At 66.0% G+C, this 56,604-nt stretch carries 52 protein-coding genes and 1 pseudogene; 25 read left to right on the top strand and 28 right to left on the bottom strand.

Annotated features, from left to right (window positions below; all coding sequences use genetic code 11):
• The first annotated feature begins 270 nt into the window (after window positions 1–270).
• Both KHO18_RS18025 and KHO18_RS18020 read left to right on the top strand, forming a co-directional pair.
• Window positions 271–3,204, top strand: coding sequence for a ribonucleoside-diphosphate reductase subunit alpha (locus KHO18_RS18025; RefSeq protein WP_144201324.1), 2,934 nt, complete (start codon window positions 271–273; stop codon window positions 3,202–3,204).
• Window positions 3,205–3,343: 139 nt separating this feature from the next.
• Window positions 3,344–4,528: a ribonucleotide-diphosphate reductase subunit beta gene (locus tag KHO18_RS18020; protein ID WP_144201326.1), complete on the top strand. Its 1,185-nt coding sequence runs from the start codon at window positions 3,344–3,346 to the stop codon at window positions 4,526–4,528.
• Window positions 4,529–4,616: 88 nt separating this feature from the next.
• On the opposite strand, the gene KHO18_RS18015 is transcribed toward KHO18_RS18020, so the two are convergent.
• Window positions 4,617–7,658 carry a glycosyl hydrolase family 95 catalytic domain-containing protein gene (locus KHO18_RS18015; RefSeq protein ID WP_211943650.1) on the bottom strand — a complete coding sequence of 1,014 codons (3,042 nt, stop codon included), beginning with the start codon at window positions 7,656–7,658 and terminating at the stop codon, window positions 4,617–4,619.
• Between the two features lie 224 nt (window positions 7,659–7,882).
• Between KHO18_RS18015 and KHO18_RS18010 the strand changes: the two genes are divergently transcribed.
• Entirely contained in the window at window positions 7,883–8,857 is a 975-nt protein-coding gene (locus tag KHO18_RS18010; RefSeq protein ID WP_211943649.1) for an MDR/zinc-dependent alcohol dehydrogenase-like family protein, read from the top strand.
• A gap of 79 nt (window positions 8,858–8,936) precedes the next feature.
• Here the strand turns inward: KHO18_RS18010 and KHO18_RS18005 are convergent, their stop codons facing one another.
• Both KHO18_RS18005 and KHO18_RS18000 read right to left on the bottom strand, forming a co-directional pair.
• A complete protein-coding gene (locus tag KHO18_RS18005) occupies window positions 8,937–9,875 on the bottom strand; it encodes a recombination-associated protein RdgC (protein WP_211943648.1) in 939 nt (312 codons plus the stop codon).
• Between the two features lie 172 nt (window positions 9,876–10,047).
• Entirely contained in the window at window positions 10,048–10,647 is a 600-nt protein-coding gene (locus KHO18_RS18000) for a BPSL1445 family SYLF domain-containing lipoprotein (protein ID WP_144201334.1), read from the bottom strand.
• A gap of 185 nt (window positions 10,648–10,832) precedes the next feature.
• Here KHO18_RS18000 and KHO18_RS17995 point away from each other — a divergent pair, with 185 nt between their 5' ends.
• Complete coding sequence (locus KHO18_RS17995; protein WP_144201336.1) at window positions 10,833–11,270, top strand: hypothetical protein; 438 nt, start codon at window positions 10,833–10,835, stop codon at window positions 11,268–11,270.
• A gap of 54 nt (window positions 11,271–11,324) precedes the next feature.
• Here KHO18_RS17995 and KHO18_RS17990 read toward each other — a convergent pair whose 3' ends face one another.
• Both KHO18_RS17990 and KHO18_RS17985 read right to left on the bottom strand, forming a co-directional pair.
• Window positions 11,325–12,158, bottom strand: a complete 834-nt coding sequence (locus KHO18_RS17990; RefSeq protein ID WP_144201338.1) for an aldo/keto reductase — start codon at window positions 12,156–12,158, stop codon at window positions 11,325–11,327.
• 120 nt (window positions 12,159–12,278) lie between these two features.
• Window positions 12,279–12,677, bottom strand: coding sequence for a tautomerase family protein (locus KHO18_RS17985; RefSeq protein ID WP_144201340.1), 399 nt, complete (start codon window positions 12,675–12,677; stop codon window positions 12,279–12,281).
• A 169-nt stretch (window positions 12,678–12,846) separates the two neighbouring features.
• On the opposite strand from KHO18_RS17985, the gene KHO18_RS17980 reads away from it, so the two are divergent.
• Window positions 12,847–13,737, top strand: coding sequence for a LysR family transcriptional regulator (locus KHO18_RS17980; protein WP_144201342.1), 891 nt, complete (start codon window positions 12,847–12,849; stop codon window positions 13,735–13,737).
• Window positions 13,738–13,963: 226 nt separating this feature from the next.
• Here the strand turns inward: KHO18_RS17980 and KHO18_RS17975 are convergent, their stop codons facing one another.
• Together KHO18_RS17975 and KHO18_RS17970 are read right to left on the bottom strand one after the other, a co-directional pair.
• On the bottom strand, window positions 13,964–14,938 hold the full coding sequence (locus KHO18_RS17975) for a tripartite tricarboxylate transporter substrate binding protein (RefSeq protein ID WP_144201344.1): 975 nt from the start codon (window positions 14,936–14,938) through the stop codon (window positions 13,964–13,966).
• Window positions 14,939–15,130: 192 nt separating this feature from the next.
• Window positions 15,131–15,595, bottom strand: a complete 465-nt coding sequence (locus KHO18_RS17970; RefSeq protein ID WP_144201346.1) for a DUF2147 domain-containing protein — start codon at window positions 15,593–15,595, stop codon at window positions 15,131–15,133.
• Window positions 15,596–17,159: 1,564 nt separating this feature from the next.
• Here KHO18_RS17970 and KHO18_RS17965 point away from each other — a divergent pair.
• Window positions 17,160–17,756: a histone H1-like DNA-binding protein gene (locus KHO18_RS17965; RefSeq protein WP_144201350.1), complete on the top strand. Its 597-nt coding sequence runs from the start codon at window positions 17,160–17,162 to the stop codon at window positions 17,754–17,756.
• Window positions 17,757–17,981: 225 nt separating this feature from the next.
• On the opposite strand, the gene KHO18_RS17960 is transcribed toward KHO18_RS17965, so the two are convergent.
• The 10 genes from KHO18_RS17960 to KHO18_RS17915 form a co-directional block, all read right to left on the bottom strand.
• Window positions 17,982–18,461 (bottom strand): outer membrane lipoprotein, encoded by a 480-nt coding sequence (locus KHO18_RS17960; protein ID WP_377731995.1) that lies wholly within the window; start codon window positions 18,459–18,461, stop codon window positions 17,982–17,984.
• A 99-nt stretch (window positions 18,462–18,560) separates the two neighbouring features.
• On the bottom strand, window positions 18,561–19,508 hold the full coding sequence (locus KHO18_RS17955) for a carbohydrate kinase family protein (RefSeq protein WP_144201353.1): 948 nt from the start codon (window positions 19,506–19,508) through the stop codon (window positions 18,561–18,563).
• A 111-nt stretch (window positions 19,509–19,619) separates the two neighbouring features.
• A complete protein-coding gene (gene tpx, locus KHO18_RS17950) occupies window positions 19,620–20,120 on the bottom strand; it encodes a thiol peroxidase (RefSeq protein WP_144201355.1) in 501 nt (166 codons plus the stop codon).
• A gap of 78 nt (window positions 20,121–20,198) precedes the next feature.
• Window positions 20,199–21,761 (bottom strand): DUF3426 domain-containing protein, encoded by a 1,563-nt coding sequence (locus KHO18_RS17945; protein WP_144201357.1) that lies wholly within the window; start codon window positions 21,759–21,761, stop codon window positions 20,199–20,201.
• Window positions 21,762–21,770: 9 nt separating this feature from the next.
• Window positions 21,771–22,694 carry a 50S ribosomal protein L11 methyltransferase gene (prmA, locus tag KHO18_RS17940; protein ID WP_144201359.1) on the bottom strand — a complete coding sequence of 308 codons (924 nt, stop codon included), beginning with the start codon at window positions 22,692–22,694 and terminating at the stop codon, window positions 21,771–21,773.
• Between the two features lie 39 nt (window positions 22,695–22,733).
• Window positions 22,734–24,101 carry an acetyl-CoA carboxylase biotin carboxylase subunit gene (gene accC, locus KHO18_RS17935; RefSeq protein WP_144201361.1) on the bottom strand — a complete coding sequence of 456 codons (1,368 nt, stop codon included), beginning with the start codon at window positions 24,099–24,101 and terminating at the stop codon, window positions 22,734–22,736.
• A 195-nt stretch (window positions 24,102–24,296) separates the two neighbouring features.
• Complete coding sequence (accB, locus tag KHO18_RS17930; protein ID WP_144201363.1) at window positions 24,297–24,755, bottom strand: acetyl-CoA carboxylase biotin carboxyl carrier protein; 459 nt, start codon at window positions 24,753–24,755, stop codon at window positions 24,297–24,299.
• A 141-nt stretch (window positions 24,756–24,896) separates the two neighbouring features.
• Window positions 24,897–25,382: a type II 3-dehydroquinate dehydratase gene (aroQ, locus tag KHO18_RS17925; protein ID WP_144201365.1), complete on the bottom strand. Its 486-nt coding sequence runs from the start codon at window positions 25,380–25,382 to the stop codon at window positions 24,897–24,899.
• A gap of 212 nt (window positions 25,383–25,594) precedes the next feature.
• Window positions 25,595–26,149, bottom strand: coding sequence for a TlpA family protein disulfide reductase (locus tag KHO18_RS17920; protein WP_144201367.1), 555 nt, complete (start codon window positions 26,147–26,149; stop codon window positions 25,595–25,597).
• Between the two features lie 37 nt (window positions 26,150–26,186).
• Complete coding sequence (locus KHO18_RS17915) at window positions 26,187–26,879, bottom strand: UDP-N-acetylmuramate--alanine ligase (protein ID WP_144201369.1); 693 nt, start codon at window positions 26,877–26,879, stop codon at window positions 26,187–26,189.
• 133 nt (window positions 26,880–27,012) lie between these two features.
• Between KHO18_RS17915 and mpl the strand changes: the two genes are divergently transcribed.
• From mpl to mtgA, 7 genes and pseudogenes are all read left to right on the top strand, one after another.
• Window positions 27,013–28,386 carry a UDP-N-acetylmuramate:L-alanyl-gamma-D-glutamyl-meso-diaminopimelate ligase gene (mpl, locus tag KHO18_RS17910; RefSeq protein ID WP_144201371.1) on the top strand — a complete coding sequence of 458 codons (1,374 nt, stop codon included), beginning with the start codon at window positions 27,013–27,015 and terminating at the stop codon, window positions 28,384–28,386.
• A gap of 24 nt (window positions 28,387–28,410) precedes the next feature.
• A complete protein-coding gene (locus KHO18_RS17905) occupies window positions 28,411–29,034 on the top strand; it encodes a YqiA/YcfP family alpha/beta fold hydrolase (protein WP_211943647.1) in 624 nt (207 codons plus the stop codon).
• Window positions 29,031–29,603: pseudogene (locus KHO18_RS17900) on the top strand (chorismate--pyruvate lyase family protein); the annotation flags it as partial. The gene KHO18_RS17905 and the pseudogene KHO18_RS17900, both read left to right, overlap by 4 nt.
• Before the next feature lie 168 nt (window positions 29,604–29,771).
• Entirely contained in the window at window positions 29,772–31,898 is a 2,127-nt protein-coding gene (locus tag KHO18_RS17895; protein ID WP_211943646.1) for a ribonuclease catalytic domain-containing protein, read from the top strand.
• Window positions 31,899–32,023: 125 nt separating this feature from the next.
• On the top strand, window positions 32,024–32,953 hold the full coding sequence (locus KHO18_RS17890; RefSeq protein WP_144201379.1) for an energy transducer TonB family protein: 930 nt from the start codon (window positions 32,024–32,026) through the stop codon (window positions 32,951–32,953).
• A complete protein-coding gene (aroE, locus tag KHO18_RS17885; RefSeq protein WP_144201381.1) occupies window positions 32,953–33,852 on the top strand; it encodes a shikimate dehydrogenase in 900 nt (299 codons plus the stop codon). Before KHO18_RS17890 ends, aroE begins: the two co-directional genes overlap by 1 nt.
• Before the next feature lie 71 nt (window positions 33,853–33,923).
• Window positions 33,924–34,625 (top strand): monofunctional biosynthetic peptidoglycan transglycosylase, encoded by a 702-nt coding sequence (gene mtgA / locus KHO18_RS17880; protein WP_144201470.1) that lies wholly within the window; start codon window positions 33,924–33,926, stop codon window positions 34,623–34,625.
• Between the two features lie 30 nt (window positions 34,626–34,655).
• Here mtgA and corA read toward each other — a convergent pair whose 3' ends face one another.
• Both corA and KHO18_RS17870 read right to left on the bottom strand, forming a co-directional pair.
• Window positions 34,656–35,618, bottom strand: coding sequence for a magnesium/cobalt transporter CorA (corA, locus tag KHO18_RS17875; RefSeq protein WP_092298717.1), 963 nt, complete (start codon window positions 35,616–35,618; stop codon window positions 34,656–34,658).
• A gap of 596 nt (window positions 35,619–36,214) precedes the next feature.
• The gene (locus tag KHO18_RS17870; protein WP_144201384.1) at window positions 36,215–37,099 is read right to left on the bottom strand and encodes a DMT family transporter; all 885 of its coding nucleotides are present in this window, start codon (window positions 37,097–37,099) and stop codon (window positions 36,215–36,217) included.
• Window positions 37,100–37,317: 218 nt separating this feature from the next.
• Between KHO18_RS17870 and pyrF the strand changes: the two genes are divergently transcribed.
• The gene (pyrF, locus tag KHO18_RS17865) at window positions 37,318–38,136 is read left to right on the top strand and encodes an orotidine-5'-phosphate decarboxylase (protein ID WP_144201386.1); all 819 of its coding nucleotides are present in this window, start codon (window positions 37,318–37,320) and stop codon (window positions 38,134–38,136) included.
• A gap of 27 nt (window positions 38,137–38,163) precedes the next feature.
• On the opposite strand, the gene KHO18_RS17860 is transcribed toward pyrF, so the two are convergent.
• The 3 genes from KHO18_RS17860 to thiL form a co-directional block, all read right to left on the bottom strand.
• Window positions 38,164–38,661 (bottom strand): CinA family protein, encoded by a 498-nt coding sequence (locus KHO18_RS17860; RefSeq protein ID WP_144201388.1) that lies wholly within the window; start codon window positions 38,659–38,661, stop codon window positions 38,164–38,166.
• Between the two features lie 35 nt (window positions 38,662–38,696).
• Complete coding sequence (locus tag KHO18_RS17855) at window positions 38,697–39,269, bottom strand: phosphatidylglycerophosphatase A family protein (protein ID WP_211943645.1); 573 nt, start codon at window positions 39,267–39,269, stop codon at window positions 38,697–38,699.
• Between the two features lie 99 nt (window positions 39,270–39,368).
• Window positions 39,369–40,346 carry a thiamine-phosphate kinase gene (gene thiL / locus KHO18_RS17850; RefSeq protein WP_144201392.1) on the bottom strand — a complete coding sequence of 326 codons (978 nt, stop codon included), beginning with the start codon at window positions 40,344–40,346 and terminating at the stop codon, window positions 39,369–39,371.
• 232 nt (window positions 40,347–40,578) lie between these two features.
• On the opposite strand from thiL, the gene KHO18_RS17845 reads away from it, so the two are divergent.
• The 3 genes from KHO18_RS17845 to KHO18_RS17835 all read left to right on the top strand — a co-directional run bounded on the left by KHO18_RS17845 (window position 40,579) and on the right by KHO18_RS17835 (window position 44,263).
• Window positions 40,579–42,903 carry an NADP-dependent malic enzyme gene (locus tag KHO18_RS17845; RefSeq protein WP_144201394.1) on the top strand — a complete coding sequence of 775 codons (2,325 nt, stop codon included), beginning with the start codon at window positions 40,579–40,581 and terminating at the stop codon, window positions 42,901–42,903.
• Between the two features lie 359 nt (window positions 42,904–43,262).
• Window positions 43,263–43,658: a guanyl-specific ribonuclease gene (locus tag KHO18_RS17840; RefSeq protein WP_144201472.1), complete on the top strand. Its 396-nt coding sequence runs from the start codon at window positions 43,263–43,265 to the stop codon at window positions 43,656–43,658.
• Entirely contained in the window at window positions 43,655–44,263 is a 609-nt protein-coding gene (locus KHO18_RS17835; RefSeq protein ID WP_144201396.1) for a barstar family protein, read from the top strand. Before KHO18_RS17840 ends, KHO18_RS17835 begins: the two co-directional genes overlap by 4 nt.
• Window positions 44,264–44,319: 56 nt before the next feature.
• On the opposite strand, the gene KHO18_RS17830 is transcribed toward KHO18_RS17835, so the two are convergent.
• The 4 genes from KHO18_RS17830 to KHO18_RS17815 are packed head-to-tail and all read right to left on the bottom strand — an operon-like array spanning window position 44,320 to window position 47,100.
• The gene (locus tag KHO18_RS17830; RefSeq protein WP_144201474.1) at window positions 44,320–44,961 is read right to left on the bottom strand and encodes a YidB family protein; all 642 of its coding nucleotides are present in this window, start codon (window positions 44,959–44,961) and stop codon (window positions 44,320–44,322) included.
• Window positions 44,962–44,987: 26 nt separating this feature from the next.
• Window positions 44,988–45,758 carry a 16S rRNA (uracil(1498)-N(3))-methyltransferase gene (locus tag KHO18_RS17825; protein ID WP_144201398.1) on the bottom strand — a complete coding sequence of 257 codons (771 nt, stop codon included), beginning with the start codon at window positions 45,756–45,758 and terminating at the stop codon, window positions 44,988–44,990.
• 7 nt (window positions 45,759–45,765) lie between these two features.
• Window positions 45,766–46,197, bottom strand: a complete 432-nt coding sequence (locus KHO18_RS17820) for a VOC family protein (RefSeq protein ID WP_144201400.1) — start codon at window positions 46,195–46,197, stop codon at window positions 45,766–45,768.
• A 36-nt stretch (window positions 46,198–46,233) separates the two neighbouring features.
• Window positions 46,234–47,100, bottom strand: coding sequence for a spermine/spermidine synthase domain-containing protein (locus KHO18_RS17815; protein ID WP_244844890.1), 867 nt, complete (start codon window positions 47,098–47,100; stop codon window positions 46,234–46,236).
• Between the two features lie 118 nt (window positions 47,101–47,218).
• On the opposite strand from KHO18_RS17815, the gene tkt reads away from it, so the two are divergent.
• Together tkt and gap are read left to right on the top strand one after the other, a co-directional pair.
• Window positions 47,219–49,255, top strand: a complete 2,037-nt coding sequence (tkt, locus tag KHO18_RS17810) for a transketolase (protein ID WP_186296949.1) — start codon at window positions 47,219–47,221, stop codon at window positions 49,253–49,255.
• Between the two features lie 82 nt (window positions 49,256–49,337).
• Window positions 49,338–50,336 (top strand): type I glyceraldehyde-3-phosphate dehydrogenase, encoded by a 999-nt coding sequence (gene gap, locus KHO18_RS17805; protein ID WP_092298755.1) that lies wholly within the window; start codon window positions 49,338–49,340, stop codon window positions 50,334–50,336.
• A gap of 50 nt (window positions 50,337–50,386) precedes the next feature.
• Here the strand turns inward: gap and KHO18_RS17800 are convergent, their stop codons facing one another.
• On the bottom strand, window positions 50,387–50,998 hold the full coding sequence (locus KHO18_RS17800; RefSeq protein ID WP_144201402.1) for a flavin reductase family protein: 612 nt from the start codon (window positions 50,996–50,998) through the stop codon (window positions 50,387–50,389).
• A gap of 271 nt (window positions 50,999–51,269) precedes the next feature.
• Here KHO18_RS17800 and KHO18_RS17795 point away from each other — a divergent pair, with 271 nt between their 5' ends.
• From KHO18_RS17795 to KHO18_RS17775, 5 genes are all read left to right on the top strand, one after another.
• A complete protein-coding gene (locus KHO18_RS17795; protein WP_211943644.1) occupies window positions 51,270–52,268 on the top strand; it encodes a LysR family transcriptional regulator in 999 nt (332 codons plus the stop codon).
• Between the two features lie 163 nt (window positions 52,269–52,431).
• Window positions 52,432–52,914: an Hcp family type VI secretion system effector gene (locus tag KHO18_RS17790; protein ID WP_144201406.1), complete on the top strand. Its 483-nt coding sequence runs from the start codon at window positions 52,432–52,434 to the stop codon at window positions 52,912–52,914.
• 9 nt (window positions 52,915–52,923) lie between these two features.
• Window positions 52,924–53,517, top strand: coding sequence for a peptidoglycan recognition protein family protein (locus KHO18_RS17785; protein ID WP_144201408.1), 594 nt, complete (start codon window positions 52,924–52,926; stop codon window positions 53,515–53,517).
• 582 nt (window positions 53,518–54,099) lie between these two features.
• Window positions 54,100–54,504 (top strand): hypothetical protein, encoded by a 405-nt coding sequence (locus KHO18_RS17780; RefSeq protein ID WP_211943643.1) that lies wholly within the window; start codon window positions 54,100–54,102, stop codon window positions 54,502–54,504.
• 599 nt (window positions 54,505–55,103) lie between these two features.
• Window positions 55,104–55,436, top strand: coding sequence for a hypothetical protein (locus tag KHO18_RS17775; protein WP_211943642.1), 333 nt, complete (start codon window positions 55,104–55,106; stop codon window positions 55,434–55,436).
• 70 nt (window positions 55,437–55,506) lie between these two features.
• On the opposite strand, the gene fur is transcribed toward KHO18_RS17775, so the two are convergent.
• Window positions 55,507–55,938, bottom strand: a complete 432-nt coding sequence (gene fur, locus KHO18_RS17770; protein WP_092298769.1) for a ferric iron uptake transcriptional regulator — start codon at window positions 55,936–55,938, stop codon at window positions 55,507–55,509.
• A gap of 127 nt (window positions 55,939–56,065) precedes the next feature.
• Between fur and KHO18_RS17765 the strand changes: the two genes are divergently transcribed.
• On the top strand, window positions 56,066–56,604 hold a 539-nt coding region (locus KHO18_RS17765), incomplete at its 3' end, for an outer membrane protein assembly factor BamE (RefSeq protein ID WP_211943641.1).

Genomic DNA, 56,604 nt, shown 5'->3' with positions numbered 1-56,604 from the left:
TCACTATACTTAGCCCAGTTTTTCGCAGTGACCACTATATCTAGTGGTACTACCGGGGAACCGGCCGAGGTGTGAAGCCAGCGCCGCAACGGATTGCGACGCCGGCGCCACAGTAGTGACGCGGCTGGCGGTATCGCAAGAGTCCCTAGCAGAATGAACGCCTGTGCAGTTTGGTTCTCGCCCGGCAAAACCGGTGTCGAGTGTCTTCTGAAGCGCATTTTGCTAGGGACTTTGTCACTTCATTACAAGGGTTAAAACAGGAGTTACCTCATGCAAACGGCCCAGAACGAACAACAAATCACGGGATCGGCTGGCGTTGTCGGCGCCGCCGGTACGTCGCAGCAGACCCCCGCCGCTGCCGCCAACTATCAGGACTACAAGCTCATCCGCCGCAATGGGGCCGTGGTGGCGTTCGAGCCGAACAAGATTGCCGTCGCCGTGACCAAGGCCTTCCTGGCCGTCAACGGCGGCCAGGGCGCTGCCTCCGCGCGTGTGCGCGAGCTGGTGGAGCAGGTCACCCAGAACGTGGTGCGCGCGCTGCTGCGCAGCCGCCCGAATGGCGGCACCTTCCATATCGAAGACGTGCAGGACCACGTGGAACTGGCGCTGATGCGCTCGGGCGAGCATGAAGTGGCCCGTGCCTACGTGCTGTACCGCGAGAAGCGCACCCAGGAGCGCGCGCAGGCCAATGCGCAGACCGTGGCGCGCGTGCAACAGGGCGTGGCGTTCAACGTGACCGACAACGGCGTGACCCGCGTGCTGGACCTGGCCGCGCTGCATGAGCTGATCGACACCGCCTGCAGCGGCCTGGGCAAGGGCGTGAGCGCCGAGCCGATCCTGAAGGAAACGCTCAAGAACCTGTATGACGGCGTGCCGCTGACGCAGGTGTACGACTCCGCCATCCTGGCCGCGCGTACCCTGATCGAGAAGGACCCGGACTACAGCCAGGTCACCGCGCGCATCCTGCTGCACACGATCCGCAAGGAAATCCTCGGCGGCGAAGTGACGCAGGCCGAAATGTCCTCGCGCTACGCCGAGTACTTCCCGAAATTCATCGCCCGCGGTATCGCCGCCGAGCTGCTGGACGAGAAGCTGGCCACGTATGACCTGGCCCGCCTGGGCGCCGCGCTGGACGCCTCGCGCGACTTCCAGTTCAACTACCTCGGCCTGCAGACGCTGTACGACCGCTACTTCCTGCATATCGAAGAGCAGCGCATCGAAATGCCGCAGGCCTTCTTCATGCGCGTGGCCATGGGCCTGGCGCTGGAAGAGCGCGACCGCGAAGCCCGCGCCATCGAGTTCTACCAGCTGCTGTCGTCGTTCGACTTCATGTCGTCCACGCCCACGCTGTTCAACTCGGGCACGCGCCGCTCGCAGCTCTCGTCGTGCTACCTGACCACGGTGTCGGACGACCTGGAAGGCATCTACGAAGCCCTCAAGGAAAACGCGCTGCTGTCGAAGTTCGCCGGCGGCCTGGGCAACGACTGGACCAACGTGCGCGCGCTGGGCTCCCACATCAAGGGCACCAACGGCAAGAGCCAGGGCGTGGTGCCGTTCCTGAAGGTGGTGAACGACACGGCCGTGGCCGTGAACCAGGGCGGCAAGCGCAAGGGCGCGGTCTGCGCCTACCTGGAGACGTGGCACCTGGACATCGAGGAATTCCTCGAACTGCGCAAGAACACCGGCGACGACCGCCGCCGCACCCACGACATGAACACGGCCAACTGGATTCCGGACCTGTTCATGAAGCGCGTGATGGAAAACGCCGAATGGACGCTGTTCTCGCCCGCCACCTGCCCGGACCTGCACGACAAGGTCGGCAAGGCGTTCGAGCAGGCCTACCTGGGCTATGAAGCCCGCGCCGCCAGCGGCGAACTGAAGCTGTTCAAGAAGGTGCCGGCCGTGCAGCTCTGGCGCAAGATGCTGGGCATGCTGTTCGAGACGGGCCATCCGTGGATCACGTTCAAGGACCCGTGCAACATCCGCAGCCCGCAGCAGCACGTGGGCGTGGTGCACAGCTCCAACCTGTGCACGGAAATCACGCTGAACACGAACGAGAGCGAAATCGCCGTGTGCAACCTGGGTTCGGTGAACCTGGTGGCCCACCTGAAGCAGCAGGCCGACGGCACCCACGTGCTCGACCACGCCAAGCTCCAGAAGACCATCCGCACCGCCATGCGCATGCTCGACAACGTGATCGACATCAACTACTACGCGGTGGAGAAGGCGCGCAATTCGAACCTGCGCCACCGCCCGGTGGGCATGGGCATCATGGGCTTCCAGGACTGCCTGCACGTGCTGCGCACGCCGTACGCCAGCGACGCCGCGGTGAAGTTCGCCGATACGTCGATGGAAGCGGTCTGCTACTACGCCTACGAGGCATCGAACGAACTGGCGCAGGAACGTGGCCGCTACAGCACCTACGAGGGTTCGCTGTGGGACCGTGGCATCCTGCCGCAGGACTCGCTCAAGCTGCTGGCCGAAGAGCGCGGCGGCTACCTCGAGGTGGACATGTCCTCGTCGATGGACTGGGACAGCCTGCGCGCCCGCATCAAGCAGCACGGCATGCGTAACTCGAACTGCATCGCGATCGCCCCGACCGCGACCATTTCGAACATCATCGGCGTGTCCGCCTGCATCGAACCGACCTTCCAGAACCTGTACGTGAAGTCGAACCTCTCGGGCGAATTCACGGTGGTCAACGACTACCTGGTGCGCGACCTCAAGGCGCGCGGCCTGTGGGACGAAGTGATGGTGGCGGACCTGAAGTACTTCGACGGTTCGCTGGCCCGCATCGACCGCATTCCGCAAGACCTGCGCGACATCTACGCCACGGCCTTCGAGGTGGAGCCGAGCTGGCTGGTGGAGGCCGCAAGCCGCCGCCAGAAGTGGATCGACCAGGCCCAGTCGCTGAACATCTACATGGCTGGCGCGTCGGGCAAGAAGCTGGACGATACCTACAAGCAAGCCTGGCTGCGCGGCCTGAAGACCACGTACTACCTGCGCACGATGGCGGCCACGCACGTGGAGAAGTCCACGGTGTCGCGCGGCTCGCTGAACGCGGTGTCGTCGGGCAGCGACGGTGGCGTGTCGGCGCTGGAAGCCGCCGCCGCCTCGGCGCCGGCCATGCCGGAAGCCGAAGGCGCGGTCTGCACCATGCGCCCGGGCGACCCCGGCTTCGACGAGTGCGAAGCCTGCCAGTAAGCAAGACGTAACAAGCCCCCCAACGGTTTGCACCCCTCGCCCGCTCGCGGGAGAGGGGCCGGGGGAGAGGGCCGGCGCCCCATGACGCGGGCGCCAGTGCTGGCCAACGCCAGCCATCGACGAACAACGGAGAAATAACATGCTGAGCTGGGACGACGACGTTCAAGCCAAGCCGCAGGCTGCCCCGCAGCCCGCGCTGCAACCTGCCACCCTGGCCGCCGCTGACGAGCAGGGCGCGCTGCCGCCGGCCGCCACGCAGCCGGGCATCCTGGGCAACAACCCGAACGCCGCCGCCGTACAGAGCGAGCGCCGCGTGAACGCCGCCGACAAGCGCGTGATCAACGGTTCCACCGACGTGAACCAGCTGGTGCCGTTCAAGTACAAGTGGGCGTGGGAGAAGTACCTGGCCGGCTGCGCCAACCACTGGATGCCGCAGGAAATCAACATGTCGCGCGACATCGCCCTGTGGAAGGACCCCAATGGTCTGACCGAGGACGAGCGCCGCGTCATCAAGCGCAACCTGGGCTTCTTCGTCACGGCCGACTCGCTGGCTGCGAACAACATCGTGCTGGGCACCTACCGCCAGATCACGGCGCCGGAATGCCGCCAGTACCTGCTGCGCCAGGCCTTCGAGGAGGCCATCCACACGCACGCCTACCAGTACATCGTGGAGTCGCTGGGCCTGAACGAGGCCGAGATCTTCAACGCGTACCACGAGGTGAAGTCGATCCGCGACAAGGACGAGTTCCTGATCCCGTTCATCGACACGCTGACCGATCCGTCGTTCAAGACCGGCACGCCCGAGAACGACCAGAAGCTGCTCAAGAGCCTGATCGTGTTCGCCTGCATCATGGAAGGCCTGTTCTTCTACGTGGGCTTCACGCAGATCCTGGCGATGGGCCGCCAGAACAAGATGACCGGCGCCGCCGAGCAGTACCAGTACATCCTGCGCGACGAGTCGCTGCACTGCAACTTCGGCATCGACCTGATCAACCAGATCAAGCTTGAGAACCCGCACCTGTGGACGGCCGACTTCAAGGCCGAGATCACGGAGCTGTTCAAGCAGGCCGTGGATCTGGAATACCGCTACGCCGAAGACACCATGCCGCGCGGCGTGCTGGGCCTGAACGCGCCGATGTTCAAGTCGTACCTGCGCTTCATCTGCAACCGCCGCTGCCAGCAGATCGGCCTGGAGCAGCTGTTCCCGAACGAGGAAAACCCGTTCCCGTGGATGAGCGAGATGATCGACCTGAAGAAGGAGCGCAACTTCTTCGAGACGCGCGTGATCGAGTACCAGACCGGCGGGGCGCTGTCCTGGGATTGAGGCGGCGACAGCAGGCTGCCGGCCCCGGCAGCCGCTGAAACCGGCAGAACCCGTGAACAGGCGATGCGAGAGCATCGCCTGTTTGCTTTCAGGCAGGCGTGATCTCCTCCACCACGCCGTTCACTTTCACCCGTACCTTGTGCTTGTTGGGCGCCCGGTCCGCCACGACCGAATAGTTCACGACCGTGCCGTTGACCCATGAACACCCGACGAGGTAGCCGCCACGCGCGCGCAGACCGCTGAAGGAACCGCGTGCCCCCCAGGCGGCCGGGCAGGCCGGCAGCAGCTCGATCATGTCGCTGTGGCTCTGGAGCAGCATTTCCGTGACCCCGGCGCCGAAGCCGAAATTCCCGTCGATCTGGAACGGGGGATGGTTGCAGAACAGGTTCGTCAGCGTGTTGTAGGTCAGCAATCCCTGCACCATGACCAGCGCGCGCTCGCCATCCAGCAGGCGGGCGAACAGCGCGCAGCGCCACGGCCAGGTCCAGGAACGCCGGCTATCGCCCGTGACGGATGCCGGCGTGAACGGGATGTCCCCCAAGTCGCCGCACCGCGCCCGCAGCGATACCATCGCCGCCGCCGCGAACGCCGGGCTCGTGTCCGGCGTGATCTGGCGGCCCGGATAGACCGCGAACAGGTGCGAGGTGTGCCGGTGCCTGTCTGCGGGATTGTCGATATCTTCCTGCCACTCCTGCAGCTGATTCCAGCGGCCGATCAGGTTCGGCGCGAGCTGGTCCTGCAACACCTGCACGGTGGCGCGGTAGCCGGGATCGAGATCGAGAATGTCCTCGGCTTCCAGGTAGTTCTGGAACAGGTCCCAGATGATCTGCTGGTCGTACATCACGCCATCCTCGTGCGGCCCGTGTTCGGGCGACCAGCCGTCCGGCGAGACCAGCTTGCCATCCGCGCGCCGCTTCAGCCGGTGCTCCCAGAACGTGCATACCTCCTTGATCATCGGATAGGCCGTGTCGCGCAGATAATCCCGGTCCTGCGTGAAATGGAACCGCTCCATGAAATGCTGCATATACCAGGCGCTGGCAACGGTATTCCAGTCCCAGCCGTTGCCGCCGAAAATGCTCTGGGAGGTGCGCGCGGTCCAGCCGGGCACCGTGGCGCCGTACGCCTTGCGCGAGGCTTCGCGGCAGGATTCCACGGCATCGACCACGAAGTCGATCAGGGGCTGATGGCATTCGCTGAGGTTCGTGACCTCGGCATGCCAGTAGTTCATCTGCACATTGATATTGTTGTGATAATCGCCGCCCCAGGCCGGGGTGTTCGAGTTATTCCACAAGCCTTGCAGGTTGGCGGGCAGTCCGCCGGCGCGCGAGGCGCTCGCCAGCAGGTAGCGCCCGAAGTGGAACAGGGTCTGCTCCAGTTCCGGATCGTCGAAGCTGGCCCGATAAGCCGCCAGCCGCCGGTCGATCGCCCACTTCCTGATATGCGGCGCGCTCTGGCCCCAATCCACCGCCACCCGGGACATCAGGGGCGAGAAATCGTCGATGTGACGTTTTCGCAATGCCGCGAAACCGGCCTGCTCGGCGGCCTGGAGCGTCTGGTTGATGACGGCCGGGAGATTGTGGTGCGTGCGCCAGCCATGCTCGCGCGACGGCAGGTAGTTCGTCCGCGCATCGAGGAACAGCGTGACGGCGTCGCAGCCGACAAGGCGCAGCGAATTCCCCTGCATGACCAACGTGCCGCCCTGATGCAGCAGGCGCACGCCGGCGGCATGGTGGAGATCGTTCTTCAGCACGCCGGCGAAGCTGACCTGGTGCCCATGTTCGACATTGGCCGTGGCGCCGTGCGCGGATTGCAGGGTCAGTGACCCCGTGAGCCCGGCTGGCAGGGCGGAGGTGTAGTGGAACACCAATACGTCGTCGGCATGGCTGGCGAACGCTTCGCGCGTCACCAGATTCCCGTCGGCCATGAACCGCGTGGTATGAATTCCGGTGCTGGTGTCGAGCAGGCGCCGATAATTGGCGATGGTCCGATACGCCGCCTCCGTTGCCGCATCGCCCGATAATCCGATCTCCGCCACCTGAAAATGGGTCACCCCCGGCGTCGGCGTAAAGGCAAACCGATAGTAGCGGTAGGCGCTGGTATTGCCGATCGGGAACGTCCTGGTTTGCCGGCGATGCTCGAATGGCTCGTCGAGATGCTGGGTATCGAGCACGGTCCATGCCGCGCCATCGGCGGACGCCGACAGGGTCCATTGCCGGGGATCGCGGTCCGGCACGTCATTGGCGCTCGTGAGGGAATATTCCGTCACCACGGCCGGCTGCGGAAAATGCGCCTGCCATTCGACGGCTTCCGTCGGAGATTCCACGCACCATTTCGTCCCGTGGTCCTTGTCCCAGGTGCGCGAGACATCCTGGTTGCCAGTTGACGACCCGTCGCCGTCGCCGCTGGGCGAGGAAATGAACAGTCGGAGAGGCGGCACGAGATCGACGCCGTCGAGCGATATTTCGGCAACCTGGAAGTGGGTTGCCCCGGGCGGCGGCACGAAGGTGAACCGGTACAGCAGGAATTCCTGCACGTTCTCGAACGGAAACGTCTGTGTCTGCCTGCGCGATTCAAACGGGATGCCCGGGTTGCGGGCGTCCAGGAGCGTCCAGGTCTCGCCATCGTGGGAACCGTGGAGGATCCATTCCTGGGGGTCCCGCTCCGGCCGGTCATTGGCGCTGGTGAGGCTGTAGGCGGTGATCCGCCGGGGCAACGGCAGCTGCGCCTGCCACATGACAGACGTGCCCGGGCCGGCGACACACCATTTGGTGTTCGGATTGGCATCGACCGAACTGCTGACGCCCTCGTTGCCCGCCATGGTCCCATGGGCCTGTGGGAACGTCACGACCGGGTCCGTGCCGAACGCCACGTTGATCTCGCCGAAGTCGAGATAGCTGCCGAAACCCAGCTCGCCGGTATCGTAGTTGCTGCTGTCGTAGTCGTTCACCCCGCCCCAGAGGCTTTGCTCGTTGAACTGGATACGCTCGTTGCCGGTATCCCCGAACAGCATGGCGCCGGCGCGGCCATTGCCAATCGGCAGGGCTTCCGACTCCCACCGGGTGGCGGGCGTATCGAACCAGATGGCGCGCGGCCCGGGCGGGCTGGCTCGCAGGTTGCTGAGATCGGACATGGATCCTCCTTGCGGAAAGGGATCGACTGGCACCTCGCCATCGATTCCACTGGGACCTTCAGTGTCCGCATCGCCCGGCCCCGCACAATGGATCACGCGGGCCACGGCCGCCCGCCGAATTTTTCAGAATCGGCTCACATACCCGGGCTGGAATGCTCCCTACCATCGTCGACAGAAAGGTTCGCTTTCCCTGTCCGATGGACGTTCCAACTAGGAGTTTTCCGATGCAAGCCGTGGTTCTGCACCGCCTGGGCGATATTCCGCGCTTCGAGTCCTTCCCCGACCCCGACACCACGCACTGCGAGCGGCTGGTGGGGGTGAGTGCCGCCGCCATCCATGCAATCGACCGGCAGGCCGCCGCCGGGATGCACGCCAGCAGCCCGCTCACGCTGCCGGTGGTCTGCGGGGTGGATGGCGTCGGCCATACAGCCGGTGGCGAGCGCGTCTATTTCAGCATCACGCGGCGGCCGTTCGGCGCCATGGCCGAGTTCGCGCCGGCGGACTGGGTTGTACCGCTGCCGGCGGGCCTGCCGGGCGAGTTCGCGGCGGCGCTGGTGCGGCCGGCGCTGCTGGCGTGGCTGCCGCTGGCGCACCGCGCCGAACTGGAGCCCGGCGAGACGGTGATGGTGCTCGGCGCCACCACGGCGGCGGGGCGCATGGCGGTCCAGGCGGCGCGGCTGCTAGGCGCCAAGCGGATCATCGCCGCCGGGCACCGCCAGGAGGCACTGGCCACGCTGGAGGCGGATGCCACGGTCGACCTGCGCATGCCGCGCAACGCGCTTGAACACACGTTCTCGGCCTATGCGGAGGAGGGGATCGACGTGATCCTGGACTACATCTGGGGGGAGCCGGTGGAGGTGCTGGCGGCTGCGCTGGCCCGCTCGGACCACACCATGCCGTCTCCCGACGATCGCGGCGTGCGGCTGGTCTCGGTGTCCGAGCGGCCCGGGGGCGACATCGTCCTGCCCGCCCAGTCGCTGCGCGACTCGCGACTCAGGCTGATGGGCTACGGGCCGGCCAGCTATCCGCCGGAGGACTATGTGAAAGCCTACGTCGAGGACATCCTCATGTACGCACTGGATGGCGACCTGCGCCTCGACCTGGAAACCATGCCGATGGCCGAGGTGGCCGAGGCATGGGAGCGGGCGGGGCGGCAGGACCGGCGCATCGTGCTGACGCTGGACGAGCGCGAGGCTTGAGGGTGAGGGCCAGCGCTGCCCGGGGCAGGAGGCCGCCCCAGGCCCCTCCAGGCTGGCTTCAGGCTGCCTTTATGGGCCTTCAGGCGGCCTTGCGTACCTCGGGCTGGCTGGCGCCGCCGTCGGCCTTGCGTTCACCGCCGAGCGCGTCGGTCAGGTCGCCCAGCAGGCCGGCCAGCTCGCCAGCCATCAGCGCGAAGTCAGCGTCGAAGCGCTCGGCTTCGTCATGCAGGGTGCCGTCGGCCTGTTCCTTGATCACGTCCAGCGGCGCCACGCGCTTGACCGCCAGGTTCTCGGTCAGCACGAAGGAGACGCGGTCGTTCCACGTCATGGCCAGCCGCGTGCAGCGCTTGCCGGCGGCGATATGGCGGCGCAGATCCTCAGGGTCGAGCGGATGGCGCACGTAACGCACCGTGGCCTTGGACTCGGCGCTCGATTGCAGCTCGATTTCCTGGTCCACGGTGAAGCCTGGGGGCGCGGTGTCCGTGGACAGCCATTCGGTCATGGCCGCCACCGGCGACTGGTTCACGTGCAGGCCCGTCACCGGCAGCGGATCGATGGCCTTGAACAGCATGCCGCGCACTTCGTCGGCCTTGGCCGTGGCGGCGGCATCGATGGCCAGCCAGCCATTCACGGGGTCGATCCAGACCCGGGTATCGCGGCGGATGCTGAAGGCGCGCGGCAGCAGTTCCTCGGTGATCTGTTCCTTCAGTTCCTTGAGCTGCTTGCGGCCCGGCTTGAAGCCCTGTTGCTCCTCCAGCTCGGTGGCGCGCGCCTTGGTCACCTGGTTGACCACGGTGGCCGGCAGCAGCTTCTTTTCGGTACGGAGCACCAGCAGCATCTGCTTGTTGACGCAGTGCACAAGCTGGCCGTTGTCGCGCGGGGATGCCCAGCCCTGGGTCTGCGGCTCCAGGCTGGTGCCCGGGAAGAAGGCGTGTTTCGCCAGGCTGGCCTCTACGTCTTCGGCGCTGAGGGTCCACGGGGCGGTGAAGCGATGAATCTGGAGATTCTTAAACCACATGAGAATTCGGCCACGAGAACGGAAAGGGTCGAATTCTATCTGGTTGAGCGGGCGGTGCCGAGAAATGGCGGGAAATGGGACGGGAAACGGGACGTGAAATGGCGGGGCAAGAAAAAGGCGCGCACGGCGCGGAGGTCAGCCCCTCCGCGTCAGTGCGCGCCATGCTGCAATCTCAAATATCGAGCTTAGAGATCTTGGTGCCTTCGAGGCTCAGGCCGGCCATCAGGCCCGCGTTGGTCATGGCGAAGCCGACAATCGGATGCTGGGCCGTGTTGGTGTCCAGCTGGCCGTTGGCGCCGATCGTGGCCAGGGCCACGGTGGCATCGGCCCCGACCTGCCAGCCGTTGCTGCGCACGAACTTGTCGTACGAATCCTGGGTCAGGAACATCAGCACGAAGGCCTTGGACTGGGCGCCGATCTGCCAGCCGATGGAGCCCGAGATGGCACGGTAGTAGCCACGATTGGCGCCGCCGGAGCGCAGCACCCCATCGCCATACTCGCCGCCCACGACGAAGCCTGCCGACAGCAGTTTCGGGAAAACCAGGATGCCGCGTGCCTTGTTGCCAAGATCCTGCGACCCCTTGACCGTGGAATACAGCCGATTCAGCGTGTCCGTGGCGCCGGCGTCAATCTCGCGCCGTTTGGCGGTCTTGTCGCCCGTGTCGCCCGGGCCCGTGGTAGTACAGCCGGCGAGCGAGAGCGCGCCAAGGGACAGACCGGAAACCGTGACAAGACCGGCACCGCCAGCGGACAGGAAGGTTCGACGTTTCATTATTTCCTCCAGGAGGGTGGTGTGTTGCAACCGCCTCTAAAGCATAGGCGTCAAGCGCACATTGGCAAATGCGATTTTGTCTGACACTGGGCAGGAGAGACTCTGACACGCGGTCTGACATACTTTCTTGCAAATGCGCCAGCGCACTTTAGGAACCGCCCGCCCGTGTGGGCGGTCTGTCGAGCATGAAAAAGACATTTGCCCCCCTCTCTCCCTTCATTTCCCTGGGCTCGATCGTGCCCGTGGTGCTGCTGGCGGCGTGCGCCTCCCCGGCCTCCGTGGAAACCCCGAGCCAGAAGCAGGAAGTCGCCACGCTGAACTCAGGCTGGCAGGCCGAACGCGCCAAGTACATGGAATGCGTGCAGGACAAGGCCGACGACGGCGCGAAAGGGAAGGGCACCTCGAAGGACGTGGCCGCCGGCGCCATCGACGCCTGCAAGGCGCAGCTCGGCGTGATGCACGACGCCTTCCAGTCCTATCTCTCGGCCCAGATGAGCTCGGCGCACGGCCAGACCAGCGCCCGGCAGGCCGCCGACCGCGTGACCACCGACACCCGCGAGAAGGCGCGCACCTACCTGACACGCTACGTGGAAGTGGAGCGCTACAAGGCCAGCCAGCGCTGATCGGCCCGGATCGGCCCGGATCGGGGCCGATTCACGCCCCCTCTATATATATAGTCAGAGCATCGCCAGCGGCTCGGCCCGCCGCGGCGGCGGAAACAGCTTGTCGAGTTCGGCAAGCTGTTCTGCTGTCAGCGGGTGCGCCAGCGCGCCGAGGTTTTCGCGCAGGCGGTCACGGCTGCCGGTCTTGGGAATGGCGATGATATCGTCCGACGCCAGCAACCACGCCAGCGCCGCCTGGGCCGGCGTCATGCCGTGGGCCTTGGCAAAGCGCTGGAGCCCCGCGTGGCGCAGCAGCCGGGCCTGCTCGATCGGGGAATAGGCCATGACCGGCACCCCGCGTGCACGCTGCCAAGGCAACAAATCGAATTCGATGCCGCGCCGGCTCAGGTTGTAGAGCAGCTGGTTCGCCGCTACCTCGCCGCCGCCCGGCACCTCCCACAGTTCCTCCATATCGCCCAGGTCGAGGTTGCTGACGCCGAAATGCCGGATCTTGCCGGCTTCGCGCAGCGCCAGGAACGCCGCCATGGTCTCCTCGAGCGGCACGCCGCCGCGCCAGTGCAGCAGGTAGAGGTCGAGCCGGTCGGTGCCCAGCCGGCGCAGGCTGCGCTCGCACGCGGCCACCACGCCTTCGCGGCTGGCGTTGTGCGGGTAGACCTTGCTGACGAGAAACACCTCGTCGCGCCGACCCGCGATGGCCTCGCCGATCAGCGATTCGGACAACCCCTCGCCATACATTTCAGCGGTATCGATCAGCCGCAGCCCGAGGTCCAGCCCGAGCCGCAGCGTGGCGATCTCCTCGGCGCGCGTGTCGCGGTGATCGCCGATATTCCAGGTACCCATGCCCAGCGCGGGCACGCGCTCGCCGCCGGGCAGCGTGACGGTCTTCATCGATTGGCTCCGGTGTGATGGGGCGGCGTGGCCACGCCGCGCTCCATCACACTAGTTAACAATGCCGGCCGGCACAAGGTGGGCGCCCGGCAGGGGGCCGCTCGGGGTCCCCCGGACCTCTCAACCGTGCTGGTGCCGATATTCCTGGCTCAGCCCGCCATAGCCGTAGGCGGCTGCGCGGGCGTCGATGACGTGGATATACGACACCTTGTTCACATCGCCAATCACCTCGGACAGCGCGGCGAACGTGTCCTTCAGGTACTGCGCCTTCTCGGCCTTGGTGTTGGTCTCGTCGGTCACGCTGATGTCGAGCTGGAAGGCGTTGCGGCCATCGCTGCGCTCGGACAGCGCCTTGCCGCCGATGATCCATTGCTCGCGCGGCAGGTAGCCCACGGTCACGGCGATCACGTTCTCCTCCTTGCGCAGGATGCGCTGGGTCAGTTCGGCCACGGTGGCGGCGGCACGGCGGGTCAGTTCGGCGTCGGGCTGGCCGGAGATCTGGAGGTTGATGTGGGGCATGGCTGGCTCCTTGTTCTGGATGGTGCGAACCGGAAATCGGTGTCGTGGAACCTATCGTAGTGTTCGCCATCACATCGGAAAAGCAGGAATATGCGATACCATCCATCGGTAACACCGAATCGTAAAAATGCGAGATAGTGGGGTGTGACCAGGGACGGGAGCAGGCGTGATGCGAGGATTCGAGACCGATCAACTGAAGACATTCGTGACGGTGGCCGACAGTGGCAGCCTCTCGGCGGCGGCGCCGCGCCTGTTTCTGTCGCAATCGTCGGTCAGCGAGCAGTTGCGCAAGCTGGAGGAGCGCGCCGGCGTGCCGCTGCTCACACGCGGCAAGAGGGGCGCGGCGGTTACGCCGGCCGGCGCGCGGCTGCTGGAGTACGCGCGCCGCATCCTGTCGCTGAACGACATGGCAATGCAGGAGCTGCGCGGCCGCACCCTGGATGGCGAACTGCGGCTTGCCGTGACCGATTACTTCCGGCCGGGCGAGATCGCCGGCATGCTGCGCCGGCTGCGCGACCGCTATCCGTATCTGAAACTGCACGTCACGGTGATGAAGAGCGCCGCGATCGAGGCCGCCGCTGACCTGGACACCTTCGACATCGGGCTCAGCATGCGGCTGATTCGCGCCACGCGTGCCGACCGTGCAGAGCGCGCCGACCGTGCCGGCACGCTGCTGCGGCGGGAAGGGCTGGCCTGGGTGGCCGCGCCGGAGATCGCCGAGTCGCCGCAGCCCACGCTGCCGCTGGTGCTGCTGCCCGATACCTGCTCGATGCACCAGTTCGTGGTGCAGCTGCTGATGCGCCGGAAGCGCGCGTTTGACATTGCCCACTCGGCGTCCGGCGTGGCGGGGCTGCACCTCGCGCTGGCGGCGGGGCTCGGCGTGTCATGCCTCAACGCGTCGGCCATCGGGCCGGGCGTAACGCCGCTCGATGCCGCCGCCGTCTCGCGCTGGCGCCTGCCGACATTGCCCGATGCCGAGTTCTACCTGCTGCCCGCCCGGCGCGGCGAGAGCGAATTCATCGGCGAAGCGCGCCTCGCGCTAAGCGAGCAACTCGGCTGAGGGCTATTGCGGCTGAGGGCTATTGCCATTCGGAACAAATGCGTCGCAAGCGACGCAAGTATGTCTGACTTTGTACATGCTTCGCCGCTACGATCAACCATCACTTCAATGAAAACTGGTCGATCCGCAACGCCGTACCCAGCCTCGCTGGCATAGCAGAAAAACGAAAAACGGCCCGTCGTGCGGGCCGTTATCTCGTCACAGCGTCATCACAGCGTTGTAAGCATTACTCGGCGGTCATGTGCGCGTTCTTCGCCAGGAGACCGAGCCGATCGCGCTCGGACTGGATGAAGGCGACGAAGCTCTCCACCGAGCCGCCCGCCGGCTCGATGCCGTTCGGCAGCAGCCGCTCGCGGATCTCCTGCGTCTGCATGCCAGCGGTCAACTCCGCATTCAGCCGCTTGATGATCGCCGGATCCGTGCCCTTCGGCGCGAAGATGCCGGCCCAATGGCCGATGCGCACCTCGGGCAGGCCCTGCTCGGCCGTGGTGGGGAGGTTGGGCGCCGCGGCCATGCGCTTGTCCCAGGTTGCGCCCAGCGCCTTGAGCTTGCCGGCCTTGATCTGTGGCAATACCACCACGCTGGCCTCCGAAGTCGCCGCCACCTGGCCGCCGATCACCGCCGTGATGCTCTCCGAGCCGCTCTTGTAGGGCACCACCGTCAGCTGCGCGCCTTTCTCCTTGAGCATCTCCTCGACGAAGTGGGGCGTGCTGCCGCTGCCGGCGGTGGCGAACGGCGCGCCACCCTGCTTCTTCGAGTACTCGATCAGATCCTTGAGGTTGTTCACCGGCAGCGACGGCGACGCGACGATGACCGACGGGCTGACCGCGATCAGCCCAACCGGCACGAGGTCATCGGGCGCATACGGCATCTTCGTGCGAATCAGGCTGTTGGTGACCGTGCCCACGGCGCCCACCAGGAAGGTGTAGCCGTCCGGCTTGCTCTTGGCGACATAGTCGGCACCGACCACGCCGCCGGCGCCCGGCCGGTTCTCGATCACCACGGGCTGGCCGATCCGCTTGCTCACCGCCTCGGCGCCCGCCCGTGCGACGAGGTCGTTGGCGCCGCCCGCCGTGAACGGCACGACGAACTTGATCACGTGGTTGGGCCAGGCGTCAGCGGCATGGGCCGGGGCGGCGCCGCACAGTGCGGCGGTGGCGAGGGCGATGGCCATCGCCCCGCCATGGATGGGGATACGCATGCTTGTCTCCGGTATCTGTTGTGGTGGGTACCGACGTCGATGGTACCGAAGGCGGCTGTCAATTGCCTGACGGTGGGTCAGCGCAGCGGGAGGCGGGGCCGCCGGCGCCCGGGGTGGGCGGCGGCGCTATTCATGCCGTGCACAGTGTGACGGCGAGGATGGCGAGGACGGCGTGCGGGAACCGATGACCGGTCAATGATCGCGTTCCCAGGTCTGGGTGCGGCCGATCAGGCTGATGCCGATGAAGCCGCGCACGTTGAGCTTCTTGCCGTCGTCCGCCAGCGCCATCTTGCACTTGTAGAGCTTACCGGTCTCGGGGTCGAGGATCTCGCCGCCGGTGTACTCGTTGTCGCCGGTCTTGCGCAGGCCGGTCAGCAGCGTCATGCCGATGACCGGCTGGTCCTTGCGGGCGTCGGTGCACTTGTCGCAGACCTTGGGCTTGCTCTCGGCGGTCTCGACGAGGCTCTTCACGAGGCGCCCGCTGTAGATGCCGTCCTTCTCGCTGATCTCGATCACGCCGCGCGGCTTGCCGGTGGCGTCGTCGATGGTCTTCCACGTGCCAGCCGGCGTGGCCTGCGCGAGCGCGACGGCGCTGGCGGCGAAGGCGGCCGCGAACACGGTGGCGTGCCGCAGCGAGCGTGGGAGGGAAATGCGCATGGGGGTCTCCTGGTTCAGTGTGTCGGGATCGTGCGAAGGTGTCGCGACGCCAATCTACTGGCGCACGCGCCGCGCTGCAATCACCGCCGCGCGTTTGCGTACGCACCAGCGGCACGCCGCCGCTGCCCGCAATCGACCGCCGTACGGGGGTTTGCGGGATTATGCCGTGCAGCATGCGGCGCTGCGCGGCGGGGCCGAAGCATTCCTCTAAGGGGAACTCCGGGGTCGTCCGGTGGCGTGCGGACCGCGGTCTGGCATTCCATCGACACCCCTTCCACACCCATCTCGGCACGCTGCGTTCTCTGACCACGCAGCGCTGCCTCGCAGGCGCGCGGCGCGACGCTGTATCAGGCGTGTCGCGGGGTGGTGCCACGCGCTGCCGGAGCATGTCGATGACGTGTCGAAGCGTGTCGAAACCTCGTCATCGCATCGCGTGCGGTGACAAACCGTTGCGCTGACGCATCACTCTTTCGTCGTACTCGCGCAACTGTCGGATCGACGCACACCGATGTCGGCGCATGTCCGACGCGATGGCATTGGACCCAGGCGCATCGATGCGCGCGACGCGTGCCGAGCGAGCGCCGGTGCGTTGCCGCGCGAGGTCATGACGGCGTGCGCGTACGCTGCCGGCATGCCATGGCGAGAGACCACGCATGGTCGATGCGATCGCCGCGAAAGCCAGCGTGCATGCGGCTTTCCGGTGAATCGCGCGGTGCGCGGCCGCGCGCGATGACGGCGCGCACGGCATGCTTCGGCGGCGTGTGAGCGGAGGCGCCGAGGTGTCACGCGAGGGCTTGCGACACAGCGCGCGGCGTCATCGAATCGACGCGCGTCGACCTCGCGGAGGAACTTCGGATGGCGTGTGGAAGTCGAGATGAACAAGCGTGTCGATGATGCCGTCATCGCGATGCGCGAGCGAAGTAGATCGACTCGCTCGCGCACGCAAGTTTTTTTGCACTTTTTTCTTAACATCATCGAACAAACGAATTATGATTCGCCTTGACAAGAGTCTCAGTTCATTGCATCGACGTATCGCAGCGACAAGCAACAAGCAGAAGCAACGATGATGGCGATGATTCGATGCAGTGAATGCGGGTAGCCGAGGAGCACCAGAACTTTGACGCAGACCAAGCCGATGCGGCTTCTCAAAACGCGTGCAGTCTCCTGTAGCCCAGTGACGGGATGGGCGAGCTACCCCCGAATGATTGCCGTCTGCCGTGCGCGAGGCCATGCCCGCACCGCAGGCCTGCTGACCGATATCTCCTCTTTCCTGGTCGTGCGCCGACGTAACGGGCGGCGCGGGCCAATCGAATATTCCAGGGCGCGGCACGCCCCGGACACCCGCCTGCAGGCTGGCTTTGCCGCCCGCGGGGGTCCGTTGCGCTGCCGCTTGAACGCCGCGTGTCGCGGCATCCCTGCCACCGAATTCATTAGCGTGCGACCGAAGCTGTGCCGTGCGCCGATGAATCGCTCGCTCGACTGGAGTCACGCGGTATCGCGCTTCGGGTCGGTCGGGTCGCCATCCTAGGTCATTCGATATTTCACGCTAGTGAAGGAGTTATCCATGGCAACTGCTGCAAAGAAAAAGCCGGCGGCTAAGAAAGCCGCCAAGCCGGCCGCCAAGAAGGCCGTCGTGAAGAAGGTCGCCGCCAAGAAGGCTGCTCCGGCCGCCAAGAAGGCTGCTGCCAAGAAGGTCGCAACCAAGAAGGTTGCTGCCAAGAAGGTAGCCGCCAAGAAGGCACCGGCAAAGAAGGCCGCTGTGAAGAAGGTAGCCGCCAAGAAGGTCGCGACCAAGAAGGTTGCCGCCAAGAAGGTAGTTGCCAAGAAGGCAGCGCCGGCCAAGAAGGCCGCGGTCAAGAAGGTAGCCGCCAAGAAGGCCCCGGCCAAGAAGGCCGTTGCCGCCAAGAAGCCGGCCGCCAAGAAGGCTGTAGCCAAGAAGGCCGCTCCGGCCAAGAAGGCTGCACCGGCCAAGAAGGCTGCTGTCAAGAAGACCGCTGCCAAGAAGCCGGCCGCCAAGAAGGCTGCTGCGAAGAAGCCGGCTGCCAAGAAGGCGCCTGCTGCGAAGCCTGCCGCGGCACCTGCCGTTGCACCCGCTGCTGCTGCAAAGACCGCGCTGAACCCGGCTGCGGCCTGGCCGTTCCCGACGGGTACCCGTCCGTAATCGCTTCGCCTCGTGCGAACGATCACAACTGGGACGCGCCAGGGCACGCATCGCGTGCCGCACTGACCGGATACGCCGTATCCGGTCCGCAAGACAGCTGTCTTGCCGACCCGCCGATGGCATTCGCCCGGCGGGTTTTTTATCGCCCAAAGAAAAACGCCGCGGCCCGGAGGCGCGCGGCGTTAGGGTCGGGCACGGTGTGCCCGGTCCAGGTGCGTGGTGCGATCAGTGGGTCACGCGGGTCACGCCGCCCGAGGACAGCAGGCGCACGCGCTCGCCGGGGCGGAATGCCTCGTCGGCTTCCTGGGTGATGGCGCGCATCTCGCCGTTGTCCAGCCGGACGGTGATCTCCAGGCCGCGACGCTGCTGGATCTTGTTCTCCGCCGCGCTGCCGGCCAGGCCGCCAATTACCGCGCCCAGCAGGCCCGCCGCAATCGCGCCGTTGCCGCCGCCGATGGTGCTGCCCGCCGCGATGCCGCCGATGGCGCCGCCGGCCAGCGTGCCCGCGCCGGTCTGCCCGCCCTGGATCAGCACCTCGCGCACGCCCTCCACCACGCCGTAGCGCACGGTCTGCTCACGCTGGGCCTGGCCCGAGGTGTAGACGCTGTTGGAGTTCGACCAGCTGGCGCAGCCGGAGACCAGGCTTGCCGCCACCAGGACGGCCACGCCGCCGGTGCGGACGATGTTCGGCACGATGTTTCTCATGATTGACTTCCTTCCCGTAAAGACCCGCGCGTCCGCAACGTTCGCGGAGGCTGGCCGGACACCGCAGCCCGGTGGGCGCGGCGCCGGGCAGCGTCCGGGTTACGCGTAGCGGTACCCGAATGCGGACTGGAACCGGTTGCCGATGTCCTCGCGCGAGAGCCAGTGGTTCTGCGGCCCCTGGCGGGCGATCTTGAGCGAGCCCATGAGCGAGGCGAGGCGGCCGGTGGTTTCCCAGTCCAACCCGTTTTCGATGCCGAAGAGCAGGCCGCCGCGGAAGGCGTCGCCGCAGCCGGTAGGGTCGACGACCTGTTCGGCGGGCACGGCCGGAATGGCGTACTGCTGGCCATCGGCAAAGATGCTGGCGCCGCGCTCGCCGTGCGTCACGATGAACGCGCGGACCTTGGCGGCAACTTCGGCGCTGGTCCAGGCCGTGCGGGACAGCAGGACCTGCGCTTCGTAGTCATTGACCGTCACGTAGCTGGCGAGTTCAATGAACTGGCGCAGGTCCTCGCCGTTGAACAGCGGCATGGCCTGACCCAGATCAAAGATGAACGGAATGCCGGCGTCGGCGAACTGCTGCGCGTGGTGCAGCATGCCCTCGCGGCTGTCCGGCGCCACGATACCCAGGGCGGGCTGGCGGCCGCCCGTCAGCGCGTCCTGCACGCTGTTCAGCTGCGACTGGCTCATCGCGCCCGGGTGGAAGGCGGTGATCTGGTTGTTGTCGAGATCGGTGGTGATCATCGCCTGCGCGGTGAACGTCTCCGGCAGCGTGCGGATGTGATCCGTGACGATGCCGAGGTTGCGCAGGTAATCCAGGTACGGACCGGCGTCCTCGCCCACGGTGCCCATGATCAGCGGCTCGCCGCCGAGCATCTTGAGCGTATAGGCGATGTTGCCGGCGCAGCCGCCGAATTCGCGCCGCATGCCCGGCACCAGGAACGACACGTTCAGCATGTGGATCTGGTCCGGCAGGATGTGTTCGCGGAAGCGCCCGTCGAACGTCATGATGGTGTCGTAGGCAACGGAGCCACAGATCAGGCTGGCCATTCTTCCTCGCAATCGAATACGGTTGATACGGTTGAAAAAGACGCCGCCCGTGCAGAGACGGGCGGCGTTCGTACTTGTCAGATACCGGTGATGCCGAATGCCTCCGGCAGCTTACTTCAACGCGGCCAGGGCGGCGTCGTAGTTCGGTTCCTGCTTGATCTCGGGCACGAGTTCGCTGTACTTCACGGCGTTGTTTTCATCGAGCACGACCACGGCACGCGCGGTCACGCCGGCCAGCGGGCCGGTCTTGATGTCCACGCCATAGGCGTTCTTGAACTCGGCGCCGCGCATGGTCGAGAGCGTCACCACGTTGGCCAGGCCCTCGGCCGTGCAGAAGCGGCCCATGGCGAACGGCAGGTCGGCCGAGATGGTCAGCACCACGGTGTTGTCCAGCGTGCTGGCGGCTTCATTGAACTTGCGCGCGGATGCCTGGCACACCGGCGTATCCAGGCTCGGCACGATGTTCAGCACCTTGCGCTTGCCGGCGAAGTCGGCCAGCTTCACATCCTTCAGGTCCTTGCCCACGAGGGAAAAGTCGGGGGCCTTGTCGCCTGCCTGGGGAAACTTGCCGCCAACTTCGATGGCGTTGCCGCCGAGGGTCACATTGCTCATGGTCACTCCTGTACTGGGATGGGATGTTCGTCCGCGCCGTCCGGTGCGGACCGGGCCGGCGCGGCGGGGCGCTGGATATCAGGGGTAGAAGATCAGCACGCGGTAGTTGGCCGCTGTCTGGTCTGTCCGGAATCGTACCCGAACCGGCAGCTCGCTGCCCGCGCGCAGGCCCAGCGTGGCGAAGGCGCGCTGCGCGGGCTCGAGGTATTCGGCCGGTTGCAGCACGCGGCGCAGCAGCAGCTGGTCTTGCAGGTCGGTCATCACCAGTTCGATCGCGGGCAGCGCGGTGGTGGCGCGGCCCTGGTTCCGCATGGTGACGGCGAGTTGGTAAACATCGGTCGCTTCGTCTTGTTTCTGAAGCTGGGAGCTGTCGATGCGCAGCGCTTCGAGGTCGCGCCAGGGCGGCACCTCGCAGCCAAGTGGCGCGCAGGCGGCCTCAAGCAGCGGGCGCAGCACTGGCACACGGCCAGCCAGCTGGCTGCGGCCGAGATAAGCGCCCTGCAGCAGCGCGCCGATGGCCAGCAGCACCACGGCGATGCGTACCCAGACGCGCCTGCTGACCGGCACGACCACCTTGGCGCGCGGCGCGCGCGAGCGTTCGCGGTCGCGCGCGTGGCGCAGGAAATCAGGGGCGAAGACGGGGCCCGGCGGCACTTCGCGGCGGATCCAGTGGCGCGTGGTGGATTCGCGTGCGATGGCATCCGGCGTGCCTTCACGCGACGTATCGATCGCATCGGCACTGGCCCATGCGGCAACGTCGTCGTTATCGCGCGCGAATTCCTCGGCCGGCGCCACGGTGGGATCGGCGGCACGCAGGTATTCGCTCGCGCTGCGTACCGGCTCGGTGTTGGCGGGCGGGTTCGATGCTGGCACCGGCGGCCACGCAGCCTTGGCGCTGTACGCGCCTAACGGCGGTGGGCTGGCCGAGGCCGGCGCGAATGCTGCTGCGGGGTCGAGTGACGAGTGCGCCGGCACGGCCGGGGCGGGTGCTGGCGAGGCCGGCACCGGGTCGCCGAAGGCCGAATGATCGAGGGTCGGCCACGGTGCCGAGGGGGCGGGTGCCGCCGCTGCCTCTATGGGCTCCGACTCCGGTTCGGGTTCAGGTTCCGGCTCGGGTCCGGGCGCAACTTCCGCCTCGGGTTCGGGCTCAGGTTCCGGCTCCACCGCCGGCTCCGGCTCGGCTTCCCGCTCATGTTCCGGCGCCAGACCCAGTTCTACTTCCGGCTGCGGCGCCGGCGGCACCTCGGGTGCTGGCTCTTCCCGTACCGGCGGCTGCTCGGCCTCCGGCATCATCATCGTCGGCGAATCGAGCGCCGGCACGTCATAGCCGGGATCGAAGCCCGGGTCGAACGGCGACTCCTGTGCATGCGCGCGCGCGCTGGCCTGCGCCTGCTCGGCATGGGCCAGCGCGGCGGCCACGCTCGGGCCGGCCGTGGTCGGCACCGGCGCTGGTGTCGACGCGGCAGACGCCGTGGGCGCAGCGGCCGGTACCGGCACTTCAATCAGGTGTTCGCGTGCGTCGAAGACGGTATCGCACTGTCCGCAGCGGACCAGGCCCTGGCGCAGACGCAACTGGTCCGCCACAAGCCGGAACGCGGTGCGGCAGGCCGGACAACGCGTGACAAGCTTGGCGGCAGCCATGGTGTCGAATCAGGAAGGGGTGGCGGGGGAGCTGGCGGCGTCGGCGCGGGTGCCATGCAGGCAGACCCAGCCTTCCTCGCTGCGCCAGACCGACATGGCCAGCCAGGGCGCGTAGGCGGCGGCCACTTCGTCCGCCTGCCGTTCCAGCACGCCCGAGAGGATCAGCCGGCCGCCCGGGCGCACGCGCGCACTGAGCATGGCCGCCATCAGCTTGAGTGGATTGGAGAGGATATTGGCCACCACGAGATCGTAGGTGGCATCAGATACGGAATCCGGCAGCGCGAAGGTGGCCGCCACCTGGTTGCGTTCGGCGTTATAGCGCGACGCCTCCACGGCATTCGGATCGATGTCGATGCCGAGCGTATCGCCCGCACCGAGCTTCTTGGCGACGATGGCCAGGATGCCCGAGCCGCAGCCGTAGTCGAGCACGGTTTCGCCGGCCCGCACGTTCTGCTCGAGCCACTGCATGCACAGCCGCGTGGTCGGATGGCTGCCTGTGCCGAAGGCCAGGCCGGGGTCCAGCTCCAGCACCACGGCGTCCGGCTCCGGGGCGTCGTGCCACGATGGCACCACCCAGATCCGTTCGCCAATGCGGATCGGCGCGAACTGCGATTGCGTCAGGCGCACCCAGTCCTGGTCTTCCACCGCGCGCAGCACGTAGTCCGGCACCGGATCGACGTTCAGCGCGTTGGCGGCCGCAGCCACCACGAGCGCCGGGTCGGTCTCGTCGTCGAACAGGGCCACCACGCGCGAGCGGTTCCAGGCCAGCCGCGTCGGCTCGAGCCCGGGCTCGCCGAACAGCGGCTGCTCATCGGGCGTGTCGGCATCGGCGTCTTCCACCGAGACCGACAGCGCGCCGAGGTCGAACAATGCGTCGGACCAGGCCTCGGCCTGATCCTGCGCAATTTCGATCACACATTCCTGGAAAGCCACGTGATTCCTTGCTGCGACGATGCCGGCCGAGGCGGGGCCTCAGGCCTTCTCGCCTTTGGCCACGGCCTTCTGGGCCAGGCGGTGTTCAAGATAATGGATGCTGGTGCCGCCTTCGACGAAGTTGGCATCGAGCATCAGTTCGCGGTGCAGCGGCACATTGGTCAGGATGCCGTCCACCACCATCTCCGACAGCGCGATGCGCATGCGGGCGATGGCCTGGTCACGCGTGGCGCCGTACGTGATGATCTTGCCGATCATCGAATCGTAGTTCGGCGGCACGAAGTAGCCATCATACGCGTGCGAGTCCACCCGCACGCCGGGGCCGCCCGGCATGTGCCAGGCGGTGATGCGGCCCGGCGACGGCGTGAACTTGAACGGGTCCTCGGCGTTGATCCGGCATTCGAGGGCGTGGCCCTGGATCTGCACGTCCTTCTGGCGGAAGCGCAGCTTCTCGCCGTAGGCGATGCGGATCTGTTCCTGCACGATGTCGATGCCCGTGATCATCTCGGTGACCGGGTGCTCCACCTGCACGCGCGTGTTCATCTCAATGAAGTAGAACTCGTTGTTCTCGTACAGGAACTCGAACGTGCCGGCGCCCCGGTAGCCGATCTTCTTGCAGGCATCGGCGCAGCGGTCGCCGATGCGCTCGATCAGGCGGCGCGGGATGTGCGGTGCCGGTGCTTCCTCGATCACTTTCTGGTGGCGGCGCTGCATCGAGCAGTCACGCTCGCCCAGCCAGATGGCTTGCCGATGCTGGTCTGCCAGGATCTGGATTTCCACGTGGCGCGGATTCTCCAGGAACTTCTCCATGTAGACCTCGGGGTTGCCGAAGGCACGGCCGGCTTCCTCGCGCGTCATGTTGACGGCGTTGATCAGGGCGGCCTCGGTGTGCACCACGCGCATGCCACGGCCACCGCCGCCGCCGGCGGCCTTGATGATGACCGGATAGCCCACGCGGCGCGCGGTGGCCAGGATTTCCTTGGGGTCGTCGGGCAGGGCGCCTTCGGAGCCCGGCACGCACGGCACGCCGGACTTGATCATGGCCTGCTTGGCGGACACCTTGTCGCCCATCAGGCGGATGCTGTCCGAGGTCGGGCCGATGAAGACGAAGCCCGACTTCTCCACGCGCTCGGCGAAGTCGGCGTTCTCGGACAGGAAGCCATAGCCCGGGTGGATGGCCTGGGCGTCGGTGACTTCGGCGGCCGAGATGATGGCCGGCATGTTCAGGTACGACAGCGGGGACGGCGCCGGGCCGATACAGACGGCCTCGTCGGCCAGCTTGACGTACTTGGCCTCCTTGTCGGCTTCCGAGTACACCACCACGGTCTTGATACCCAGCTCGCGGCAGGCGCGCTGGATGCGAAGGGCGATTTCGCCCCGGTTCGCGATCAGAATTTTTTCAAACATGGTCTCTCTCTGCGAGAACGGGTGCCAGCCCGGCAAGTCGGGCCCCGGCGCGGGGCCGGTGTTGCAAAGCAGGGCGCCACGCGGCGGCCTGAAGCATGCCAAGCATGGGGGAGCAGGGGCGATGCAGGCCCGCCCCGGTCCCCGTGCCGGGGCCGCTGGGGCGCGGGCGACGGGGGCGCGGCGGGCAGGCTGGCATCAGCCGATCACGAACAGCGGTTGGCCGTATTCCACGGCCTGGCCGTTCTCGACCAGGATTTCCTTGATTACGCCGGCCTTGTCGCACTCGATTTCGTTGAGCAGCTTCATGGCCTCGATGATGCAGACGGTCTGGCCTTCCTTGACGGTGTCGCCCACGTTCACGAACGGAGCGGCGCCCGGCGACGGCGCGCGGTAGAACGTGCCCACCATCGGCGAGGTGACCACGTGGCCCGACGGCACCTGGGCGGCTTCCGGCGCGGCAGCGGCCGGCGCCACCGGGGCGACGGGGGCAGCGCCCGGCAGGGCCTGCATCTGGGGCATGGCCATCGGGGCGGCGATCACCTGGGGCGGCGCCTTGACGATGCGTACCTTGCCGTCACCTTCGGTGACTTCCAGTTCCGAGATGCCGGATTCGGCCACCAGGTCGATCAGCGTCTTCAGCTTGCGCAGGTCCATCTTCTTATCCTCCAGAATCGGGTTGTCCGGTCTCCTTCCGCGGGAAGGAGACGGCGGCGGTGAGTCATTGATTGGTCTGCCGCGCTGGCCGCGTGGCAGGGTCCGGGCATTCCTGATGCTGTGCCGGCGCGCGGGCAGCCTTCAACTGCCCGGGGCCGCCGTCTGTCCCAGCACGTATTCCAGCGCCAGCAGGTAACCCTGCCAGCCCAGGCCGCAGATCACGCCCACGGCCTGATCCGAGAAATACGAGTGATGACGGAACGGTTCGCGGCGATGCACGTTCGACAGATGTATTTCCACGAACGGGATCGCCACGCCGGCCAGGGCATCGCGCAGCGCCACGCTGGTGTGCGTATAGGCCGCCGGGTTGATGAGGATGAAGTCCACCCCCTCGCCGCGTGCCGCCTGGATACGATCCACCAGCGCCCCTTCATGGTTGGACTGGAACGTATCAAGATCCAGGCCAGCCGTGGCGGCGCGTTTTGCCAGCGCATCGTTGATATCGGCGAGCGTCGTGTGCCCGTACGTCTGCGGCTCGCGCGTGCCCAGCAGATTGAGGTTCGGTCCATGCAGGACCAGCACCTTCCGGTAGCGTGCAGCGCCGTTGGCGGCGGGAGTTGAAGACACGGTAGCTCGACCAGATCAACGAAATTGCGCGGAGATTACCGTAGCTTAGAGGGATTTGTCTAGCGTGCGATACAAGGCCACGTGGCGTGGCGGACGCTTTTCAGAGTGTTCTCACGGATTTTGGTGTTCCAGCGGTCAGATCGGGGTGGAAATCACCCCATTGGCCGGAGATCCCGGGCAGTTGGGCCGTGTTTCGGCCCAGAAGCCCGATTTCACGCGCCGGGTAGCACCTTGCGCAGTTCCTCGGCGTGCACGCGGCCCATCTTGCGATATTTCACCGATCCGTCGGGATTGATGACCACGGTATAGGGCAGGCCACCCTGCGCGTTGCCGAAACTGCGCGACAACTCGGTGCCTGCGAAGCCGGCCACGGCCAGCGGATAGGCCACTGGCACCTTCTTGAGGAACTGCTGGATGTTGCTGGCCGAATCGATGCCGATGCCCACGAATTCCACGTTGCGCTGGGCATATTCGCCATGCAAGGCGGTCAGCTCGGGCATTTCTTCCACGCACGGGCCGCACCACGGGGCCCAGAAGTTCACCACCAGGGTCTTGCCGCGCAGTTTGGACAGGTCCAGTTCCGCCCCGGCGGGGTCCGGCAGCCTGGTCTGGAAGAAGGTCTCGACGGCCTGGTCGGCCACCGGCTTGGGAGATAGCGCGAAATGACCGACGATGGCGCCGCCAGCGGCAGCCACGATGGCAACGACGAGCCACAGGCCCAGGCGGGAGCGGCGGATGGGGGTGGAGCCGGGTGCGGAGGCGGTCATCTGGGGCGGTATCTATATAGAGAGAGGAATCGGAGGATCAGGGCCCGGGCGGTTCGGCGGGCTCGGCGGTGCTCAGGGCGCGCACCGCGGCCAGGTCGGCACGCGCGACGCGCCCGCTGGCATCCGCCCGCACGGCGCCGCGCTCGTCGATGGCATCGTACAGCGCAATATGAATGCCGACCGGCGCGCCGAGTTCCGCGCGGACCTCGCCAGCCAGCGTGCGGCATTCCCGCGCCGCCGGCCATTGGCCGCGCCACAGGAAGCTCAGCGTCTCCACGTCGCTCCGGCCGGCGAAGTGCCGGCTTTCGCTGGTGTCGAAGTCCACGCCGGCGTTCAGCAGATGCAGGGCGACGTCCTTGGGACTGTCACAGAAGCATTGCAGATAGACATCGGAATGCTCGGTGGCCGTGCCGTTGAGCACCGCGCCGACCAGATAGGGCCGGAAACTGGCCAGATCCTCCATTGCCAGCACGGCCAGCCGGCGCAGTAGCGCGAGGATGCGCGGCTGGCTGTCCGCATGGAACAGTGCCTGGTACGCGCGGACTTCTTCCTCGATCATGTCGTTATCGGGCAGCCATTCTCCCGCAACGCGCATATCGCCGAGCAACTGCCTGGCGGCCTTGCGCTTGGCGGTGGCGTAGTCGGCACCGTCCTCGGCGATCATGCGGGCCGCGGCCTGGGCGATTTCCTCGCGTACGCGGGTTGGGTCGGGGATGTTGCGTCTGGACATGCCGCGATGATACGCCGCTTGCTTGGTCGTGGTGCCGGGGCGAGGTGTCGCAGTCGGGGCGGAGGGCTCGGGTACAATCGATCGCTATCCCGCCCGGCGCCCGGGCGCAAGCCATCTCCCCCCGACGCATCCCATGCATATTCACATCCTCGGCATCTGCGGTACTTTCATGGGCGGCCTTGCGGTCCTCGCCCGGCAGGCGGGTCACCGCGTGACCGGCTGCGACGCCAACGTCTACCCGCCCATGAGCACCCAGCTGGAAGCCCAGGGCATCGACCTGATCGAAGGCTTCGACCCGTCGCAGCTCTCGCTGGAGCCGGACCTGTTCGTGATCGGCAACGTGGTCTCGCGCGGCAATCCGTTGATGGAGGCCATTCTCGACCGCAACCTGCCGTACGTCTCCGGCCCGCAATGGCTGGGCGAGCACGTGCTCAATGGCAAGTGGGTGCTGGCCGTGGCCGGTACGCACGGCAAGACGACCACCACGTCGATGTTGTCCTGGATTCTCGAGGACGCCGGCTACAACCCGGGCTTCCTGGTCGGCGGCGTGCCGCAGAATTTCGGTATCTCCGCGCGACTGACGCCATCTGACTTCTTCGTCATCGAAGCGGACGAATACGACACCGCCTTCTTCGACAAGCGCAGCAAGTTCGTCCACTACCGCCCCCGCACGGCCATCCTGAACAACCTTGAGTTCGATCACGCCGACATCTTCCCGGATCTTGCTGCCATCGAGACGCAATTCCATCATCTGGTGCGTACCGTGCCGGGTCAGGGCCGCATCCTCGTGAACGGCGTGGAGCCGGCGCTGGCACGTGTGCTGGAGCGCGGCTGCTGGAGCGAGGTGGAGCAGTTTGGCGTGGGCGACTGGAAAGAGAGCGATGCGCAGACACCCGCCCCGGCGGGCAAGGATGCCTTCGATGTCTGGTTCGGCGATGCGGTGCAGGGCACGGTCGTATGGGACTTGCAAGGCACCCACAACCGCATGAACGCGATTGCCGCCATCGCCGCCGCCCGCCACGTGGGCGTGCCGCCGGCACAGGCGATCGAGTCGCTGGGCCGTTTTGCCAACGTCAAGCGCCGCATGGAGGTGCGCGGCGTGGCTAACGGCATCACGGTCTATGACGACTTCGCGCACCATCCCACGGCCATCCAGACCACGCTCGAAGGCCTGCGCCGCCGGGTGGGCAACGCCCGCATCCTGGCGGTGCTGGAGCCGCGCTCCAATACGATGAAGCTCGGCGTCATGGCCGCGCAACTGCCGGCCAGCCTGGAAGGCGCCGATCTCGTGTTCGGCTACGGCGCGCCGTCGGGCAAGGACGCGCTGGGCTGGAACCTCGGTGAGGCGTTGGCGCCACTTGGCGACAAGGCTGCCGCTTATCAGGAACTGGGCGAACTGGTCGCGGCTGTCACGGCCGCAGCCCGCCCCGGCGACCATGTGCTCGTGATGAGCAATGGCGGATTCGGCGGCGTGCATCAGAAGCTGCTCGACGCGCTCGCCGCCTGATCAAGAATCGACAAGGGTCCGACGATGCTGCTGTATCTGCACGGTTTCCGCTCCTCGCCGCAATCGTTCAAGTCGCGGCTTGTGCAGGAGCGGATGCGCGCCTGGGGCGTGGAGAAGTCCTTTGCCTGCCCCACGCTCAATGTCTCGCCGGCGCAGGCCATTGCCCAGGCCGAGGCCGCCATCCGGGGCGCCCGCGCCGGGGGCGAGACGGACATCGCCATCATCGGTTCGTCGCTGGGCGGTTTCTACGCGCGCTGGCTGGCCGAGCGCCATGGCTGCCGCGCGGTGCTGCTCAATCCGGCGATCCATCCATGGACCGATCTGGAGAAGTATCTCGGCGAGCAGCCGCTGTATCACGGCGGCGGGTCGGTGGTGGTGGAGCGTAGCCACCTTCAGGAATTGCTCGACTTGCGTGTCGAACAGGTCACTAAACCGGCGCGCTATTACCTGCTGGCTGCCACGGGCGACGAGGTGCTCGACTACCGCGAGATGGTCCAGGCCTGCCCCGGCGCCAACATCCGCATCATCGAAGGCAGCGACCACGGTATCAGCGAGTTCGAAGACTACGTGGACGACGTGCTCGCCTTCTGCGGCTATGGTCCCGGCGGCAAGCTGCCCGCCTCCGCCTCCCGGCCGGACCTGGCATGAGCGATGCGCTGTACCGGACGCCGCGCACCGGCGCGTGGCGGGCGCATTTGCCGTTCGACGCCGACATCCCCTCCAACCTGCGCCGCTGGGTGATTGGCGAGGGCTCGCTCACCGCCCGGCTGATGGCCGCTTCCGCGCAGTTCCGTGTCAAGCGGCTGGCCCAGTCGCTCCAACGGCCGTTTGCCGATGAATGGCAGGCCATCGGCCTGATCCGCCCGGTGCCGGCTATCACGCGCGAAGTGCTGCTCATCTGCGACGATATACCAGCCATCTTCGCCCATAGCATCGTCGATCCGCATCATGCCCCGCGCGACTGGCCGTTCCTGCGCGGGCTGGGGGAGCGCCCGCTGGGCGGCGCGCTGTTCGTCGATCCGCGCGTGCGGCGCGAGCCGTTCCAGTTCGCGCGGTTGCATCCGGACCATCCGCTGCGGCAGGCCCTGGCCCGCGTGGTGCCGGCCATGCGGGACGTGCCGATGCTGCCCGCGCGGCGCTCGGTGTTCCGGCGCGGCGGCGGTGCCATGCTGGTGACCGAGGTCTTCCTGCCCGACCTGCTGCAACGGCCCGCGCCGGCGGCGGTGCGGTATCATCCCGAGTCCGACCGGCCACATCTGCCGGAACCATTGCCTTATGGCGGCCCACGGCGCCCATCCATCACGGGCGGTCCGTCGACTCTGCCCGGAAACCCGCTCCCACGCTCACGCTGCGACGGCGCCCGGCATTTCTGAAAGTACCGATCCATGCAGTTGCTGTTTGAAGAAGGCGGCGAAATTCGCGCCGGCACCGTGCTCGCCCAGCAGGGTGAGGCCTACCAGGTGGAGTTGCCGGCAGGCAAGCGCACCAAGGTGAAGGCGCGCGACGTGCTGCTGCAGTTTGCCCAGCCGTCGGCAATCGAAATGGTGCGGCAGACCGGCGACCTGACCGCCGACATCGACCTCGACTTCCTCTGGGAATGCGCGCCGGCCGAGGAATTCGGCTTTGCCGAGCTGGCCGCCGAATACTACGGCGCAGATGCCGGCCCGGTGCAGCAGGCCGCGCTGGCCATGGCGCTGCATGGCAATCCGGTCTACTTCCGCCGCAAGGGCCGTGGCCGCTACCTGCGCGCGCCGGAAGACCAGCTGCAGGCCGCGCTGGCCGCCGTCGAACGCAAGAAGCAGCAGGCGCTGGTGCAGGCCGGCTATGAAGACCAGCTCAAGGCGCTGACGCTGCCGGACGCGTTCCGGGGCAAGGTGCTGCAACTGCTGTTCAAGCCGGACAAGAACAGCCTCGAATTCAAGGCGATGGATGCCGCCTGCACGGCGCTCGGCATGACGCCGATGCGGCTGATGGTGGCCGTGGGCGGCGTGTCCAGCCCGCGCGCGCTGCACGAGGCCAAGTTCCTCTCCGAATGCTTCCCGAAGGGCACCGGCTTCCCGGACGTGGACGTGCCCGAGCCGGGCGGCGACCTGCCGCTGGCCGACGTGCAGGCGTTCTCGATCGACGATGTGACGACCACCGAGATCGACGATGCGCTGTCCGTCACCGAACTCGATGGCGGCAAGCTGCGCGTGGGCATCCACATCGCCGCGCCGGCGCTGGGCATCAAGCGTGGCGATGCGCTCGACGCCATCGCGCGCCAGCGCCTGTCCACGGTGTACTTCCCGGGCGACAAGATCACCATGCTGCCGGACCCCATCGTGGAGCGCTACACGCTCCAGGAAGGGCGCACCTGCCCGGCGCTGTCGCTGTATGTGACGGTGGACCCGAACACGCCGGACGGCATCGCCATCACCGCCAGCGAGACCCGCGCCGAGCGCGTGCCGATTGCCGCCAACCTGCGCCACAACCTGCTCGAGGACGTGGTGACCGAGGCCGCGCTGGCCAACGGCACCGGCGACTACCCGTTCCGGGCCGCGCTGACGCACCTGTTCCACCTGGCCAACCATCTGCACGACGAGCGCCAGCGCGCGCGCCTTGCCAGCGGGCTGCGGCCGGAGTCGCACAACCGGGCCGACTACAACTTCTATATCGATCAACTCGAAGGCGGCGCCGAGCGCGTGCGCATCGAGCAGCGCCGCCGGGGCTCCCCGCTGGACAAGATCGTGGCCGAGTTGATGATCCTGGCCAACAGCACGTGGGGCAAGCTGCTGGCCGACCACGGCGTGCCGGGCATCTATCGCACCCAGAAGGCGTGGGGCATGCACCGCACGCGGATGCAGACCTACCCGGCGCCGCACGAGGGGCTGGGCGTGGCGCAGTACGCGTGGAGCACCTCGCCGCTGCGCCGCTACGTCGATCTGGTGAACCAGTGGCAGATCCTGGCGGTGGCGCAGCATGGCGTCACGGCCAAGCTGGTGGCGCCGTTCAAGCCCAAGGATGCCGACCTGCTGGCTGCCGTGGCGGACTTCGAAGGCACCTATGCGGCGTATGCCGAGCACCAGTCCACCATGGAACGCTACTGGTGCCTGCGCTGGCTGGCCCAGGAAGGCCGCGAGAAGCTGATGGCGACGGTGCTCAAGGAAGGCGCGGTGCGCTTTACCGAGATTCCGCTGGTGACGCGCGTGCCGGAACTGGCGCAGGCGGCCCGGGGCACCCAGGTGCTGCTCGAGATTGCCTCGACGGACGAGATTTCGCTGGAAGTGTCGTGCCGCGTGCTTGAGGTCTTTGCCGGCGAGGGCGAGGTTCCCGAGGAGGAACTGGAAACCGACGAGGAAGCGGCGGAAGTGTCGGCCGAGGCAGCCGCAGAGGCGGCGGCCGAAGATGCGGCGGAAGCGGCTGCCGAGGGGGGTACGGCAGGCCAGGAAACCCCGGCCGGGGAGGATGCCGAGCCCGCTTCGGACGACGAGGCGTCGGCGCCACGCGACACCGGGGCTGGCCCGGCGGCCTGACCCCTTCGGAAAAGCAATCCGCTCCCTTACAATCGAAGTCTGATCCGGCCAACCCCGCCTGCGGTGGGGTGGCCGCCCTTCGTCTTTACTGTCTGCCCTGCCCGGACTCTCCGCCCGCCGCCATCGTGAACGCCGTTCTTGTTGCTCCCCGCCATCCCCTGCAGTGGTGGCATTCCAGCGGCACGCTGGCCAAGGCGCTGGCCGTGTCGGTGGTCATTCACGCGCTGCTCCTGATGGTGCGGATTGCCGCGCCCGAGGTCTTCGAGATCAAGCGGTCCGATCCGCAGCTTGACGTGGTGCTGGTCAATTCCAAGTCCGCCGAGCGGCCGCGCGACCCGACGGTGCTGGCCCAGGCCAACCTGGACGGCGGCGGCGACCATGACGCCCAGCGCGCCACCACGCCGCTGCCGGCGCAGACCGAGTCCAAGGATGGCGACCTGATGCGGCTGACGCAGCGCCGCATCGAGCAACTGGAAGAAGAGCAGCGCCGGCTGATGACGCAATCGCGCGAGGCCGCGCCGAGCGTGCGCAGCCAGCCCGTGAAGCCGGGCGAACAGCAGCAGCCGGCCCCCACGCGCGGCCAGGACGACCGCACCTCCGTGACCGAGATGGCGCGGCTGGAGGCCGAGATCGGCCGCAACCTGGAGCAGTACGCCAAGCGCCCCAAGCGCATGCAGCTGACCGCGACCAGCGCCCAGGGCGTGGACTACGCCCAGTATTACGACCGCCTGCGCCGCAAGATCGAAACGCGCGGCACGAGCGATTTCCCCCAGCGCAACGGCAAGCCGCTGTACGGCCAGCTGATCCTGGTGATCAACGTCAACCGGCTCGGCAAGCTCGGCTATAACCGCGACGGCTACAACGTCGAGTCCATCGACGTGGCCAAGAGTTCGGGCGACCCCGCGCTGGACCGCCAGGCCGTGGCCATCGTGCGCGCCGCCGCGCCGTTCGGCGCCTTTACCCCGGAAATGCAACAGCGCCAGGACATCCTGGAAGTCATTTCCACGTTCAAGTTCACGCGGAGCGGGCTCGACGTCCGCCTGCAACCCCGTTGATGACCACAGACCCGACTTCCCAGCCTAACCCGCCCGTGCAGCCAGACCGCTACGTGGTGGTGGGCAACCCTGTTTCGCACAGCCGCTCGCCGGCCATCCACGCCGCCTTCGCACGCCAGACCGGCGAGGCCGTGCAGTACGACCGCCTGGAGGCGCCGCTCGGCGCCTTCGCCGACACGGTGCGCCGTTTCCTGGCCGAAGGTGGCCACGGCTTCAACGTGACCACCCCGTTCAAGCTGGAAGCGTATGACCTGGCGGACCGCCTGACCCCGCGCGCCGAGGCCGCGGGCGCGGTCAACACGATGTGGATCGAGGACGGCCTGATCCATGGCGACAACACCGACGGCGTGGGTCTGGTCCGCGACATCCAGGACAACCTGGACGTGCTGCTGGAAGACAAGCGCATCCTGCTGCTCGGCGCCGGTGGCGCGGCCATGGGGGCGATGCTGCCGCTGATCGAGTGCCGTCCGGCGCGGATCGTGGTGGCCAATCGCACCGCTTCCCGGGCGAGCGACATGCTCGAGGAATTCGTCGAGGCCGCCGACCAGTACAACGTGGAACTGTGGGGCGGCGGGCTCGACGCGCTGTCCGCCCTGAGCGAGGAGGAGCGCTGCGACGTAGTGATCAACGCCTCGTCGAGCAGCCTCCAGGGCGAAGTGCCGCCCGTGCCCGAGTACCTGCTGGGCGAGGGCGTGCTGGCCTACGACATGATGTACGGCGCCCGGCCGACCGTGTTCCTGGCCTACGCCGCCCAGTGCGGCGCGCGCACCAGCGACGGCCTGGGCATGCTCGTGGAGCAGGCCGCCGAGGCGTTCTACAACTGGCGCGGCGTGCGGCCCAACACCGTCCCTGTTCTCGCTGAATTGCGAGCCGGGCTCCAGGCCGAAGCCGCCCGCTGAGGCCACCCGGCTTGGCGCGCCAGCGGACCTCCTCCCGATCGCCGGCGCGCGCCGGCAGCGCGGCCAATCCGCTGCGCTGGCTCGGCTATCTGGCCGGCTGCCTGGTGGCGGGCGTGCTGGCCATGCAGCTGTACTTCTTCCTCCAGATTGCCGCGTGGCAGGTCGTGAACCCGTCGTCCACGACCTTCCTGCGCGCCGAGCGCTGGCGGCTCTGCGGCGTGAATTTCTGGAGTTGCGGGGTCGAGCGCGAGTGGGTGCGCTACGACGACATCTCGCGGCACCTGAAGCGCGCGGTCATCGCCAGCGAGGACGCGGATTTCGTCAATCATCCCGGCTACGACCTCGACGCGATGCTGACCGCCTGGGAGCGCAACAAGCAGCGCGGGCGCATCGTGCGCGGCGGGTCGACCATCACCCAGCAGCTGGCCAAGAACCTGTTCCTGGCGCCCGAGCAGCACTACCTGCGCAAGGGCCAGGAGCTGGCCATCACGTGGATGCTCGAGTTCTGGCTCGACAAGCAGCGGATCTTTGAGATTTACCTGAATTCGGTGGAGTGGGGCGAGGGCGTCTTCGGTGCCGAGGCCGCCGCCCAGCACTACTTCCACACCTCGGCCGCCAAGCTAGGCGTCGGGCAGGCCGCGCGCCTCGCGGCGGCGCTGCCGGCGCCGAAATGCTTCGACAAGAAGACATATTGCGCCAACGTGCACGTCAACTTCCGCGTCAAGGCGTCGATCATCGCGCGCCGCATGGGCGCGGCCACGCTGCCGGACTAGGGTGTCCGGCAATGGGCGCTGGTGCCGCCCTCAGCTCAGCCAGCCCTTGCGGCGGAAGTAGATCAGCGGAATCGCCGCCGACACAGCCATCAGCGCGATGGCCCACGGGTAGCCGGCGGCCCAGTCCAGCTCCGGCATCAGCTTGAAGTTCATCCCGTAGATGCTCGCGATCAGCGTCGGTGGCATCAGCGCCACCGACACCACCGAGAACAGCTTGATGATCTTGTTCTGGTTGATGTTGATGAAGCCGACCGTCGCGTCCATCAGGAAGTTGATCTTGTCGAACAGGAACGCGGTGTGGTTCTCGATGGAGTCGATGTCGCGCAGGATCTGGCGGGCCTCGTCCTGCTGCTCGGCGGACAGCAACTGGCTGCGCATCAGGAACGATACCGCGCGGCGCGTATCCATGACGTTACGGCGGATGCGGCCGTTCAAATCTTCCTCGCGCGCGATGGTTTCCAGCACGTCGGCGGCGGCGGCATCGGTCACGTTCTCGGCCAGCACCCGGCGGCTGGCTTCCTCCAGCCGCTCGTAGATCTCTTCGATGGAGTCGGCGGAGTACTCGGCGTCGGTGGCGTACAGGTCCATCAGCACGTCCTTGGCGTTGCGCACCGAACCCGGCCGCATGCGCGCGCGCAGGCGCACCAGCCGGAACACCGGCAGATCCTCGTCGTGGATGGAGAACAGCACGTCGCGCGTGAGCACGAAGGCCACGCGCACGTTGCGCGACGCCTCGTCCTCGGCCAGCAGGAAGTCGGTGCGGATGTGGATGTTCTCGTCCTCGCCCTCGAAATACCGGGCTGACGCCTCCAGGTCACCGAGGTCCTCGAGTTCCGGCAGGACGACGTTATAGGCTTCCTTGATCCATGCCAGCTCCTCGTCGTCGGGGCTGACGACGTCGATCCAGATGGGCTTGTGCTGCAGCAGCTCATTGCGCTCGTCGACCTGCTCCTGGGCAAGCCGGCCTTTCTGCAGGACGAACAGGTTGATCATCCCTGGGTTCCTTGTTACTGATGGCGCGGTTGTCGATGCATCGAAGACAGGCGCAGGCAAGGCAAGCCAGCCGGGTGACCATGGCGCGGCCACGGGCAAGCGTGATCGCGCTGCGGGCGGCCGCAACAAAGCGGCGCGCGGGCAAGGCGATGGCGTTTGCCTGGGTTTGGCTGGCTGGCCGGGAGAGGGAAGCTCCGAAGCGCGACACGGCAGTCAGGGCGACCGCCGCAGGGGGAAACGGAAAGACACTCACCCGCAGGTGTCTGCGGGCAAGGACGGCGATAAGCAAGGGCAGGGCCCCGCGGATCGTCGTTACGCAGCCCGCAGTGACATGGCATCCGACGATGTCGCGGCACGACCGCGGCAACTCGAACACCCGATGCTACTGCCCACGTACTTTCTCCGGGATTCTGATGGCCGCGAGTGTAATCCAACGCAGGGGGGCTTGTTAAGCGAAATCTCATCCCGCGCGGCGCCCGTTGCGCGCCGCGAACGCCGGCCTACGTTTGGCTTACAGGCTGGCTTATGGGTCCGGCTTATGGGCCAGCTTATGGGCCGGCTAATAGGCCGGCTAATTGGCCGGCTCAAAGGCCGGCTCAAAGGCGGCGGCGCAGCAGCGGGGCCAGCATCACCGAAGACAGCGCCGCGAACATCAGCAAGATGGCCGCGTAGTCCTGCCAGTGCGGCGTCTCGCCGAGCAGCCACATGCCCGAGAAGACCCCCACCACGGGGATGAACATGATCGACAGGCTGGACACCACCGGCGGCAGGCTGCGCGCCAGCGCGAACCAGACCAGGTGGCAGTAGGCAAAGACCACCACCGCGTTGTAGGCGATGGCGCCCCATTCCACGGCGGTGGGCATGCGCCAGCCCGACTCCAGCAGCAGCGTGCCAAGGCCAAGGAAGGGCAGGGTGATGGCCAGCATCCAGAAGGTGAGCGCGCCGATGGGAATATCCACCTGGGTCCGCTTCATCAGCTGGGTGCCCAGCCCCCAGCCGGCTGCCGCCACCAGCATCAGCAGGGTGCCGGCCGGGCTGCCGGTCAGCGCAGCGATCTCGCCCGAGAGCAGCAGCACCGTGCCGGCCAGCGCGCAGGCAATGCCGACCCAGGCGGACAGGGCGATGCGGTCCCGGAACAGCACCAGCCCCCAGACCACGGCCCAGATCGGCATGGTGTAGCCGAGGATGGCCGCGCGGCCCGAGGACAGCATCTTGACCGCGCAGATCGCGAACAGGTGCCAGATCACCATGTTCGGGATGGCCAGCTTGATCACCATCGGCCAGCTGGCGCGCGGCACGTGGAGGGACTCCCCGCGCAGCTTCAGCGCCAGCCCCAGCGCCACCAGCCCGCCGGCCATGCAGAGCAGCCGGAAGCCCATGGCCGGGAAATGGGCCACGCCCACTTTCATGATGGGCCAGTTGATGCCCCAGGCGAGTGTGAGGATGATGAGCAGGACGAGACCGCGGCGATCAAGGGACATGGGAGGCGAGACGGGATTTGGCGACGTGGCGGGGTCGCTCTTATTAAGCGGAAGCGCAAAACCCGAAAACGATAGCACGCAACGGGTAAAATTGCGCCAACGCCATATATCGTGCGCCGGACCGCGCTGGCGGCGCCCCGCGACAACCAGCCGGCGCGCCGCCGCGTTATCCTTGGATAACGTCCGGCCCCCGGGGCCTTACCCATATCGAGCATCCCATGACTTTCACCGAGCAGCTGTCCGCCGCATGGCAGCGTAACGATTCCCTGCTGTGCGTCGGACTCGATCCGGACCCGGCCAAGCTGCCGCTGTCCCTGACCAGCACGGGCGGCGCGATCTTCTCGTTCTGCCGCGAGATCGTCGACGCCACGGCCGACCTGGTCTGCGCCTTCAAGCCGCAGATCGCCTATTTCCATTCGCAGCGCGCCGAGGACCAGCTCGAGCAACTGATCGAGTACATCCACGACGCCCACCCGGGGATTCCGGTGATCCTGGACGCCAAGCGCGGCGACATCGGCTCCACGGCCGAGCACTATGCCCTGGAGGCGTTCGAGCGCTACCGCGCCGATGCGGTCACGGTCAGCCCGTACATGGGGTTCGATTCGATGTCGCCCTACCTGGCCTATCCGGGCCGTGGGGTGATCGTGCTGTGCCGGACCTCGAACCCGGGCGGCTCGGACGTGCAGTTCCTGCAGGTGGACGGCAAGCCGCTCTACCAGGTGGTGGCCGAGGCCGCGCGCGAACGCTGGAACACCAACGGGCAGATGGGGCTGGTGGTGGGGGCGACGTTCCCCAATGAGATCGCCAAGGTGCGCCAGATCGTGGGGGACATGCCGCTGCTGATCCCGGGCATTGGCGCGCAGGGCGGAGACATCGAGGCGACCGTGAAGGCCGGCCGTACCGCCGACGGCACCGGCATGATGATCAATTCCTCGCGCGCCATCCTGTACGCGAGCCGTGACAAGGATTTCGCCAAGGCCGCCCGGAATGTGGCGTTGCAGACGCGCGAGACCATCAACCGCTATCGTCACGGATAAACCGTGACAGCGGCCGAAACGGGCGGCTTACTGCTCGTTTCGGATCAGTTCGAGCAGGCCGCGCATGGCGTGCTCGGCAGCCTGGCGGCGGATCTGGGCGCGATCGCCCTTGAACCGCTGCGTCCCGGTCAGCGTGGTGACGCGGTTGCTCCAGCCAAAGCAGACCATGCCGACGGGCTTGTCGGCAGTGCCGCCGCCCGGGCCGGCCACGCCGGTAATCGCCAGCGACACCTGCGCGCGGCTGTTCAGCAGCGCGCCCTCGGCCATGGCGTGGGCCACTTCCTCGCTGACCGCGCCGTGATCGCGGATCAGCTTCGCCGGCACCCCCAGCATGGTGGACTTGGCTTCGTTGGAATACGTGACGAAGCCGCGCTCGAACCAGCCGGACGACCCGGCCACATCGGTGATCGCGGCCGCGACGAGGCCGCCGGTGCACGATTCCGCCGTGGCAAGCATCAGCGAATGTTCCGCAAGGACGGAACCGGCCTGGATGGCGAGCTGGTCAAGCAGGCGACTGACGGACATATCGGCGAATCCTTATTAGACGATGCGATGCCCGCTCAGAGCGAGCGCCAGAGCGCGAATACGAGCAGGGTGTAGAAGGCCGCGAAGATGTCGTCGAACATCACGCCAAACGCGCCGAGCAGGCCGGGGCCCTTGAGCGTGCGGTCGTAGTAGGCGATGGGCGCCGGTTTGGCGATGTCGAACAGGCGGAACCACAGGAACGCCGCGAACTGGCCCCAGAAGCCGGTGGGGGTGACGAACAGCAGCACCAGCCAGAACGCCACGATTTCGTCCCAGACCATGCTGCCATGGTCGTACACGCCCATGTCGCGCGCGGTGCGCATGCACGCCCAGATGCCGACGAGGAAACCGCCGGCGATGATCCAGAGCCACGTGGACGGTTCGATCCACATCGAAATCACGACGAACGACAGCCAGCCGTACAACGTGCCGACCGTGCCCGGGCTGACCGGCGACAGCCCCGAGCCGAAGCCGAGCGCGATGGCGCGCGCGGGATGGCCGAGCATGAAGCGGGCGGTGGGGCGCGTGACGCGCGCGGTTTGTCCCGCTTCCAGCGTGACGGGGGAAACAGGGTCGCGCGGCGCGGCCCCGGGAGGATAGGCGGACATCAGGAGTTGGCTCGTCTGTCTTGCTTTTGTAATGTGGCGCGCGGCGGTGGCTCCCGCCGTGCGCATGGCGGCATCATGACATGGGTCACGGGCGAAGTGTCAGGAAGCGAAGTGGTCGAACGCGGCGCCGCCGAAGGCGTAGGGGTTGCCGTCGCGGTCCACCAGGCGCAGGCCTGGCTCCGGAGTGATGTTGCCGGCACGCGTAAGCGGCAGGCCGAGTTGCCGGGAGATGCCGGCGATGGCTTCGCGCGCGCCGGCGGGCGCCGTGAAGCACAGCTCATAGTCATCGCCGCCGGCCAGCACGCATTCGCGCTGGCGCGCCAGCGGCTGGGCGCCGAGCACTTCGGAGCGCGGCAACGCGTCCACGTCGATGATCGCGCCCACTGCCGAGCGCGTGAGGATATGGCCGAGGTCGCCGATCAGCCCGTCCGAAATATCGAGCGCGGCATGGGCGATGCCACGCAGCGCCATGCCCAGCGCCACGCGCGGAGTGGGGGTGTCCATGCGCGGCCGGATGATTGTGAAATCCGGCTCGGGCAGCAGCCATTCACCGCGGCAGTCGCCCAGCGCAAGGCGGGCATCGCCGAGGGTGCCGGAGATCCAGATATCGTCGCCGGGGCGCGCGGCGTCGCGGCGCAGCGCCTGACGGCCGGGCACATCGCCGAACACGGTGATGGACAGCGTGAGCGGCCCCTTGGTCGTATCGCCGCCGATCAGTTCGCAGCCGTGGGCATCGGCCAGCACCAGCATGCCGGCGGCCAGTTCGGCCAGCCAGGCGGGGTCCGCCTCGGGCAAGGCCAGCGCGAGCGTGAAGGCGCGTGGTTCGGCGCCCATCGCGGCGAGATCGGAGAGATTGACCGCCAATGCCTTATGGCCGAGCGCACGCGGAGGCACATCGGGGAAGAAATGGCGACCGCTGACCAGCATGTCGGTGCTGATGGCCAGCTGATGGCCCGGACGGCCGTCGATCAGCGCGCAATCGTCGCCCACGCCCAACGCGGCCTTGTGCACTGGCCGGGTGAAGAACTGGCGAATCAGGTCGAATTCGGAAAGCGGGGCGCTGGCGGGGTCCGGCATGGGGGATGGGCGTTTGGCGAAAAAGCCGAGGAGATTACCGGTGGTCAAGCCCTTCGGCATGCGGCATATTGTACCGAAACGCAAAGCTGCCCCGCGCAAAACGCTTATTGTGAAATAATATTTCACAATATAAAATGCGCAGTTCAAAAAGCAGAGACAGCGGGTACGTGGAGCCGGCCCGCTCGGTTTTCCGCGAATTTCAGTGCGGCTCCACCGATCGGAAGATGCGCAGATGACCAGTCCTCAGCAGTCCCCGTCCCAAGACGATCTGAAACAACAGCAGCGTGAGGCGCTGCGCAAGGCCGCGCTCGAATATCACGAGTTTCCGACCCCGGGCAAGATTTCCGTCACCCCGACCAAGCCGCTCTCGAACCAGCGCGACCTGGCCCTGGCCTATTCGCCGGGCGTTGCCGCCGCTTGCGAGGAGATCGTTGCCGATCCGGCCAATTCCTTCCGCTACACCGCGCGTGGCAACCTCGTTGCCGTGATTACCAACGGCACGGCCGTGCTGGGCCTGGGCGACATCGGCGCCGCAGCCTCGAAGCCGGTCATGGAAGGCAAGGCCGGCCTGTTCAAGAAATTCGCCGGGATCGATGTGTTTGACATCGAAATCGACGAAAAAGACCCCCAGAAGCTGGTCGACATCATCGCCTCGCTCGAGCCGACCTTCGGCGGCATCAACCTCGAGGACATCAAGGCGCCGGAATGCTTCTACGTGGAGCGCACGCTGCGCGAGCGGATGAAGATTCCCGTCTTCCACGATGACCAGCACGGCACCGCCATCGTGGTGGGCGCGGCGGTCATCAATGGCCTGAAGGTGGTAGGCAAGGACATCTCCGAGGTCAAGCTGGTCGCCTCGGGCGCCGGCGCGGCCGCGCTGGCCTGCCTGGACCTGCTGGTGGACCTGGGCCTGCCCATCGAGAACATCTGGGTGACCGATCTGGTCGGCGTGGTCTATGAAGGCCGTACCGAGCTGATGGACCCGGAGAAGGCGCGTTTCTCGCAGAAGACCGACAAGCGCAAGCTGGCGGAGGTCATCGATGGCGCCGACATCTTCCTGGGCCTGTCCGCCGCCGGCGTGCTGAAGCAGGACATGGTCCAGCGCATGGCCGACAAGCCGCTGGTGCTGGCACTCGCCAATCCGAACCCGGAAATCATGCCGGAACTGGTCAAGGAAGTGCGTCCGGACGCCGTGATCGCCACGGGCCGTACCGACTATCCGAACCAGGTCAACAACGTCCTCTGCTTCCCGTTCATCTTCCGTGGCGCGCTCGATTGCGGCGCCACGACGATCACGCGTGAAATGGAAGTGGCCGCCGCCCACGCCGTGGCCGAACTGGCACGCCAGGAGCAGAGCGACATCGTGGCAACGGCCTACGGCATCCAGGACCTGTCCTTCGGTCCGGAATACCTGATCCCGAAGCCGTTCGATCCGCGCCTGATCGTCAAGATCGCCCCGGCCGTGGCCGAGGCCGCCGCCAAGTCCGGCGTGGCCGCGCGCCCGATCGAGGACATGGACGCCTACCGCCTCCAGCTCCAGCAGTTCGTCTACCACTCGGGCACGCTGATGAAGCCGATCTACGCGGCGGCGCGCAAGGTGGAGATGGAGAAGAAGCGCATCGTCTTCGCCGAGGGCGAGGAAGAGCGCGTGCTGCGCGCGGTGCAGGTCATCGTCGACGAAAAGCTGGCCAACCCGATCCTGATCGGCCGTCCGGCTGTGCTGACGCACCGCATCGAGCGTTTCGGCCTGCGCCTGCGCATGGGCGTGGACTTCACCGTGGTCAACCCCGAGCACGACGAGCGTTTCCGGGATTATTCGGAAAGCTATTACAAGATGATGGCGCGCGAGGGCATCACCCAGCAGTACGCCAAGCTGGAGATGCGCCGCCGTACGACGCTGATCGGCGCCATGCTGGTCAAGAAGGGCGAGGCCGATGGCATGATCTGCGGCACGGTCAGCACCACGGCCGCGCACCTGCGCTACATCGACCAGGTGCTGGGTGGCACGAACAAGGTCTACGCGGCCATGAACGGGCTGGTCCTGCCGGGCCGCCAGATCTTCCTGGTGGACACCCACGTCAACATCGACCCGACCGCCGACGAGCTGGCCGAGATCACGATGATGGCGGCTGAGGAGCTCAAGCGCTTCGGCATCGAGCCGAAGGTGGGCCTGCTGTCGCATTCGAACTTCGGTACGTCCGAGGCGCCTTCGGCCCGCAAGATGCGCGAGACGCTCGCCATCCTGCGCGAACGCGCGCCGGAGCTCGAGGTGGATGGCGAGATGCACGGCGACAGCGCGCTCGACCAGAAGCTGCGTGATTCGCTGGTGCCGGATGGCGCACTGGTGGGCGAGGCCAACCTGCTGGTGTGTCCGAACATCGACGCGGCCAACATCTCGTACAACCTGCTCAAGGTGGCGGCGGGCAACAATGTGGCCATCGGCCCGATCCTGCTGGGCGTGAAGGCGCCGGTGCACATCCTGACGCCGTCGGCCACGGTGCGACGTATCGTCAACATGACCTCGCTGGTCGTGGTGGACGCGGCGGCCAAGCGCTGAAGTCGGGTATTTGCCACGTGGTATGCGGAAAGCCGGGCTCGCCCGGCTTTTTTCATGCGCCCGTTCGGGGCGTCGCATGCAAGGTTAGTATGCGCACACATCCAAATAACATATTGAAACAATTGAGGATTTCCGGCGCGACGGCGCGCAGGGATTGATTATTGGTGGACATGCGCGTAACCTTACGCCTTTGAATGCAGGCGCTCGTCCCGGGCGCGCCGGTGCCCGCGAGCAGGTTTCGCGCGCCGGAATGACCGTCCAACCAATATTTCGATAACGTGGGATCCAGGATTTCCCCGAACCAGACGCAGCGGCAGTCACTTTGGCAGTCCCTGAGCCTGGCACGACGCCTGGGCCATGTGTTGGCGGGCGCGGTGCTGTCGGTGGCCATCGCCACCGGTGCGCAGGTTGCGGTGGCACGGCAGGCGACGCAGGATCTGGGCGCCAGCATCGACGGCATGGCGGGAACCATCGCCACGCAGCAGTTGCCCAACGATGCGCGCCAGACGTTGGAGCGCATCGAGTCCGGCGGGCCGTTCCCGTTCGACAAGGATGGTTCGCGGTTCGGCAATTACGAACGCATCCTGCCGCAGCAGCCGCGCGGGTATTACCGCGAATACACCGTCAAGAACAGCAACAGCAAAAGCCGGAATCGGGGAGCCAGGCGGATCGTTTGTGGTGGGGATCAGCGCGCCGCCAACGACTGCTATTACACGGAAGACCACTACAACAGTTTCAAACGGATAACCAAATGATGACTGACATTTTCGGATTGGGCGACGCCCTTGCCGCCCGCGAGGAGCGCGGCGCCGGAGATGGCTGGCAACGGGCCCACCATCAGGCCCAGAACCTTTATGACAACGTGCTCATGATGCCCCGCCAGGAGCTCACGCACAGACTTCCGCCCGCATGCGCGCCCGCCATGGTGACCTGGGCCGACGACGGCACCAGCGAGGGAGCCATGAACCTGTTCAAGACGGTGCGTCCGAACATCGTCCAGTCGATTCGCGCGTTCCGCGTGCCTGAGCTGGCCCACGCGGCCGCCGCGCTGAACCAGCATTTCCTGTACGCCAATTGCGCCCATTGCGCGAGCAAGGCGGAAATCCTCGAGACGATAGCCACGGAATTCACTTTCCCGAAGCATTTCGGCAAGAATTTCGATGCGCTGTCTGATTGCCTGACTGACATGATCTACAAGGCCGGCCCGCAGCCGGGCTTCGTGATCGTGCTGGAAGGGCTGCCGATTGCGCAGAAATTCGACAAGGAAGGGCGCGAGGTGCTGCTCGACGTCTTCCGCGACGCGGCCGAATTCTGGGCCGAGCGCAAGGTCCAGTTCCGGGTGTTCTACTCGTTCGCCTGAATCTGCCTGCTGAATAAGAAATGCCCGCTGTTGCAGCGGGCATTTTGTTTTGCGGGTCAGGCCGATGGCGGCAACTGGCCGTTCGGCGTGAGCCGGTCGATCAGTTCGGGCAGGCCTTCGCTGAGGCTGGCCGCCACGTCGTCGGGCGACATCCCTGTGGTTTCCGCCAGCGATTGCAGCGCGCCGCTGCCGCCCAGCGCGCCACTCAGGTCCGCCGGGCTGACCGGCTCGTTGGCGCCGGCGCCGATCCACGAATCCACCTGCTGACCAAGACCGGCCTGAGAGAGCATGTCGCGCAGCGCGCCGATGCCGCCCGTGGCGGCACCCATCGCCTGCGCGCTGCCGGTGGCTTCGCCCTGGCCGCCCAGCAGGCCGCCGAGCAACGAGCCGAGGTCCATGCCGCCGGGCGCCGGCGCGCTGCCGCCGCCGAGCATCCCCCCTAGCATTCCGCCCAGGCCCCCGAGTCCACCCAACCCGCCCAGCCCACCCAAGCCACCCGCCGCGCCCGGATCACCCGCTTCAGCCGGTGCCATGCTGCCATCGGCGCCCTGTGTCTTGTTGCGCATCGCCATCATGGCCAGCAGGCCGAGCGCGATCATCAGCTTCGGATTCATGCCGCCCCCGCCGGGTTGGCCATCCTCGCGCTGCCCGCCCAGTTGGCCGAGCACGCCGCCCAGCACGCTATCGAGTAGTCCCATCATCGACTCCTTTGGAGTTTGGAAGGTCAGAATCCGCCAAGTACGGCGTTCAGGGCCGCCAGGCAGGTAAGCCCGGCGGTTTCGGTACGAAGGATGCGCGGCCCCAGCGACACGCCCGTGAATCCGGCGCGGATCGCCGCCGCTTCTTCCTCGGGAGATAGCCCGCCCTCGGGGCCGATCAGCAGCGTTACACCCTGTTCGCGCCAGGCATCGCGGTGCGTGGCGGCCAATTCGGGCAGCGACGCCGCCGCGCGTGGCGAGAGCAGCAGCCGGGGTGCGGACCCGGCTTTCTGGGCCGATGGGGCCGATGGGGCCGATGCCGCCAGCCATGCTTCCAAGGTAGCCAGCGGCGCCACGTCCGGCAAGCGGTTCCGTCCGCATTGCTCGCACGCGGCCTGCACAAGGGCCTGCCAGTGCGCCTGGCGGCGCGCGGCGCGGTCGCCGGACAGCCGCACGACCGAGCGCGCGGCCTGCAACGGCTGGATCTCGGTCACGCCGAGTTCGACGGCTTTCTCGATCAGCCAGTCCATCTTGTCGCCGCCGGCCAACCCCTGCGCCAGCGTCACGCGGTAGGGCAGTTCGGCTTCGGCCGGATCGTGCCCGGCCACCTGCGCGGTGGCGTGCCGCTTGCCGAGGTCCGCCAGCGTGGCCGCGTGGCTGCCGCCGCGGCCGTCGAACAGCGTGATGGCGTCGCCCGGGGCGAGGCGCAGCACCTGGATGTGACGCACCACGGCGTCGGGCAAGTCGAGCACGGCATCGGCAGTCAATGCCGAGTCAATGAAAAAGCGAGGGGGCATCAGTCAGTCAGGAGTTGGCGGGCGCCTTGGCCGGGTCGAGGCGGGTGGCGAAGCCCCAGCGGTAGCCATCCGGGTCTTCGACCATGCAGTAGCGGTCGCCCCAGAACTGGTCGGCGGGCGGCATGACGCTGATGGCGCCGGCGGCGATGGCCTGGGCGTAGATGGCGTCCACGTCGCCGCAGTAGACGTAGAAGGTCTGCGGGGCCTCCACGCCGAGCGAGCGCGGCGTGCGCGCCGTGCTGCCCCAGGCGCCTTCCGGCGCGAACATGACCACGAGTTCGCCCTGGTAGTGCATCTCCGCGTGGGTGGGCACGCCGTTTTCGTCGAGCACATGGCCGGCGGTGAAGCCGAAGGCGCGGCTGTAGAAGTCGAGCGCGGCGCGACCACTGGCCACCGTGAGGTACGGGGTCAGCCAGGGCGTGTTGGACGGTCTGGGCATGATGGTCTCCGGATGGGCAGGCGTTTCCGGTGCATGTTACTTGGAGCCGCCGGCGCTGTCGAAGATCGCCTGCAGATGGCGCGGGTGCGTGAACAGCGCCGGATGAAGATCGGCGTGATAGCAGCGCAGCGCGGAAGTCAGCTGCCACTGGCGCAGGCGCGTGGCGATCTGGCTCGCGGGGCAGGCGGCGATGTCCAGCGCGTCGCTGGCCAGCGCAATCCCCCACAGCGCGCCGTAGGCCGGGATGAACGTGGCGAGCGGTGCCACATGGGCGAACAGTTCGCGCAGGCGCGCCAGCAGCAGCCGGGTCGTGTCGGGCCGGTGCAGCGGCGGGCCGAGGTGGATCGACATCGCCCCGCCCGGCGCCAGGCAGCGACGTGCGGCCTGCAGGCCGTGGAGGGAGAAGAGGGCAGTGGCAGGGCTGCCATCGTCGGCTTCGGTCAGGTCGAAGACGATCAGGTCGAAGCGCCGGCCGGCACGGCCGAAGGCTTCCATCAGCCCGAGCGCGTCGCCGATGGCGATGTGCAGGCGCGGGTCGTCGGGTTTGCCGGGCGCGCTCAAGGCGCCCTGGTGGATGCCCGGCAGCCATTCGCGCGCCAGGCGGACGACCTCGGCGTCCAGTTCGGCCACCACCACCTCACGGATCGTGGGAATGCGCAGCAGTTCGAAGGCCGAGCCGCCGTCGCCGCCGCCCACCACCAGCGCGCTGCGCGGGCTGCCGTGCGCCGCCGCCATCGGGTGGACCATCAGTTCGTGCTGGATCCAGGCGTCCGCTTCGGTGCTCATCACGCGGCCATCGAGCCGGAAGATGCGGCCAAATTGGGCGCTTTCGCCAATTTCGATCTGTTGATATGCCGAACATGACGCTGCGATCACATGGACATCGCCCAATGTGGTGCCCACGCAGGGTGCCAGCCATTCGGTCCAGCTTTGACGACCCCTTCGGGCCGTGCCCAGGCGTCCGGAAATACCCTCTGCTTCTGCTAAAATTGCGGTTTTCCCGCGCTCAGGTTCTCGCCGCATGTCTGCCCTCGCCCATCCCGCCACCAGCCCTTTCGCCTCGCAGCCCGCCAAATTGATGGCTGACGCCATCCGCGTGCTTGCCATGGACGCCGTCCAGCAAGCCAATTCCGGTCACCCCGGTGCACCGATGGGCATGGCGGATATCGCCGTGGCGCTCTGGGGCCGGCACCTGAAGCATAACCCCACGAACCCGCACTGGCCCGACCGCGACCGCTTCGTGCTGTCCAACGGCCACGGTTCGATGCTGATCTACGCGCTGCTGCACCTGACCGGCTACGACCTGCCGATCGAGGAACTGCGCAACTTCCGCCAGCTGCACAGCAAGACCGCCGGCCACCCCGAGTACGGCATCACGCCGGGCGTGGAAACCACCACCGGCCCGCTGGGCCAGGGCATCACCAACGCGGTGGGCATGGCGCTGGCCGAGCGCCTGCTGGGCGAGGAATTCAACCGCCCCGGCTACGACATCGTCAACCATCACACCTATGTGTTCCTGGGCGATGGCTGCCTGATGGAAGGCATCAGCCACGAAGCCTGCTCGCTGGCCGGCACGCTCAAGCTGAACAAGCTGATCGCGCTGTGGGATGACAACGGCATCTCGATCGACGGCGACGTGGTGCACTGGTTCGCCGACGACACCCCGAAGCGTTTCGAAGCCTACGGCTGGAACGTGATCCGCGGCGTGGACGGCCATGACGTGGTGGCTGTGGACAACGCCATCGCGCAGGCCAAGGCCAGCGACAAGCCGACCCTGATCTGCTGCCGCACGATCATCGGCAAGGGCGCCCCGAACAAGCAAGGCGGCCACGATGTGCACGGCGCCCCGCTGGGCGGCGCCGAAGTGCTGGCCACGCGCGAGGCGCTGGGCTGGACCCACGCCCCGTTCGAACTCCCGCAGGACGCCTACACCGCCTGGGACGCCAAGACCAACGGCAACGCGCTGGAGCGCGCCTGGAACGCGCTGTTCGCGTCGTACGCCGAAGTGCATCCGTATGAAGCCGGCGAATTCACGCGCCGCATGCGCGGCGAGCTGCCGGGCGCGTTCGACGCCGCCGTGGACGCCTTCATCGCCAAGTGCGAGGAAAAGGCCGAAACGATCGCCACGCGCAAGGCCAGCCAGAACACCATCGAGGCCTTCGGCCCGGTGTTGCCCGAGTTCCTGGGCGGCTCGGCCGACCTGACCGGCTCGAACCTGACCAACTGGTCGGGCAGCCAGGCCGTGCGCGTGGACGCCTGGGGCAACCACATCAACTACGGTGTGCGTGAATTCGGCATGAGCGCCATCATGAACGGCATCACGCTGCATGGCGGCTACATCCCCTACGGCGCCACCTTCCTGACCTTCTCGGACTACAGCCGCAACGCGCTGCGCATGGCCGCGCTGATGAAAATCCGCTCGCTGTTCGTGTTCACGCACGACTCCATCGGCCTGGGCGAAGACGGCCCGACGCACCAGTCGATCGAGCACGTGGCCAGCCTGCGCCTGATTCCGAACATGGATGTCTGGCGCACCGCCGACACCACCGAGACCGCCGTGGCCTGGGCCGAGGCGATCCGCCGCGAGAACGGCCCGAGCTGCCTGATCTTCAGCCGCCAGAACCTGCCGTTCCAGCGCCGCGATGACGCCACGCGCGCCAATATTGCGCGCGGCGGCTACGTGCTGCGCGATGGCACCAACCCGCGCACCAGGCGTCCGGACGCAGTGATCCTCGCCACGGGCTCCGAAGTGGGCCTGGCGGTGGGCGCCGCCGAGCAGCTGGCTGCCGATGGCGTGCATGTGCGCGTGGTCTCGGTGCCCGCGACGACCGTGTTCGACAAGCAGGACGCTGCCTACAAGGCCAGCGTGCTGCCGGCCGGCGTGCCGCGCGTGGCGGTGGAGGCCGGCGTCAGCGATTTCTGGTGGAAGTACCAGGTCCAGGCCGTGGTCGGCATCGACACTTTCGGCGAATCCGCCCCGGCCGGCGTGCTGTTCAAGCACTTCGGCTTCACGGTGGAAAACGTCGCCGATACCGTGCGCGCCACGCTTGCCCAGTAATTCCCGCCCGCGCGGCAGCCGGTGCGACGCGCCGGTTGCGGCGCCGGCCCCGCTTTCATCGATCGCACTCTAGGAGATAGACATGACCATCAAGATCGGCATCAACGGCTTCGGCCGCATCGGGCGCATGGTGTTCCGTGCCGCCGTGGCCAACTTCAAGGACGTTGAAGTGGTCGCCATCAACGACCTGCTCGAGCCCGACTACCTGGCCTACATGCTCAAGTACGACTCGGTGCATGGCCGCTTTGACGGCGAAGTGGCCGTGGACGGCAACACGCTGGTCGTGAACGGCAAGAAGATCCGCCTGACCGCCGTGAAGGACCCGGCCGAGCTGAAGTGGGGCGAGGTGGGCGCGGACGTGGTCATCGAATCGACCGGCATCTTCCTGACCAAGGAAGGCGCGCAGAAGCACATCGACGCGGGCGCGAAGAAGGTGATCATGTCGGCCCCGTCCAAGGATGACACCCCGATGTTCGTGTATGGCGTGAACCACGCCTCGTACAAGGGCGAGGCGATCATCTCGAACGCCAGTTGCACGACCAACTGCCTGGCCCCGGTGGCCAAGGTGCTGAACGACAAGTGGGGCATCAAGCGCGGCCTGATGACCACGGTGCACGCCGCCACGGCGACGCAGAAGACCGTCGACGGCCCGTCGAACAAGGACTGGCGCGGTGGCCGCGGCATCCTGGAAAACATCATCCCGTCGTCGACCGGCGCCGCCAAGGCCGTGGGCGTGGTGATTCCGCAGCTGAACAAGAAGCTGACCGGCATGTCGTTCCGCGTGCCGACCTCGGATGTGTCCGTGGTCGACCTGACCGTCGAACTCGAAAAGTCGGCAACTTACGATGAAATCTGTGCCGAAATGAAGGCCCAGAGCCAGGGCGCGCTGAAGGGCGTGCTGGGCTACACCGAAGACAAGGTCGTGGCGACGGACTTCCGTGGCGACGCGCGCACCTCGATCTTCGACGCCGAAGCCGGCATTGCGCTGGATGGCACCTTCATCAAGGTCGTGAGCTGGTACGACAACGAGTGGGGCTATTCGAACAAGTGCCTGGAAATGGCACGTGTGGTGGCCAAGTAATCGTCGCAGGCTGGACGTATTACGATAAAACGCGCCTTCGGGCGCGTTTTTTATGGCTGCGAGGCGAGTGGCGGCAGCGGCCGGGCGTCGACCCCGTCGCCATCGACAATGAAATGGCCGCCGGCCACATGGTGAATGGTGCGCAGCGCATCGTGGCCGGCAAAGTGCCAGCGGCCCTCGCTGAACACACGGCTATCGGCATGGGCGGCCACCACTTCGCCGAGGAACAGGTCATAGCCGGCCTGGATGGCCGGTTCCGGCAGCAGCCGGCATTCCAGCCACGCGGCACAGCCCTCGAGCAACGGCGCGCCAACGACATCGCCCTGGAAGGTCTGCAGCCCGTAGGCTGCGAACTTGTCGATGCCCTGCTGCTCGGAAATGGCCAGGCCGGAGCTTGAGCCGAGCGCCTGCGTCACGTCCACCTGGCTCACCGTGGGCACGTGCAGCGCAAACTCACCGCTGGCTTCCAGCAGTTGCCGCGTCCACGTGGCCTTGTCGAGCACTACGGCCACCTTCGGCGGCGCGAAGTCCAGCGGCATGGCCCAGGCCGCCGCCATGATGTTGCGCTGGCCGCCGTGCGCGGCGCTCACCAGTACAGTCGGGCCGTGGTTGAGGAGCCGGTAGGCTTTGGCGAGTTCGACGGGAAGGCGATGGGACGTCATGGGGCGAAATCGGACGATTCTGAGTGAAAGATGCGGGCGTCCGTTCACTATACGCCGTCCGCGCAAAGGCTTCCGGGGCGTCTTTTGACATTATCTGTCGCTATCCCGTCAAATCCCGCGCAATCCGAGCCCTCGTAGTGCGAGAAATGATGAATTTGCTTTTCCCGGTAGTTTTTTTCTCTTACACTCGGAAGAATCCGTTGAACTCTGATGTGCAGCCAGTGAAAGTGGTGGGGCCATCTAAGCGTGCGCATAACAACCGGGCCTGATCATGGTGAACGTGGATACCAAGCTGCTGGTGATTTTCACCGAGCTGCTGAGCAAGCGAAATGCCACTTACGTGGCGGAAAAGATGCATATGACCGCACCTGCGGTCTCGCATTCGCTGGGTCGTCTGCGCGAGATCTTCGACGATCCTCTTTTCATCCGCGTGCCGCACGGCCTCACGCCAACGCCGCGCGCGCTGGAGCTGGGCCCCAAGATCCGCGACATGCTGGATCTCTGGTCGTCCATCAATGAGGGCGAAGTCGACGACTTCGACCCGGCCATCGCCACCGGCACGCTGAATATCGGCTTTGCCGCCGAACTGGGCGACACGGTTTTCAATCGCTTTATCCTCCGCATCAAGCAGATGGCGCCGGAGTTGCATATCCGGCTGGTCGAATCCCATTCATGGGAATCGGACGTCGCTTCGATGCGTGCCAACGAGCTGGACCTCGCATTTTCGCCATTCCCGACCCGGCATCCGGAGATCGTCGAGGAGATGGTGACGTCGCTGAACCTCTGGGTTTGCGCGCGCAAGGACCATCCGCTGCTCAAGAACGATTTGACGCTCGAGCAATACCTCGATTGCAGCCATATCTTCATGGCGCACTCGGGCGGCGCCGGCCGTCCGGCTCCGTCGCTGATTCCGCTCGACTACGCCCTGCAGCAGCGCGGCCTCAAGCGCAATGCCACGCTGACGGTACATTCCTGGCGCGCCCAGGCCGAACTGGCAGCCCAGACTGACATGATCTTCACGGTCAACGCGCTGACCAAGGACATGGCCTGCGAGACCTACGGCCTCAATGCCTTCCCGCTGCCGGCCGAACTCAACACGATGCTGGGCCTGAACATGTTCTGGCACCGCAGCCGCAACACCCACCCGATGCTGGTGTGGGCGCGCGGCCTGTTCCGGCAAGTGGTGGCCGAGTTCGTCGGCCTCCCGGCCGTCACCCCGCGCGGCCTGCGCGTGGTGGAAGAGCAGGATCAGGATATTCCGCAGCCGTAATCGAACGCTGCAGCAAGCAGTTGAAACGACTCGGGCGCACAGGGCGCCCGAGTCGTTTTTCATTGTCCCATCGCAAAGCACGGTCAATTTCGGACACGTCTCATATCCGGCCAGGTGAAGCGCTGCTAGCGTCGCCATTCGCAACCAACGCAGGGAGCAAAGAATGGCGCAGGACATTTTCTTGAACCTCAGCGGCATCGCGGGCGAGTCCATCGACGCGGTGCACTCCGGTGACATCGAAGTCCTCGAATGGGCATGGTCGGTCAGGCAGCCGGCAAACCTGCACGCTGGTAGCGGAGGCGGCGCCGGCAAGTGCACCGTCGAGGATCTGACGTTTGACCACTATACCGATCGGGCCTCGCCCAATCTCATCCAGTATTGCCTCACCGGCAAACACATCGCCAGCGCCACCCTCGTCATGAGAAAGGCGGGCGGATCACCACTCGAATATCTGAAGATGACGATGGAGGACGTGCTGGTCACGCAAGTGACTCCCGTCTACTACGACACCATGCGCGTGCCGAGGGAGCGCGTGGCGCTGTCGTTTTCGCGATTCCGGCAGGAGTATGTCGTGCAGAACGCGAGTGGCGGCAGTGCGGGCACGGTAGCGGTGGGGTATGACGTCAAGGCCAATGCGGTGATTTGAGGAGAAATCATGTTGCTTGTATCGAAGGCCGGTATCGTTGATGCTGAGCGGATCAAGGTGAAGATCTTTCCTGGATTGGAGCGAACCCCAATGCTCAAAGTCAACGGGATAGTGGTTCATCAAACGAACTCCTCCACATCGGGCAGTACATTCGCGCATTATCAGAGCGCGGGAGCGCATGGGGCGCATTTCCTGATCGACAAGGATGGGACGATATACCAGACGGCTTCCGTGTATAAGCGCACCAACCATGTTGGTTGGCTTAAATCGCGCTGCCTGGAAACCAGGAAGTGTGCGCCCGCCGAATTTCGGGATGCGCAGAAAATCAAGGGGATCAAGAAGCTTTCCGCACATGAGTACAAGAAAGAGCCACTGGTGCGATATCCCGGCAACAACGATTCAATCGGGATTGAAATAGTCGGCCGGGAAATCGGTAAAGTCGAAGGGTATGAAACAGTCAATGAAGCACAGAATGGATCGTTACGCTGGCTAGTCAGGGAGCTGGTCGAAACCTTAGGGGTGTCGATGCGCGAAGTTCACAGACACCCCGAAATATCCTACAAAAAACCGTCGGAAGCGAGGTCGGCGAAATGGCAGGACTGAGAAACGCCGCGCTAGCACTATGTATTTTGAGTGCGCCAGCAATGCATTCTTACGCTAGAGATGTTAAGAAGGTTGTCGTGGAGAGCGTGGCCCTGAGCGATATAAAGGGGGTTGCCGAGGAGGCGTGCAAAGTATTTAAGCCAACCGCTTCTCAGATCCGGACGTATTTCTCAAGAGCTTACCCAGTTGACGGATTCTGGTCGACCAATAAATTCTATTCTCCCTGCCATGCCAAAGGCTCTGTGGAGTTTTCCGACGGAAATGCGGGGCAGTGGATCCTGACGTCCAGTGGCATCGCCGAGTTGACATGGAACCTAAACGGGCGGGTGGTGCTTTACCGCGCCAGAAATGGATGGAGCGATCCGTTTCGAGGCATGTACGAAGGGCCAGAAGACTAACGCGGTTTCGGAGGGAGGCGAGGGGTCAACGAGAGCGTGGCAATCCGCAACCAAGGCAGGGAGCAATGCATGGCGCAGGACATTTTCTTGAACCTCAGCGGCATCGCGGTGAACGTCTCCATGGGCGGGTGTACCGGCACCCGGAGCTTTCTAGAAAAACTGACTCGGAAGCGAGTACGGCAAAATGGTAAAGACTTGGCGCTCTGCGCTCGCGTCCTTGTTGCTGGTTCTGGGCTCGCCGACGGTAGATGCGCGTGAGGTAAAAGCCGTCGCGATAGAAGCCGTCGGTTTGAGTCGATTGGAAGAGATGGCCGAGCCGTGCCGGAAATTCCGGCCCTCGGCAGCGCAAATCAAACGCTTTTTCTCACGAGCCTATCCCGTCGACGCTATTTATTATTCCAAGAAAATCTGGTCTCCCTGCTGGGCGGAGGGAACTGTTGAATTCTCGGATGGAAATCGTGGTAAATGGCGCCTGAATTCCGGTGGCGTGGCATACCTTCAATGGAGTCATTCCGGTGACGTGATCCTTTACCACAAGACGAACGGCTGGGCCGACCCATTCAGGGACGGGTACGATGATTCGATTTAACCAAAAGAACTGGCGCTGGCATGGGCGCAGCGAGGGCGACTAATATGCCATCGGAAGCGAGGTCGGCGAAATGGAAAGATTGACAGGCGCGGCAGTGGTCCTATGCATCTTGTGTGCGTAATCAGGGCACGCTCACACCCGGGGTGTAAAGACCGTTGTCGTGGAAAGCGTGGGTCTGAGCGATATAGAAGGGACCGCAAAGGAGGCTTGCAAAGCGTTCAAGCCAACTACGTTGCAGATTAGAGAATACTTCACATACGCCTATCCTGTTGATGGCTTTTGGTCGACCAACAAGTTCTATTCTCCGTGTCATGCGAAAGGCGTAGTGGAGTTTTTCGACGGGAATGCGGGGCAATGGATTCTGACGTCCAGCGGTGTCGCAGAATTGACGTGGAACTTAAATGGGCAAGTCGTCCTTTACCGCGCCAAAAATGGATGGCGCGATCCATTTCGAGGCATGTACGAGGGATCTACCGGCATCCAGTAGTCGCGCGAAAAATGGAATCGGAAGCGGAGTCTGCAAAATGGTAAGACCTGCGGCGTCCATCGTCGTGTGTCTCGCAGCGTGTCTTATGGCACTACCCGTACACGCCAGATCGGTGAAAAAAATCGTCATCGACGCTACAGGTCTTAGTGAAATCAATAACACGAGCCATGTGTGCGAGAGCTTCAGGCCAACCATGGCGCAATTGCGCAGGTATTTTTCCCGCGCGTACCCTGTCGACCATTATTGGCGACCGAAAAAATTCTATTCGCCCTGTTATGCAACAGGCACTGTGGAGTTCTCTGGTGGTAATAGCGCCGCTTGGTCTGTAAGCTCCAGCGGGCTGGCGGAGGTTGTGTGGAGTATAAAAGGACGCACGATCGTCTTCTACCCGAGCAACGGATGGCACGACCCATTTGCCGGTATGTACGATGATGAAGGCGTGTGAGCGATGAAAAAAACCGGCACCTCGGCGCCGGTTTTCGTTGCCTGCTCGCTGGGCCGTGGCCCGCGGCGGCTTATCGTTTGGGTCTGTGGGGACAGTCGTTCTTGGTGCAGTTGCCGTACAGCGACAATGCGTGTTCCTGCAGTGCGAAGCCGCGCTCGCGCGCAATGCTTTGCTGGCGTTGCTCGATGTCGGAGTCGAAGAATTCCTCGACTCGGCCGCAATCGAGGCACACCAGGTGATCGTGGTGCTTGCCTTCGTTGAGTTCGAAAATCGCCTTGCCCGATTCGAAGTTGTTGCGCGACAGCAGACCGGCCTGCTCGAATTGGGTCAGGACGCGATATACCGTGGCGAGACCGATATCCATGTGCTCGTTGAGCAGGATGCGGTACACGTCTTCGGCGCTCAGGTGGCGCTGTTCACTGGTCTGGAAGATCTCGAGGATCTTGAGGCGGGGGACGGTCGCCTTCAGGCCGATGTTTTTGAGGTCCGCCGGACTCGGCATAGGCGTGACTCCCTAGAGTACAATGTCTGGATAGTTGAATCATAAGGGTTTTGGCGACAAAAGTCGCCCCGGTGCCACGGCCTGTACCGGACCCGGCACTATCCTTTCCCGTCTGAAAGCGAGATCCATGCGTTCATTCCGTACGACCGCCATGCGCCTGCCGCTGGTGTCTTCCCTGCTGGCGGCCGCCGTGCTGGCCGGCGCCTGCTCGGCCTATGACAGCACGTCGCGCAAGGTGGCCGACGCCATCACGCCGTATCGTATCAATATCGTACAGGGCAATTTCGTCTCGCGCGAGGCAGCGTCGCAATTGCGCGAAGGCATGACGCGCGATCAGGTCCGCTTCCTGCTCGGTACGCCGCTGCTGACCGATGTTTTCCACGCCAATCGCTGGGACTACGTGTTCTCGTTCCGCCGCGGCAGCACGCCGGTCGTGCAGCAGCGCCGTTACACCGTGTTCTTCGATGGCGACAAGCTGGTGAAGTTTGGCGGCGACGAATTGCCGTCCGAATATGAACTGATCGCCGAAATTGACGGGATGAAGGCTGCGCAGCGCAACCAGACGCCGGGCAAGATTGTGACGAGTTCGAGCAGCGCGCCGGCTGACGCCCCGGCCACGCCGGCACCGGCCGCACCGGCAGGCGCTGCCGATGGCGCCGCGCCCGT

The organism is Cupriavidus campinensis (assembly GCF_905397395.1).
Lineage (GTDB): Bacteria > Pseudomonadota > Gammaproteobacteria > Burkholderiales > Burkholderiaceae > Cupriavidus > Cupriavidus campinensis.
Note: the sequence above shows the minus strand (reverse complement) of the source record. Positions and strands in the feature narration are given on the sequence as shown.

Coding starts and splice junctions, on each gene's coding strand:
- KHO18_RS18025 (WP_144201324.1), top strand. CDS start 271: ATGCAAACGGCCCAGAACGAACAACAAATCACGGGATCGGCTGGCGTT.
- KHO18_RS18020 (WP_144201326.1), top strand. CDS start 3,344: ATGCTGAGCTGGGACGACGACGTTCAAGCCAAGCCGCAGGCTGCCCCG.
- KHO18_RS18015 (WP_211943650.1), bottom strand. CDS start 7,658: ATGTCCGATCTCAGCAACCTGCGAGCCAGCCCGCCCGGGCCGCGCGCC.
- KHO18_RS18010 (WP_211943649.1), top strand. CDS start 7,883: ATGCAAGCCGTGGTTCTGCACCGCCTGGGCGATATTCCGCGCTTCGAG.
- KHO18_RS18005 (WP_211943648.1), bottom strand. CDS start 9,875: ATGTGGTTTAAGAATCTCCAGATTCATCGCTTCACCGCCCCGTGGACC.
- KHO18_RS18000 (WP_144201334.1), bottom strand. CDS start 10,647: ATGAAACGTCGAACCTTCCTGTCCGCTGGCGGTGCCGGTCTTGTCACG.
- KHO18_RS17995 (WP_144201336.1), top strand. CDS start 10,833: ATGAAAAAGACATTTGCCCCCCTCTCTCCCTTCATTTCCCTGGGCTCG.
- KHO18_RS17990 (WP_144201338.1), bottom strand. CDS start 12,158: ATGAAGACCGTCACGCTGCCCGGCGGCGAGCGCGTGCCCGCGCTGGGC.
- KHO18_RS17985 (WP_144201340.1), bottom strand. CDS start 12,677: ATGCCCCACATCAACCTCCAGATCTCCGGCCAGCCCGACGCCGAACTG.
- KHO18_RS17980 (WP_144201342.1), top strand. CDS start 12,847: ATGCGAGGATTCGAGACCGATCAACTGAAGACATTCGTGACGGTGGCC.
- KHO18_RS17975 (WP_144201344.1), bottom strand. CDS start 14,938: ATGCGTATCCCCATCCATGGCGGGGCGATGGCCATCGCCCTCGCCACC.
- KHO18_RS17970 (WP_144201346.1), bottom strand. CDS start 15,595: ATGCGCATTTCCCTCCCACGCTCGCTGCGGCACGCCACCGTGTTCGCG.
- KHO18_RS17965 (WP_144201350.1), top strand. CDS start 17,160: ATGGCAACTGCTGCAAAGAAAAAGCCGGCGGCTAAGAAAGCCGCCAAG.
- KHO18_RS17960 (WP_377731995.1), bottom strand. CDS start 18,461: ATGAGAAACATCGTGCCGAACATCGTCCGCACCGGCGGCGTGGCCGTC.
- KHO18_RS17955 (WP_144201353.1), bottom strand. CDS start 19,508: ATGGCCAGCCTGATCTGTGGCTCCGTTGCCTACGACACCATCATGACG.
- tpx (WP_144201355.1), bottom strand. CDS start 20,120: ATGAGCAATGTGACCCTCGGCGGCAACGCCATCGAAGTTGGCGGCAAG.
- KHO18_RS17945 (WP_144201357.1), bottom strand. CDS start 21,761: ATGGCTGCCGCCAAGCTTGTCACGCGTTGTCCGGCCTGCCGCACCGCG.
- accC (WP_144201361.1), bottom strand. CDS start 24,101: ATGTTTGAAAAAATTCTGATCGCGAACCGGGGCGAAATCGCCCTTCGC.
- accB (WP_144201363.1), bottom strand. CDS start 24,755: ATGGACCTGCGCAAGCTGAAGACGCTGATCGACCTGGTGGCCGAATCC.
- KHO18_RS17920 (WP_144201367.1), bottom strand. CDS start 26,149: ATGACCGCCTCCGCACCCGGCTCCACCCCCATCCGCCGCTCCCGCCTG.
- KHO18_RS17915 (WP_144201369.1), bottom strand. CDS start 26,879: ATGTCCAGACGCAACATCCCCGACCCAACCCGCGTACGCGAGGAAATC.
- mpl (WP_144201371.1), top strand. CDS start 27,013: ATGCATATTCACATCCTCGGCATCTGCGGTACTTTCATGGGCGGCCTT.
- KHO18_RS17905 (WP_211943647.1), top strand. CDS start 28,411: ATGCTGCTGTATCTGCACGGTTTCCGCTCCTCGCCGCAATCGTTCAAG.
- KHO18_RS17895 (WP_211943646.1), top strand. CDS start 29,772: ATGCAGTTGCTGTTTGAAGAAGGCGGCGAAATTCGCGCCGGCACCGTG.
- aroE (WP_144201381.1), top strand. CDS start 32,953: ATGACCACAGACCCGACTTCCCAGCCTAACCCGCCCGTGCAGCCAGAC.
- corA (WP_092298717.1), bottom strand. CDS start 35,618: ATGATCAACCTGTTCGTCCTGCAGAAAGGCCGGCTTGCCCAGGAGCAG.
- KHO18_RS17870 (WP_144201384.1), bottom strand. CDS start 37,099: ATGTCCCTTGATCGCCGCGGTCTCGTCCTGCTCATCATCCTCACACTC.
- pyrF (WP_144201386.1), top strand. CDS start 37,318: ATGACTTTCACCGAGCAGCTGTCCGCCGCATGGCAGCGTAACGATTCC.
- KHO18_RS17860 (WP_144201388.1), bottom strand. CDS start 38,661: ATGTCCGTCAGTCGCCTGCTTGACCAGCTCGCCATCCAGGCCGGTTCC.
- KHO18_RS17855 (WP_211943645.1), bottom strand. CDS start 39,269: ATGTCCGCCTATCCTCCCGGGGCCGCGCCGCGCGACCCTGTTTCCCCC.
- thiL (WP_144201392.1), bottom strand. CDS start 40,346: ATGCCGGACCCCGCCAGCGCCCCGCTTTCCGAATTCGACCTGATTCGC.
- KHO18_RS17845 (WP_144201394.1), top strand. CDS start 40,579: ATGACCAGTCCTCAGCAGTCCCCGTCCCAAGACGATCTGAAACAACAG.
- KHO18_RS17835 (WP_144201396.1), top strand. CDS start 43,655: ATGATGACTGACATTTTCGGATTGGGCGACGCCCTTGCCGCCCGCGAG.
- KHO18_RS17830 (WP_144201474.1), bottom strand. CDS start 44,961: ATGGGACTACTCGATAGCGTGCTGGGCGGCGTGCTCGGCCAACTGGGC.
- KHO18_RS17825 (WP_144201398.1), bottom strand. CDS start 45,758: ATGCCCCCTCGCTTTTTCATTGACTCGGCATTGACTGCCGATGCCGTG.
- KHO18_RS17820 (WP_144201400.1), bottom strand. CDS start 46,197: ATGCCCAGACCGTCCAACACGCCCTGGCTGACCCCGTACCTCACGGTG.
- tkt (WP_186296949.1), top strand. CDS start 47,219: ATGTCTGCCCTCGCCCATCCCGCCACCAGCCCTTTCGCCTCGCAGCCC.
- gap (WP_092298755.1), top strand. CDS start 49,338: ATGACCATCAAGATCGGCATCAACGGCTTCGGCCGCATCGGGCGCATG.
- KHO18_RS17800 (WP_144201402.1), bottom strand. CDS start 50,998: ATGACGTCCCATCGCCTTCCCGTCGAACTCGCCAAAGCCTACCGGCTC.
- KHO18_RS17795 (WP_211943644.1), top strand. CDS start 51,270: ATGGTGAACGTGGATACCAAGCTGCTGGTGATTTTCACCGAGCTGCTG.
- KHO18_RS17790 (WP_144201406.1), top strand. CDS start 52,432: ATGGCGCAGGACATTTTCTTGAACCTCAGCGGCATCGCGGGCGAGTCC.
- KHO18_RS17785 (WP_144201408.1), top strand. CDS start 52,924: ATGTTGCTTGTATCGAAGGCCGGTATCGTTGATGCTGAGCGGATCAAG.
- KHO18_RS17780 (WP_211943643.1), top strand. CDS start 54,100: ATGGTAAAGACTTGGCGCTCTGCGCTCGCGTCCTTGTTGCTGGTTCTG.
- fur (WP_092298769.1), bottom strand. CDS start 55,938: ATGCCGAGTCCGGCGGACCTCAAAAACATCGGCCTGAAGGCGACCGTC.